The organism is Nostoc sp. CCY0012 (genome assembly GCF_963920855.1).
In the GTDB taxonomy this organism is placed as follows: Bacteria; Cyanobacteriota; Cyanobacteriia; order Cyanobacteriales; family Nostocaceae; genus Cyanocohniella.
This window is the reverse complement of record NZ_CAWUDM010000024.1, coordinates 1-57,671: the sequence shown is the minus strand read 5'-3', so window position 1 is coordinate 57,671 and position 57,671 is coordinate 1. Positions and strand designations below refer to the sequence as shown.

General features: G+C 40.3%; 53 protein-coding genes and 2 tRNA genes (1 of these 55 running past the window's edge). 40 read left to right on the top strand and 15 right to left on the bottom strand.

Annotated features, from left to right (window positions below; translation table 11 throughout):
* From ACM0OS_RS09425 to ACM0OS_RS09405, 5 genes are all read left to right on the top strand, one after another.
* On the top strand, positions 1-1,302 hold the 3' portion of the coding sequence (locus ACM0OS_RS09425) for an HlyD family efflux transporter periplasmic adaptor subunit (protein ID WP_414542917.1). It extends 360 nt beyond the left edge of the window; 1,302 of the gene's 1,662 nt are visible here — the last part of the coding sequence; its start codon lies beyond the left edge, outside the window; it ends in the stop codon at positions 1,300-1,302.
* A gap of 88 nt (positions 1,303-1,390) precedes the next feature.
* On the top strand, positions 1,391-3,559 hold the full coding sequence (locus ACM0OS_RS09420) for a peptidase domain-containing ABC transporter (RefSeq protein WP_414542916.1): 2,169 nt from the start codon (positions 1,391-1,393) through the stop codon (positions 3,557-3,559).
* Between the two features lie 390 nt (positions 3,560-3,949).
* Entirely contained in the window at positions 3,950-4,165 is a 216-nt protein-coding gene (locus tag ACM0OS_RS09415) for a hypothetical protein (protein ID WP_414542915.1), read from the top strand.
* 330 nt (positions 4,166-4,495) lie between these two features.
* Positions 4,496-4,723 carry a hypothetical protein gene (locus ACM0OS_RS09410; protein WP_414542914.1) on the top strand — a complete coding sequence of 76 codons (228 nt, stop codon included), beginning with the start codon at positions 4,496-4,498 and terminating at the stop codon, positions 4,721-4,723.
* Between the two features lie 440 nt (positions 4,724-5,163).
* The gene (locus ACM0OS_RS09405) at positions 5,164-5,349 is read left to right on the top strand and encodes a hypothetical protein (RefSeq protein ID WP_414542913.1); all 186 of its coding nucleotides are present in this window, start codon (positions 5,164-5,166) and stop codon (positions 5,347-5,349) included.
* A gap of 231 nt (positions 5,350-5,580) precedes the next feature.
* On the opposite strand, the gene ACM0OS_RS09400 is transcribed toward ACM0OS_RS09405, so the two are convergent.
* Entirely contained in the window at positions 5,581-6,480 is a 900-nt protein-coding gene (locus ACM0OS_RS09400; protein ID WP_414542912.1) for an alpha/beta fold hydrolase, read from the bottom strand.
* Between the two features lie 345 nt (positions 6,481-6,825).
* Here ACM0OS_RS09400 and ACM0OS_RS09395 point away from each other — a divergent pair, with 345 nt between their 5' ends.
* Positions 6,826-7,065 carry a hypothetical protein gene (locus ACM0OS_RS09395; protein ID WP_414542911.1) on the top strand — a complete coding sequence of 80 codons (240 nt, stop codon included), beginning with the start codon at positions 6,826-6,828 and terminating at the stop codon, positions 7,063-7,065.
* Between the two features lie 76 nt (positions 7,066-7,141).
* On the opposite strand, the gene ACM0OS_RS09390 is transcribed toward ACM0OS_RS09395, so the two are convergent.
* Both ACM0OS_RS09390 and ACM0OS_RS09385 read right to left on the bottom strand, forming a co-directional pair.
* Entirely contained in the window at positions 7,142-7,870 is a 729-nt protein-coding gene (locus tag ACM0OS_RS09390; RefSeq protein ID WP_414542910.1) for a GDYXXLXY domain-containing protein, read from the bottom strand.
* Between the two features lie 227 nt (positions 7,871-8,097).
* Positions 8,098-9,522: a DUF2157 domain-containing protein gene (locus ACM0OS_RS09385; protein WP_414542909.1), complete on the bottom strand. Its 1,425-nt coding sequence runs from the start codon at positions 9,520-9,522 to the stop codon at positions 8,098-8,100.
* Positions 9,523-9,643: 121 nt separating this feature from the next.
* Here ACM0OS_RS09385 and ACM0OS_RS09380 point away from each other — a divergent pair, with 121 nt between their 5' ends.
* From ACM0OS_RS09380 to ACM0OS_RS09360, 5 genes are all read left to right on the top strand, one after another.
* Positions 9,644-10,636, top strand: coding sequence for an RsmB/NOP family class I SAM-dependent RNA methyltransferase (locus ACM0OS_RS09380; protein ID WP_414542908.1), 993 nt, complete (start codon positions 9,644-9,646; stop codon positions 10,634-10,636).
* Between the two features lie 135 nt (positions 10,637-10,771).
* A complete protein-coding gene (locus ACM0OS_RS09375; protein WP_414542907.1) occupies positions 10,772-13,237 on the top strand; it encodes a dynamin family protein in 2,466 nt (821 codons plus the stop codon).
* Between the two features lie 76 nt (positions 13,238-13,313).
* A complete protein-coding gene (locus tag ACM0OS_RS09370; protein ID WP_414542906.1) occupies positions 13,314-13,559 on the top strand; it encodes an HNH endonuclease in 246 nt (81 codons plus the stop codon).
* A 163-nt stretch (positions 13,560-13,722) separates the two neighbouring features.
* Positions 13,723-13,797, top strand: a tRNA-Phe gene (locus ACM0OS_RS09365).
* A 461-nt stretch (positions 13,798-14,258) separates the two neighbouring features.
* Positions 14,259-15,785 carry an SPFH domain-containing protein gene (locus ACM0OS_RS09360; RefSeq protein ID WP_414542905.1) on the top strand — a complete coding sequence of 509 codons (1,527 nt, stop codon included), beginning with the start codon at positions 14,259-14,261 and terminating at the stop codon, positions 15,783-15,785.
* A gap of 313 nt (positions 15,786-16,098) precedes the next feature.
* Here ACM0OS_RS09360 and ACM0OS_RS09355 read toward each other — a convergent pair whose 3' ends face one another.
* Positions 16,099-16,569, bottom strand: coding sequence for a phosphate-starvation-inducible PsiE family protein (locus tag ACM0OS_RS09355; protein WP_414542931.1), 471 nt, complete (start codon positions 16,567-16,569; stop codon positions 16,099-16,101).
* Positions 16,570-16,753: 184 nt separating this feature from the next.
* On the opposite strand from ACM0OS_RS09355, the gene ACM0OS_RS09350 reads away from it, so the two are divergent.
* Positions 16,754-17,791, top strand: coding sequence for an alpha/beta fold hydrolase (locus tag ACM0OS_RS09350; RefSeq protein ID WP_414542904.1), 1,038 nt, complete (start codon positions 16,754-16,756; stop codon positions 17,789-17,791).
* Positions 17,792-17,986: 195 nt separating this feature from the next.
* Here ACM0OS_RS09350 and ACM0OS_RS09345 read toward each other — a convergent pair whose 3' ends face one another.
* Positions 17,987-20,698: a DUF3536 domain-containing protein gene (locus tag ACM0OS_RS09345; protein ID WP_414542903.1), complete on the bottom strand. Its 2,712-nt coding sequence runs from the start codon at positions 20,696-20,698 to the stop codon at positions 17,987-17,989.
* 584 nt (positions 20,699-21,282) lie between these two features.
* Between ACM0OS_RS09345 and cax the strand changes: the two genes are divergently transcribed.
* Together cax and ACM0OS_RS09335 are read left to right on the top strand one after the other, a co-directional pair.
* Entirely contained in the window at positions 21,283-22,374 is a 1,092-nt protein-coding gene (gene cax, locus ACM0OS_RS09340) for a calcium/proton exchanger (RefSeq protein WP_414542902.1), read from the top strand.
* Between the two features lie 971 nt (positions 22,375-23,345).
* The gene (locus ACM0OS_RS09335; protein ID WP_414542901.1) at positions 23,346-23,885 is read left to right on the top strand and encodes a peptidoglycan-binding domain-containing protein; all 540 of its coding nucleotides are present in this window, start codon (positions 23,346-23,348) and stop codon (positions 23,883-23,885) included.
* A gap of 106 nt (positions 23,886-23,991) precedes the next feature.
* Here the strand turns inward: ACM0OS_RS09335 and ACM0OS_RS09330 are convergent, their stop codons facing one another.
* Positions 23,992-26,412 carry a sucrose synthase gene (locus tag ACM0OS_RS09330; RefSeq protein WP_414542930.1) on the bottom strand — a complete coding sequence of 807 codons (2,421 nt, stop codon included), beginning with the start codon at positions 26,410-26,412 and terminating at the stop codon, positions 23,992-23,994.
* 716 nt (positions 26,413-27,128) lie between these two features.
* Positions 27,129-27,201: transfer RNA gene (locus tag ACM0OS_RS09325), tRNA-His, on the bottom strand.
* A 134-nt stretch (positions 27,202-27,335) separates the two neighbouring features.
* Between ACM0OS_RS09325 and ACM0OS_RS09320 the strand changes: the two genes are divergently transcribed.
* From ACM0OS_RS09320 to cobA, 4 genes are read left to right on the top strand one after another with little or no spacing between them, the layout of a single operon-like run.
* Positions 27,336-27,716 carry a DUF4359 domain-containing protein gene (locus ACM0OS_RS09320; protein WP_414542900.1) on the top strand — a complete coding sequence of 127 codons (381 nt, stop codon included), beginning with the start codon at positions 27,336-27,338 and terminating at the stop codon, positions 27,714-27,716.
* Positions 27,717-27,763: 47 nt separating this feature from the next.
* Positions 27,764-29,101 (top strand): protein kinase domain-containing protein, encoded by a 1,338-nt coding sequence (locus ACM0OS_RS09315; protein ID WP_414542899.1) that lies wholly within the window; start codon positions 27,764-27,766, stop codon positions 29,099-29,101.
* A 17-nt stretch (positions 29,102-29,118) separates the two neighbouring features.
* The gene (locus ACM0OS_RS09310) at positions 29,119-29,832 is read left to right on the top strand and encodes a sirohydrochlorin chelatase (RefSeq protein WP_414542898.1); all 714 of its coding nucleotides are present in this window, start codon (positions 29,119-29,121) and stop codon (positions 29,830-29,832) included.
* Positions 29,829-30,608, top strand: a complete 780-nt coding sequence (gene cobA / locus ACM0OS_RS09305; protein WP_414542897.1) for a uroporphyrinogen-III C-methyltransferase — start codon at positions 29,829-29,831, stop codon at positions 30,606-30,608. The genes ACM0OS_RS09310 and cobA overlap by 4 nt, the downstream gene beginning before the upstream one ends.
* Before the next feature lie 103 nt (positions 30,609-30,711).
* Here cobA and ACM0OS_RS09300 read toward each other — a convergent pair whose 3' ends face one another.
* Entirely contained in the window at positions 30,712-31,224 is a 513-nt protein-coding gene (locus ACM0OS_RS09300; protein ID WP_414542896.1) for a TIGR02652 family protein, read from the bottom strand.
* Positions 31,225-31,462: 238 nt separating this feature from the next.
* Here ACM0OS_RS09300 and ACM0OS_RS09295 point away from each other — a divergent pair, with 238 nt between their 5' ends.
* From ACM0OS_RS09295 to ACM0OS_RS09270, 6 genes are all read left to right on the top strand, one after another.
* Positions 31,463-31,987, top strand: coding sequence for a gamma carbonic anhydrase family protein (locus ACM0OS_RS09295; protein ID WP_414542895.1), 525 nt, complete (start codon positions 31,463-31,465; stop codon positions 31,985-31,987).
* A gap of 158 nt (positions 31,988-32,145) precedes the next feature.
* On the top strand, positions 32,146-32,271 hold the full coding sequence (locus ACM0OS_RS09290; RefSeq protein ID WP_414542894.1) for a photosystem II protein Y: 126 nt from the start codon (positions 32,146-32,148) through the stop codon (positions 32,269-32,271).
* A 144-nt stretch (positions 32,272-32,415) separates the two neighbouring features.
* A complete protein-coding gene (locus ACM0OS_RS09285; RefSeq protein ID WP_414542929.1) occupies positions 32,416-33,648 on the top strand; it encodes a bifunctional folylpolyglutamate synthase/dihydrofolate synthase in 1,233 nt (410 codons plus the stop codon).
* A gap of 610 nt (positions 33,649-34,258) precedes the next feature.
* Positions 34,259-34,705 (top strand): MAPEG family protein, encoded by a 447-nt coding sequence (locus ACM0OS_RS09280; RefSeq protein ID WP_414542893.1) that lies wholly within the window; start codon positions 34,259-34,261, stop codon positions 34,703-34,705.
* A gap of 139 nt (positions 34,706-34,844) precedes the next feature.
* Complete coding sequence (locus tag ACM0OS_RS09275) at positions 34,845-35,384, top strand: hypothetical protein (protein WP_414542892.1); 540 nt, start codon at positions 34,845-34,847, stop codon at positions 35,382-35,384.
* Positions 35,385-35,405: 21 nt separating this feature from the next.
* Positions 35,406-35,843, top strand: a complete 438-nt coding sequence (locus ACM0OS_RS09270) for a DUF4332 domain-containing protein (RefSeq protein WP_414542891.1) — start codon at positions 35,406-35,408, stop codon at positions 35,841-35,843.
* Between the two features lie 120 nt (positions 35,844-35,963).
* On the opposite strand, the gene ACM0OS_RS09265 is transcribed toward ACM0OS_RS09270, so the two are convergent.
* Positions 35,964-36,578 carry a TetR/AcrR family transcriptional regulator gene (locus tag ACM0OS_RS09265; protein ID WP_414542890.1) on the bottom strand — a complete coding sequence of 205 codons (615 nt, stop codon included), beginning with the start codon at positions 36,576-36,578 and terminating at the stop codon, positions 35,964-35,966.
* Positions 36,579-36,856: 278 nt separating this feature from the next.
* Between ACM0OS_RS09265 and ACM0OS_RS09260 the strand changes: the two genes are divergently transcribed.
* The 12 genes from ACM0OS_RS09260 (at position 36,857) to ACM0OS_RS09205 (ending at position 46,414) form a co-directional block, all read left to right on the top strand.
* On the top strand, positions 36,857-38,410 hold the full coding sequence (locus ACM0OS_RS09260; RefSeq protein WP_414542928.1) for a M16 family metallopeptidase: 1,554 nt from the start codon (positions 36,857-36,859) through the stop codon (positions 38,408-38,410).
* 72 nt (positions 38,411-38,482) lie between these two features.
* Positions 38,483-39,988, top strand: coding sequence for a M16 family metallopeptidase (locus tag ACM0OS_RS09255; protein ID WP_414542889.1), 1,506 nt, complete (start codon positions 38,483-38,485; stop codon positions 39,986-39,988).
* Between the two features lie 328 nt (positions 39,989-40,316).
* Positions 40,317-40,580: a hypothetical protein gene (locus ACM0OS_RS09250; RefSeq protein WP_414542888.1), complete on the top strand. Its 264-nt coding sequence runs from the start codon at positions 40,317-40,319 to the stop codon at positions 40,578-40,580.
* Positions 40,581-41,013: 433 nt separating this feature from the next.
* Complete coding sequence (locus tag ACM0OS_RS09245; RefSeq protein WP_414542887.1) at positions 41,014-41,253, top strand: hypothetical protein; 240 nt, start codon at positions 41,014-41,016, stop codon at positions 41,251-41,253.
* Positions 41,254-41,433: 180 nt separating this feature from the next.
* A complete protein-coding gene (locus tag ACM0OS_RS09240) occupies positions 41,434-41,685 on the top strand; it encodes a hypothetical protein (RefSeq protein ID WP_414542886.1) in 252 nt (83 codons plus the stop codon).
* Between the two features lie 175 nt (positions 41,686-41,860).
* Entirely contained in the window at positions 41,861-42,091 is a 231-nt protein-coding gene (locus ACM0OS_RS09235) for a hypothetical protein (protein WP_414542885.1), read from the top strand.
* 179 nt (positions 42,092-42,270) lie between these two features.
* Complete coding sequence (locus ACM0OS_RS09230; RefSeq protein WP_414542884.1) at positions 42,271-42,537, top strand: hypothetical protein; 267 nt, start codon at positions 42,271-42,273, stop codon at positions 42,535-42,537.
* A gap of 165 nt (positions 42,538-42,702) precedes the next feature.
* Positions 42,703-42,927, top strand: coding sequence for a hypothetical protein (locus ACM0OS_RS09225; protein WP_414542883.1), 225 nt, complete (start codon positions 42,703-42,705; stop codon positions 42,925-42,927).
* Between the two features lie 168 nt (positions 42,928-43,095).
* A complete protein-coding gene (locus tag ACM0OS_RS09220; protein ID WP_414542882.1) occupies positions 43,096-43,347 on the top strand; it encodes a hypothetical protein in 252 nt (83 codons plus the stop codon).
* A 297-nt stretch (positions 43,348-43,644) separates the two neighbouring features.
* The gene (locus ACM0OS_RS09215) at positions 43,645-43,905 is read left to right on the top strand and encodes a hypothetical protein (RefSeq protein ID WP_414542881.1); all 261 of its coding nucleotides are present in this window, start codon (positions 43,645-43,647) and stop codon (positions 43,903-43,905) included.
* A gap of 134 nt (positions 43,906-44,039) precedes the next feature.
* Complete coding sequence (locus ACM0OS_RS09210; protein ID WP_414542880.1) at positions 44,040-45,218, top strand: phosphotransferase; 1,179 nt, start codon at positions 44,040-44,042, stop codon at positions 45,216-45,218.
* A 95-nt stretch (positions 45,219-45,313) separates the two neighbouring features.
* Positions 45,314-46,414 carry a T3SS effector HopA1 family protein gene (locus tag ACM0OS_RS09205; protein WP_414542879.1) on the top strand — a complete coding sequence of 367 codons (1,101 nt, stop codon included), beginning with the start codon at positions 45,314-45,316 and terminating at the stop codon, positions 46,412-46,414.
* Between the two features lie 426 nt (positions 46,415-46,840).
* Here the strand turns inward: ACM0OS_RS09205 and ACM0OS_RS09200 are convergent, their stop codons facing one another.
* On the bottom strand, positions 46,841-46,990 hold the full coding sequence (locus ACM0OS_RS09200; protein ID WP_414542878.1) for a hypothetical protein: 150 nt from the start codon (positions 46,988-46,990) through the stop codon (positions 46,841-46,843).
* Positions 46,965-47,909 carry a putative 2-dehydropantoate 2-reductase gene (locus tag ACM0OS_RS09195; protein ID WP_414542877.1) on the bottom strand — a complete coding sequence of 315 codons (945 nt, stop codon included), beginning with the start codon at positions 47,907-47,909 and terminating at the stop codon, positions 46,965-46,967. Before ACM0OS_RS09195 ends, ACM0OS_RS09200 begins: the two co-directional genes overlap by 26 nt.
* A 459-nt stretch (positions 47,910-48,368) precedes the next feature.
* Between ACM0OS_RS09195 and ACM0OS_RS09190 the strand changes: the two genes are divergently transcribed.
* The 3 genes from ACM0OS_RS09190 to ACM0OS_RS09180 all read left to right on the top strand — a co-directional run bounded on the left by ACM0OS_RS09190 (position 48,369) and on the right by ACM0OS_RS09180 (position 50,530).
* Complete coding sequence (locus ACM0OS_RS09190) at positions 48,369-48,704, top strand: hypothetical protein (protein ID WP_414542876.1); 336 nt, start codon at positions 48,369-48,371, stop codon at positions 48,702-48,704.
* Positions 48,705-49,667: 963 nt separating this feature from the next.
* Positions 49,668-49,970: a hypothetical protein gene (locus tag ACM0OS_RS09185; RefSeq protein ID WP_414542875.1), complete on the top strand. Its 303-nt coding sequence runs from the start codon at positions 49,668-49,670 to the stop codon at positions 49,968-49,970.
* A 140-nt stretch (positions 49,971-50,110) separates the two neighbouring features.
* The gene (locus ACM0OS_RS09180) at positions 50,111-50,530 is read left to right on the top strand and encodes a DUF3368 domain-containing protein (protein ID WP_414542874.1); all 420 of its coding nucleotides are present in this window, start codon (positions 50,111-50,113) and stop codon (positions 50,528-50,530) included.
* 115 nt (positions 50,531-50,645) lie between these two features.
* On the opposite strand, the gene ACM0OS_RS09175 is transcribed toward ACM0OS_RS09180, so the two are convergent.
* From ACM0OS_RS09175 to mfd, 4 genes are all read right to left on the bottom strand, one after another.
* Entirely contained in the window at positions 50,646-51,593 is a 948-nt protein-coding gene (locus tag ACM0OS_RS09175; protein WP_414542873.1) for a hypothetical protein, read from the bottom strand.
* 154 nt (positions 51,594-51,747) lie between these two features.
* The gene (locus ACM0OS_RS09170) at positions 51,748-52,131 is read right to left on the bottom strand and encodes a type II toxin-antitoxin system death-on-curing family toxin (protein WP_414542872.1); all 384 of its coding nucleotides are present in this window, start codon (positions 52,129-52,131) and stop codon (positions 51,748-51,750) included.
* Positions 52,128-52,325: a DNA-binding protein gene (locus tag ACM0OS_RS09165; RefSeq protein WP_414542871.1), complete on the bottom strand. Its 198-nt coding sequence runs from the start codon at positions 52,323-52,325 to the stop codon at positions 52,128-52,130. The genes ACM0OS_RS09170 and ACM0OS_RS09165 overlap by 4 nt, the downstream gene beginning before the upstream one ends.
* Positions 52,326-52,394: 69 nt before the next feature.
* The gene (mfd, locus tag ACM0OS_RS09160) at positions 52,395-55,928 is read right to left on the bottom strand and encodes a transcription-repair coupling factor (protein WP_414542870.1); all 3,534 of its coding nucleotides are present in this window, start codon (positions 55,926-55,928) and stop codon (positions 52,395-52,397) included.
* Between the two features lie 292 nt (positions 55,929-56,220).
* Between mfd and ACM0OS_RS09155 the strand changes: the two genes are divergently transcribed.
* Complete coding sequence (locus ACM0OS_RS09155) at positions 56,221-57,552, top strand: hemolysin family protein (RefSeq protein WP_414542869.1); 1,332 nt, start codon at positions 56,221-56,223, stop codon at positions 57,550-57,552.
* Positions 57,553-57,671: the final 119 nt, after the last annotated feature.

Sequence of the window (57,671 nt, the reverse complement as noted above, 5' to 3'; positions counted from 1 at the left end):
CTAGAAAACAGTATTCAGCAGACTCAATTACAACTGAATCAAATTGATGCTCAATTCAGTGAAATCGGCAATCAAATTTTGGCGCAAAGAACCTTAGTTAACCGGACAATGATTGCGGCTCAAGCCGAACTCACTGCGACTGAGCGCCAATATGAAGATCAGCGAATTACAACTACAGCAGATCTGACACAAGCAGAAGCCGCCTGGAAGTTAGCGAAAGTGCAACGCGATCGCTTGCAGCAAAATAATTTATTAACTGCAACTGTACAAGAAGCAGAATTAGCTTTGAATTTAGCCCAGGCCCAACGCGATCGCTTGCAGCAGGATAATTTGATAGCGGCGACTGTACAAGAAGCTGAAGTAGCTTTGAATTTAGCCAAGATCCAACACGACCGATTACAGTCAGTAATGGCATCGGGAGCAATTTCGCGCAATCTCTTTGAGGAAAAAGAACAAGCCGTTAAGTCTGCTCAAGCCAAGCTAGAACAAGCCAAAGCTAATGCGAAAAACTTAATGGAAGAAAGAGAACAAGCCGTTAAGTCTGCTCAAGCCAAGCTAGAACAAGCCAAAGCTAATGCGAAAGATTTAATGGAGGAAAAAGAACAAGCCTTACAAGTGGCGCAAGTCAACCGGGAAAAAGCTAAAACCACTATCAATCCTAGTCAGGCGGCTGTCACCGTAGCAGCTGAACGAATTAAGCAGGAACAAGCAACTGGAGAAGCTACCTTAGCCAGTTTGAATCGAGAACGAGAAACCCTACTTCAGCAGCGTCTAGAACTGCAAAAGCAACTGACTCAGGGGCGCAAAGAACTACAACAGGTAGAAACTGATCTACATCAGAGTGTGATTCGCGCACCAATTACAGGTACCGTGTTGCAATTGAATCTGCGTAATCCTGGGCAAGTAGTGCAAAGCACTCAACCCATTGCTCAAATTGCCCCTTTCAATGCGCCATTACTGATTAGAACTTTTGTCCAAGCTCAAGATATCGACAAAGTAAAACCTGGTCAAAAAGTGCAAATGCAGGTTTCCGCTTGTCCTTATCCAGAATATGGTACTCTCCACGGGACAGTGAGAACTATTGCCCCAGATGCCTTACCAGTGGGCAACAATAGCGCCGAGCAAAAAACTACTCAGGTTGCCTATGAAGCAATGATTGAGCCAAAAACCACATATGTAGGTAGAGGCGATCGTCAATGTCATCTCAAAGCTGGTATGGAAGGTAGAGCCGATATTATTTCCCGTCAAGAAACGGTACTTAAATTCATTCTCCGCAAAGCTAGATTGCTTGTAGATGTTTAACTTTTAGGACTAGGAGCTAGGGATTAGGGATAAGGGGCAATGGGGACTGGGGACTACGAATTAAGAACATTTATCAGGTCTGGTGTCCATGTTTGGTCTATTCAAACCTCTTAATAATTACCCGTGCGTTTTACAGTTAAGTGAAGAAGACTGTGGTGCAGCCTGTCTAGCTTCAATCTGCAAACATTATGGACGGTTTTTAAGTATCAATCGCAGTCGAGAAGCAGTAGGAACTGGACAACTAGGAACAACTTTATTAGGTCTAAAACGTGGTTGTGAGAATCTGGGTTTTAATGCCAGAGCAGTGAAAGCTTCGCCGGAAATCATAGACAGAATCAAAGAAGTACAGTTGCCCGCTATCATCCATTGGCAAGGCTATCATTGGGTAGTTTTATATAACCAACGAGGCAAAAAGTACGCCATTGCTGATCCGTCGGTGGGCATCCGTTATGTTACCCGCGACGAGTTAACAGCGGCTTGGAATGGGGTGATGCTGTTACTGGAACCAGATCCAGAGCGCTTTTTTGATCAGCCCCAAGATAAACCAATGGGTGGTTTGGGACGCTTTATTAAGCGTATTCTGCCTTATCGTGGTTTGCTAACTCAGGTTTTATTGATCAACATTGTCTTGGGTATACTCGCTTTGGGTACTCCCGTTTTAATCCAATTGCTGACAGATGATGTTCTGATTCGGGGAGATACTCAGTTACTCACTGTTGTAGTGGCAGCAGTTGTGGTAATGACTGTATTCGGCGGTACTCTACAATTCTTGCAATCTACGATGATTGCTCACTTTAGTCAAAGGCTGCAATTAGGATTAGTTTTGGAGTTTGGGCGGAAAATTCTCCAGTTACCTTTAAATTATTATGAAGCCCGTCGTAGTGGTGAAATTACTAGTCGATTACGAGATATTAATGATATTAACCAGTTAGTATCGCAGATAGTAATTCTTTTACCAAGCCAGTTTTTTATTGCAGTGGTTTCTTTTTGCCTAATGCTGTTTTATAGCTGGCAGTTAACACTAGCAGTGATATTTTTTGGTGCTTTAATGACTTTATCCACCTTGCCTTTTTTACCTATCCTGCAACAAAAAACCCGCAATCTTTTAGTTTTAGGGGCAGAAAATCAAGGCGTATTGGTGGAAACATTTAAGGGGGCGCAGGTACTAAAAACTACAAATGCTGCACCTCAATTCTGGGAAGAATTTCAAAGTCGTTTTGGTCGCCTGGCTAATTTGACATTTAGTACTGTGCAAATCGGAATTATTAACAGTACTCTGGCGAGACTATTTTCGACCATTGGTGGTGTAGCTTTATTAGGACTAGGTAGTATTTTAGTAATTCGGGGCCAATTAACAATTGGTCAAATGCTGGCTTTTAATGCTTTGCAAATCAATGTCCTAAATTTGATTAATTCGGTGGTTGGTTTAGTTGACGACTATTTTCGTTCTCAAACAGCCATTTCTCGCCTCTTAGAAGTTATCGATGCGACACCAGAAGTGGTGGGAGGTAGTCAAAAGCCTGTAGCGCAAATATCGGGGAGTGCAGATATTCATTGTTCCCACATGACATTTCATCATCCCGGTAGAATTGACTTGCTAGAAGATTTTTCGATTAAGCTTCCCGGTGGACAGGCGATCGCCTTGATTGGTAAATCTGGTTGTGGCAAAAGTACCTTAGCCAAACTGATAGCAGGCTTATATCAACCGACTTCTGGCAATATCCGCATTGGTTTGTATAATCTCCAAGATTTGGCCCTTGATTGTCTCAGACAACAAGTGGTGTATGTACCCCAAGAACCTCATTTCTGGAGTCGCTCAATTTTAGAGAATTTCCGTCTAGGAATGCCTCATATCCCCTTTGAGGAAATTGTTCACGCTTGTCATATCGCTGATGCAGACAGCTTTATTAGCCAATTACCCAATAAGTACCAAACCGTGTTGGGCGAATTTGGGGCCAATCTTTCTGGTGGACAAAGACAACGACTAGCGATCGCCAGAGGCATTCTCACTAATCCACCTGTACTAATTTTAGACGAAGCCACCGCAGGGCTAGACCCAGTTAGTGAAGCTAGCGTCTTAGATCAGATATTAGAATATCGCAAAGGCAAAACTACAATCCTCATAACTCACCGTCCCAGTGTCATCCATCGAGCTGATTGGATTGTGATGTTAGAAAAAGGACAAGTTCAATTACAAGGGACTCAAGATACTTTTATATCGCATCAAGGAGAGCATTTAAAATTTTTAGCATTATGAAATTATTTTCGGTGTGAGTAGGTGATGTCATGTCTAAAAATAACATTTACCATGATTCAGATTTTTCGCCATATTTTTGGATAAATCTGATGATTTTTAAATAATTATTTCGGACTTTCACTAAGATGCTCATTTACATTAATCAAGATAAATGAGTCAAATGGGTTTGCGTGTCAATTCAATATTAATAAAGTTAGAGAGTCATGATTGATGGCTCTCTATTTGGCTGGAAAATGTTAAAATATATATATAAAATATTATTATAAATCAAAAGATATAGATCGTTTTTGTTATTTTCTGTCTTGAGAGTAATTTAAATTATCAGCCAATAATTAATAATTAAAACATAGGTGTATAACCACCTATGTAAATAAGTGAGGTCAATGATTTATGTTAAACCAAATCATCGCATCGGATTTACTAGAAGATTTATCCGCAGAAGAACAAGAACTTCTTTCTGGTGGACAAAATGAAATGGATGTGGAAAATGGGGAAGATGATGAGCAAAGTACAGAATTTCCCACAGGCGATCGCGTTCGTCGTTATCCCATCCGGCTTACTGGAATACTTGAAGTAGTTAAGCCAAAAAAAGATAAAGAAGACTAGTGACCTAGGTTAATATTTGCAATTTTTGGAGTGAGGAAAATAGCCATATAATTTGCTCCTAAATAAAACTTTTCTTAGGAGAAAATTGGCAGTTTCATTCTGTCTTCTGGAGGTATGAAAATACTATCTTAGAGAGAAAATAGAACCTGCCAATATATGGCTACCATAAAAATTTTGATCCTACACACTTTAATGCAAATAGTTGTGACTACTTAGCAACCACATTATTTACGGTATAACTGGAAGCCTTAGCCGTAAAACTACACCTATTTAAGATTTTTCTAGGATAGGTGTTTTCTCATTGTATGTACGATATTGAGGCAATAAATTATGTCATCTTATATCATCAAATCCGATTTATTTGCGGAGTTATCCGCAGAAGAACAACAAAATTTATCTGGTGGAAGAAGATTCTGGGGTAGGAAACCTCGACCTGATATTACCGTGAATGGTATTTTGACTGATTCTAGTGGTAACAGTTTCCCAGTTCGCATTTTAGGTTTCATTGCAGGGCAACGTAGCAGAAGACCTCAACCATACTCTTTTAATCGTTACTAAAAACACAGACAAAGAATAGTCTTAGAGGATACTTGTTAAGTATTCTACTAAACATCAAATCCCTAGAAACATTATCATCTCATTCTTGCTTTATCAGATAAGAGTTATAGCAAAAGCCTCTCTTCTACTAGGAGAGAGCTTTTTTTTGCCTCTTAAATCTATTTGATGAGCTTATTTTTGAAATTACAGAAAATCAATAGGTAAAGATATTATCAAATTATATTTACAGATGTTTTGTCTTTAATAACAGTAACTTTAACTTGAATTAAATTCAAATTTATCATGAGTCAAAAGGTAGAAATATGATTATTTTTTTTATAACCTTGGGAGCATTTAATCTCCGGTAAATATGTTTAGAAATAAAAGTATAGGTAATACACACCTATATTCCTTTTTGCTTAAGTGTGTACAAACCACAAATAAAATCGAGGTAAAAGATTATGTCAAATCAAGTCATCCAATCTGATTTATTGGCGGATTTATCTACAGAAGAGCAAGAGCATGTATCTGGAGGATATGGTTTCGGGTGGGGTGGCGGTCACCACAGAAGAGGTTGGTGGGGCGGTCACCACAGAAGAGGTTGGTGGGGTGGCGGTTTCCATCGTGGCCGTAGAGGCTGGTGGTAAATTGGCTAAGTCTACAATCTGTGTAATTCTATAGTTTTATCACTGATCACAAACAATAAGGAAACAAGAACATATCAACAACTTTTTTCGGCACACTCAAGGTTAAAGTTACCAAGTCTGCAAACGCATATTCTCAGAAGCGAAGCCTCAATGGCTTCGTTTTTTCAACGAGTTAGTTCATTAAATATACGCCTAGTACAAGTCAGCATGAAAATTTCTCGTCCCTAGCCTTTAGCCCCTATTTTCCATCTCCCAAATCCAATCTTGTAAAATAGGATTAACTAACTCAGGTGCTTCATCTTGAGGGCAATGTCCCACCCCTTCTAAGGGAATGAATTTTAGCACTTGTGGGTAGTTGGCTAACTCTCTACCTAAGCTTATTGGTTCCCAAGGGTCAGCTGTTCCCCATAAAATAATTGCCGGACAAGATAGTAAAGGTAACAAATCCTCTGGTAAAGGGCCTGTAGAATAAGCAGTAAAAGCGAGAAACACAGCTACAGCGCCTGGGTCTTTTGCCGGTGCGGTGAGAATATCTACTAACTCGTCTGTTACTATCTCTGCATTGGCGTAGGCTTGCAGCAAAATCTTTCTGACTGTTTTCGGTTTAGCAACTTGATTGAAAAAAAAGTTACCCACTGGGTTGATAGATAATATTCGTTGGAGAATGGGCGCTCCAAAGCGACGAGACCAGGGTAATGTAGCCCGTTTGCGATCGTGTAACAACCGTAAGGAACAGTTGAGTAAAGCCACTCCTAAAGCTATATCCGGGTTGCTCACTGCTGCTTGCATAACCACAATACAGCCAATGGAATTTCCTACTAAATAAGCAGGCCCACCGACTACTTCACGGCAAAAATCTGCTAACTGCTGTCCCCAATTTTCTAATGTGTAAGCAAATTTTTCCCCCGGTTGAGGTTTAGCTGAAGCACCGAAGCCAATCAAATCAATAGCAAATACACGACAATTTTCTGCTAAAACGGGGATATTTTTGCGCCAGTGCCACCAAGAAGCGCCAAAGCCATGTACTAAAACTACCGCAGGGCCATTACTTCCTTGACTCTGATAGCAAATGGGGAAGCCTTGCCACATCCAAGTTTTGCTTGAGGTAAAAGTGTTTGTAGATGTCGTCATTGTTAATTATGTATATAAGGTTGTACTAAAAATTTATTACGAGACTTTACATTCCTTAATGTTAACGCGGTCTGGAACCAGTTATTACATCAACCTGATAACTGCTGGTTAGTACCTTGGGGAACAAGTTTTACTTTGACATCTTCTGTCAATTTAGCCATTGCCCAATAAGAAGGGTACTACTTCTGTTATCTTTACTATTGAAGGCTCTCAAAAGCTATCCGAACCTATGGAAAAAGGTTGATAATAAGTAGACAATCAATTTAACCAGCTGACATTAGCAGCATGAATGTGTACAGTAGTTGAAAGTCAAATAACTATTTTTTGTATTTAACGCATCCATCTATGGATAGAAAAACTAAACGCCTGTTACTGCTAGTTGTTTCCTGTAGTCTCACTGGTGTACTTCTCGGAGGTACATCAAGTTGGGCAGAAAGCAATATTTGCTTGCAATCTGATGAGGTTACAAGCGATTGTGTGACCAAAGATCCTGTACAAAAGACTGTGCAAGGCATGAGTACTGGTTTATTAGCAGGGGCGGGCGCAGCTTGCTGTGTAGCCTGGAATGCACGTCACGAAAATTAAACAAATATTAAACAAATATATTTATTCCCACAAGCAGGCTACATTCAGACTCAGAGCTTGTGGGAATTTCCGTCTATTAAAAGCGATAATTGCGATCGCGTACCCACAAACTCACCGGTACAGCGTTACCTTGAGGATCTACTCTGACTCTGACGGTAATGGGTCTAATTTGTCTACCTCTTGATCCTCTGATTTGCTGGGCAGATTCAAAGATATCGTTACTAATTTGCTGGCGTTCTTGTTCTGGTAGATAGTATGTTTCTACTCCATAAGTGATGGCATTATTTTGATACACACCCCTTAAGGCTACTTGATTACTAGGAAGAGACTGGGGTAAAGTACTATTTACTCGTACTGGTCTCCAAGCTCTAGGAACACCACCTTCTGAGAATTGTTGCTCTTGCAAAATCACATACAAGTTGGTTCCTGGTAGTAATTGTCTATTTCTCCCTTGATTTCTCCTCAGTAAATCATCCCAACCGGGAAGCCTTCGCAAATTGTCCACACGAGATATGTTGTAATCGAGGTTCAGGGAAAAGTCTTGCACCACATTGTTAGGGTTTTGAGGCAAGGTTTGTAAAATTACATCCCTACCGGCAATGTTGGTATACATGGCTTGAGTGGGAACCGCCAAAATTATGCCTGTTTGAATTAAGAGGGGAACTAAGAGACGCCAAATAGGTAAAGGCTTGTTCGCTTTTTGTTCAGTAGCAATCAAGTAATCTCGAAAAGTCAGCTTCTCTGAAAACTCGACTTCCGGAGGCAACGTTTTCTTTTTACTCGATTCAGAGGAATCACTTCTCATAAGCGTAGTCCTAAAATGAGGGGGTATTTTTCAAGATATTGTCTGGGATTTCCAGAATTAGGACTGACGCAGAGATCCTCTAAACAGGATGAAGCAACGAGATTTTACAACCTAGTACAGTACGGCGTAAATATGGATAGCATTTTAAACAGTTAAAAAGCCCAAAATAAAAGCTTTTTGACTTTTGGCTTCCGCGCAGGTGTACTAGTACCGCTACAAAAAAGTAATTACGAATTACGAGATCCAGCAGGTAAGCGACGTTCAAACCACAGTCCAGCGCTAATTAATGCCGAACCGCAGAGAAAAAAGACCAGGGACTGAAAAAGTATATCAGTGTCGTATTCTATCACGCGGCTAATAATTTGCAGTGTTAGTAATAGCATACCTCCCCAAAAGGTGCGTCTGTCGTTTAATTTCATTCCTTCACGAATTAGTCCCGCTGCTAAAAACGCCAAAAGTACATTGAACATGAAACTGCCTAGTTCATCAATGCGGGTAATAGCTAGATGCCAGAAAGGTGTAATGATGATGAAAGCCAAAAACGTGGTGACAACTGCAATAGTGAAAATTACTTCCCGGCGAGGTGGGTTATTTCTCAGCCGCAGCAGTGACAACCATTGTAATACTGCTAAACCACTCAAAATCCCTAAATCAATTACGGGCAGAGACATAAACAGGTTGCTTCTGTTTGTGGGTAGGAAAGAATTGAAACTTGGGGCTACCCATTGCCAACGAAAAGACAAGGCATAAAAGACAAGTCCGAAAAATATCAAAGCTAAGTTACGGGCTAAGGGTTGAAATAGCCTGTAATTTACTGTGGGAAAAAGCAAATCATCATAACTCCAGAATAATGCAGGTGGCAATGCTAAAGCAAAAGATGCCACCCAAGGAGCCATATCAGAGAAATTCAGCAGTGGTAGCGGATTGAGATTTAACTGCAATGTCACAGCAAAAACTACGGCTGCTAAGACAAATATCCAACGTGAGCGACAAAAATATGCTAAGGGTACAAATAGCAACCATGACAATAAAGGCATATGTCGAACTGCCAACCGTACCCAATTCCAGTCGCTAGAGGCATACCACAAGTCTCCTCTTCCTGTCCAATAACCAATTTGGATCAGGACAATGGCCATAATTCCCAGGGAATTTAAGGACAGAAAGTAAGCCATGACCAAAACACCAAATCCCCAAGCAAAAAACAGTTCGGGTATAGAACCGTTAATGTTGAAAATTTGTGCCATCAGCACTATATTTGCGCCAAAAATAAAAGCGCTGAGAATTAGCAATCCTTCTCCGAGTATGCGTCTGCCTTGTTGCTGTTTATTTCTTTCATTGTTGCTTTGTTTAACTGGTATCCATGTATAAAAACCAGTGATACTAGTTGACAGAAACAAACTCATCATGAGGATAAATTTGACTTCCCGTGACCAAACTTGCCAGTTGGCTGCAACAAAGGTAATTACACCTAGAAATAACAGGATACCACCTATAGATATCACCATCATGCCAAAGCGATCGCGTGCAGCAGCTTCTAGGTTATTAAATCGATAACGTTCTGCTAAGTCTTGGTACTGTGACGAACTAATCAGTCCTTCATCTCGCCACAATTGTGCTTCTCGGCGTAATTTTTGCTGAAAATCATCTAACATTTATGACCATCTCCGGTGCAGTGGGTTAGCTTGGCAATCATTATTTAGAATGGGGGTCATTATGTTTTCAGTATGCAGCCAATACCCTAGATAGCATTGTTCTTCTGTAACATTTTTACTAATGGAAAAACCATCAAATTTATTACTTAAACTCTCACGGCGTTTGTTTGAAAACCCAGATAATCAAGAAAAATTCATCAATTCGTTAATTCATCCCCAACTTTTTGAATCTGCTGTGATTTGGTGTCAAGATAAACCAGATATTTTGCCTTTTATGGCAGAAAGAACAACAATTTGGCAACCACAATTTGTAGATCGTTTAAGCATAGGCGAAAAACCCGGTAAAAATATCTTGCATGACCAAGGTTATTTCTATTGTTTAGATTTTTCTTCTGTTTTTGCAGCTTCGATTTTGTTGGCAATTCCTCTAGATGTGCGGGTAGTTTTTGATATGTGTGCTTCCCCTGGTGGTAAAAGTATTTTCGCCTGGAAAGCTTTGCAGCCTGATTTACTCATTAGTAATGAGGTGATTGGTAAGCGATTGGGGATGCTTATTTCTAATTTGAAGCGTTGTCAGATTAGTCCTTGTACTGTGGTTAATCGAGATTCTAGTATTTTTGCTGAAAAAATACCTTTGTCTAGTGATTTAGTCATGGTAGATGCGCCTTGTACTGGACAATCTTTACTGGCTAAGGGTGAAAAGGCACCTGGATGTTTTCATCCAACTGCTATTAATAAAAGTGCCAATCGGCAAAAAAGAATTATTGCTAATTCGGCTCAATTGGTGGCACCACAGGGTTACTTAGCTTATATGACTTGTACTTATTCCCCTGAAGAAAATGAGCAGGTTTGTGAATGGTTTTTGTCAAGGTTTCCTCAATTTCAGGCAGTAAATGTGAGTTATTTAGAGAAGTATCAATCACATTTAAGTAATATTCCTTGTTATCGGCTGTTTCCTCAAGATAGGTTGGGTGCTGGTGCGTTTACTGTGCTGTTTCAAAATACTACTGAGGGGGAAAGGAATGAGGTAGATTTTGATGCTTTGTCTGGGGTATGGAGCAATACTAACCACAGAGACGCGGAGGACACACATGACATTGCAGAATCACAGTAGAAAATTGAAAAATAGCTCATTTTTATTTCTTACTCTCTGCGCCTCTGCGTGAGACAAATTTATATTAGTAATTGTACTGAAGTGAAAACTTGAATTACATTATTAAAATATACCTATATTTATAGGTAATAAATAATGTCAGGTGTACCTACTCAGTGTCAAAATTTGGCAGAGCAAGTTGAATCTATATTACAACTTTTACAACAAGAGCCTGCTTTACGTTCTCAAGATGTTACTTCTGTGCAAACTTCTCTGGGTAAGGTGATTTCTCCGAAGTTTGAAATTGTGTTTGCGGGTGCATTTAGTGCGGGTAAGTCGATGTTAATTAATGCACTCTTGGAACGGGAATTATTATACAGTGCTGAGGGACACGCTACAGGTACAGAGTGCAAAATTGAGTATGCAGATGTTAATAATGAACGAGTAGTTTTAACTTTTTTAAGTGAAGTTGAAATTCGAGAACAAGCAAGTTCTTTGTGTCAACAATTAGGGTTTCAAACAGCAGCTAATATTAATCAAGCTGAAGTAATTAATTTACTCCATCAAGGTTGTGAAGCTATTATTCAGCAGGAAGGTGGAGAAAGTAAATCAGAACGCGCTAAACAAGCCAAGGCTTTAATATTGCTGCTTGCAGGATACGAGGCTAATCGTCAGCATATTCATACTATGAATAATGCTACATATTCGATGGAGCAATTTAATTTTTTTAATCTTAAGGAAGCTGCTGGATATGCGCGGCGCGGAAGTAATAGCGCTGTTTTAAAACGGATTGAATATTATTGCAATCATCCGCTTTTGCAAGATGGTAATATCATCATCGATACACCAGGAATTGATGCACCAGTGGAGAAGGATGCACAGTTAACTTACTCCAAAATTGAACATCCTGATACGTCGGCGGTGGTATGTGTGCTGAAACCTGCGGCGGCTGGTGATATGACTAAGGAGGAAACTGAACTTTTAGAAACTATCCGCAGAAATGGGGGAATCCGCGATCGCATCTTCTACACCTTCAACCGCATCGATGAAACTTGGTATAATACTCAGCTAAGGCAGCGCTTGGATGATTTAATTAGTGGACAGTTTAGGGATGCGCGTAGGGTTTATAAAACTAGCGGTTTATTGGGATTTTACGGCAGTCAGATAAAACAAACAAGTGGACAAGATAGATTTGGGTTAGATTCTATTTTTGCGGCAAGTGTTAAAAATGTAAATGGTGAAGAAGAAACACCGCAATTTATTAATGAATTTAATCGCTATTGCGCTAATTCTGGTAAATTGTCATCCAGTCAGTTTCGTATTTCTGTAAATAGTTTTGAAACTCCCAACGAAAATTATGTCCGGATTTTGGCTGAACAAGGTACGCCTTTAATTAAGCAGCTAATTCAAGATAGTGGTATTGAAGAATTTCGCACGGCTATTACTCAATATCTCACAGAAGAAAAGCGCCCACAACTTTTTCAAAATCTGGCTGATGATTTAGAAGATATTTGTATTAATTTAAAAAAACAATATCAAAGTGAACAAAGACATTTAGATAGTCAGCCACGAGAAATTGAGGCGATGAAAGCCCAAGAATTGCAACGGCTGAATCAGCAATTACAGCAAGTCGGTAAAGACTTTAGCCAGCACATCACAGAAGAAGTGAATCAATTAATTAATAATTCTTGTGATGCTTTTGACGCTGATTTTCGGCAATTACAATCAAGAATGATTCGCCGTTTAGATGAGTTACTAGATACATTTTCTGTAGCTGATGCTTATCGACGTTCTACCCTCAGTCATCCCCGAAACGCCACAGCACCTTTACTGGCTATTTTAGTAGAAGCATTTTATTATTTAGCAAATCAATTAGAAGATATTTTAATAGAATCTTCCCAACAATTGGTTGCTAATTTGTTCCAGCGATTAATGGAGAAGATTCGCAAATCAGAATATTATCGTCAATTGTATCGCTTGTTAGGTAACGATGGTGGTATAGAACAAGAGATAAAAGCGTTAGAAAAAACAGTATCTCTGGCCTTGGTGAGTGCAGCTAGTGTAGAATGCGATCGCTTCGTTCGAGAAAGTCCCAGATTTTATGATGAAGGCACTTTTTCTATATATCAATTTCGCCAAACTTTGATGCAAACTTCCCAAAGTTATGACGGCGAAAGCATCATCGAAGCTGAACCTGCAATTAGACAGTTGTTGAAATTGGACTTTGAACCCAAGGTTTCCCACACAATTCGTAAATCCTTCCGTCAAACCATCAACCAAATTCTCAAAAGTCAGTTGTTACCAATGGCTGATAAGCAAGCAGATGATATTTTGCAGCAATACACCCAAGCACGCGCTTATTTAGAACAAAGTTTACAACAAGAAGCCGAAGAAAAGATTTTGCATAATCAACATTTATTGGGTGCTGTTGAACAAAAAATTCAAACTTATAATACAGCTGTTTCTCACATCAATAGCTGTTTACAAGCAATGCAGTTGTATGACCATTTATTACCTGTAATTGGTAACGAAGAAGTTCTACCTCTCATACATGATGCAGAAGTTGTTGAACAGCATTTTGCTAGCAATAATAGTTTAGTTACTGATACTTTAGTTTCATAAAGTTCCCGCCAGTCGTTTTAACTGAACCCGAATCGCCTCTTGATGACCTCCGCCACATCATCAATCAAGAAAAGCCATGAATAAAACCCCCCGGATTCGTATTCCACCAGAAGTCAGAAAATACGTATTTCAACGCGACAAATACCAATGTCAAAGCTGCGGTAAAACAACCGGAGAAACTGACCTGACAATCGACCATATTATCCCCCTCGCTCGTGGCGGTCAAAACGATATTAGCAACTTACACACCCTCTGCTTCACCTGTAACCAGCAGAAAACAGACAGACTTGACCCTCGTTTTCGGCGATATTTTCAGCAATAGAGCATTACTGACATCTCATATTCTCTTGTGCTACAGTGAGTAATAAGGCGTATTACATTAATACTTTGTTGTGGTTAGGGTTCTGTACACCCTACTGGCGCGCCAACCTCTGGATTGAGCGTGTACTACAAAGTAATCTGTCACGTCACTACACAACAAACCCCGAAAGTTAGCTCACTGGTAGAGCAATCGACGAAAGATCGATCAGTTACAGGTTCGATTCCTGTACTTTCTCCCAACCCTTAAAAGGTTAGTAAAAACTCTGCAATGAAGGCTTACTACCGCTCATCACTTGTGGTGTTCAGTAGTAGCAGTAAAGAAGCTAGCGTGAATGTTTTCTCCCTAACTTGAGTATGTTCCTTCAGTTGCTGAACGGGCAAACTGAACGACATATTTGAGCGTTGTTGTCTGTTTTTAAATTGCCCTTGGGTAGTTTATGCATAAATGACAACCTTCTTAATCCAGTTTTGGAGATGCATTTCACCCGCAACTGCACTGTAAAAACCTGTATTTGCAGAGTTTAAAAATATAATGTAGTATATGTAATACATATGACTAGAGGCTAGTGTTTTATGTATTCGGAACTTATGTAACCAACCACGTATTTCCGTCATTGCGACCGTAGGAAGCAATCTCAAAGCCTTGATTTTCGTAGCGAGTGCGTAAGTTTTATTATTAAAACCAATAAATAATATGTATATGTGGAAAACTTTTTATATCAAACCTAACGAAATTGGTATTTTGTATCACCGCAGTGATTTTCAAAAAATCTTGCAACCTGGTACTTACAATTATTTTGGTCGCCACTGGCAAGTAACCACCTATGATCTCAATCAACCTGAGTCCCAGATTGAGAACTTGGAATTGTTGTTGCGAAATCATAGTGCAGATTTACAGCAATATCTTTTAGTAGTTAGGACTGCATTTAATCAAGCTGCTTTAGTACGTTGTGGTCAGAATTGGGTTAGTGCCGCACCTAATCAATTAAAAGCCTTTTGGCGTGGGTTTTTAGAAGTAGAATCGTATCTTTTTAACTTGAATGAAAGCTTACAACTACCTGCTGAATTTGTACAGCAACTAAATGGAATTACCTTAAATGGCATCAAAAAATTCCAAATTTTTGAGTATGAGATTGGTTTGCTGTATGTGCAAAATAACTTTTTGCAACCCTTAGAACCAGGGGAATATGCTTTTTGGGCTGTGAATCGAGATGTTTCAGTCCGCACTATCAGCCGAATTGTTGCCAATCCCGAATTTCCTTTAGAAGATATCTTGATAGAGCAACATTCCGACTTTGTAAATGCTTACTGTGCAACTGTACAATTACAAAATCAGCAAGTAGCGATCGCTCGCTATCAAGGTAAAGTAATTTCTATCCTCGCACCATGCAGTCGCAAGCTGTTTTGGCGAGATGTAGAGGTAGAAGTCATTGACATCAGCACCGATGCTAAATTACCTTCTGCTTTAGTTGCTGAGTTAGTTTCAGGTTTATCAGAGGCTTTGGCTTTAAGCCGCAATTGTTTACATATTTGTGAAGTACCCCCACAGTATGTAGGGCTACTGTACATCAATCAAGAGTTTCAAACACAACTCCAGTCAGGAAAACACGTCTGGTGGGTGTTTGGGCGTTCTGTTCACACGGAAGTTTTTGACCTGCGTCAGCAAACTATGGAAATATCAGGTCAAGATATTTTATCTAAAGATAAAGTGCCTTTGCGCTTAAATTTAACTGCTGGCTATCGCATACTCGACCCCTTAACAGCCAAAAACCGTTTATCGGATTTGACTAGCTACTTGTACAAGGAGCTACAATTTGCCTTACGTGGTGCTGTGGGTGAAAAAACTTTAGATGCTTTATTAGAAGATAAAGGAGCAATTGATCGCAGTATTTTTGATTACATCCATCAAAAAACAGCCGACTACGGAATAGAAGTAGATTCGGTTGGGGTGAAAGATATTATTCTCCCTGGTGAGATTAAGACGATTTTGAGCAAAGTCGTGGAAGCTGAAAAAGCAGCCCAAGCCAACGTAGTTCGTCGTCGTGAAGAAACTGCTGCTACTCGCAGTATGTTGAACACAGCCAAGGTGATGGAAGATAACCCCGTGGCGTTGCGTTTAAAGGAATTGGAAATACTAGAACGCATTGCCGAAAAGATCGACAAAATTCAAGTTAATGGGAGTTTGGATAGTATTTTAACAGAATTAATTCAAATTAATCGGGATTAAATTAAGTCTGAGTTATTCAACCTTTTCTACATTAAGAACTGTAGTTTTTAGTTCAATCCTGTTCAGTTAAGGCTAAAAAATACAATTAGTGGTAGGTTGGGTTGACTTCAGGAAACCCAACATCCTCAAGACTTTGTTGGGTTGCGCTATCGCTTAACCCAACCTACTTTTTCTCTTAAGTGAACCATGTTGGTTTTTAGTCAAGATTATGAGATTACTTTCTGACATCGCAATGACAAAAACTCCACTTTTCACAATGGACGAGGTTGAGCAATCAAAGATCAAAACTTTTGCTATTCCCAGCCAGGAGCGCTCAAAATTGTTCCTCTGTTGTTTCGGGGGTGGTAATTTTCATCTGTTCAAAAAGACTAGCCATCCAAGGTAAAATAACGAGAATTGCTCCTAAAACTACTAAAAAGACAGAAATTCCTAAAATCTGATCACGGGGAATTTCTAGAACACCGCGTAAAATAACTTCCCGCAGAGCAGAAACAATAGTAATTTCTACTGCTGCGCCTACAGATATACGCTGTTCTTGCAGGTAATCAATTAACAAACGAAATAACTCTACTAAAATCAAGATAAACAAGATATCAGATGTTATTTGTCGTAAATCCAAAGGAGACAAAAACGCGAAAAACATATCTCCTAATCGGATCAGCATTACACCAAATAATACTAAGCACAAGGAAATGACAATCAAGTCTTGAAAAAGTTCTAAATTACTGACAATTCGATCTCGTTTAAACCAACTTTGTACTTCTGTAATCACCCGTTTTGGCATAGTAACTCCAGAAATTTGAGCTTTGTATACCTTAATAATAGACAATTCAAAATTTTGAAAGTTATTCTTGGTAACTTTTTGAGATGAACTTGTGGAGGTATGAAGGATACTATTTTGGTACTGGAGGAGTTTAATATAGTAATTATGGACGGAAGCATTTGGAGAGGGATGTGAAAAGCTATCTGTGAGACAATCACAAACATATTTAGTGGAATCAACTGAAATGCTATGGCTTGTTGTCCTCCTTGGGCTATTGATGGGAGTAGTCGGGTTTGGCGCAATTTATCAAGCACTTGCCACAAGTCGCGATCGCCGAAGGTTTCCGCCACCTGGAAAATTAGTTGAAGTCAATGGTAATAATTGGCACTATCAAATAATGGGTAAAGGTCATCCAACAGTCATTGTGGATAGTGGAAGCGGCGGTTCTCACCTAGATTGGCAGTTAGTGCAGCCTGAAGTAGCCAAATTTACCAGAATCTTTAGCTACGATAGAGCAGGCTATGGCTGGAGTGATTTTAGTTCAGAACCACGCACGGCTGAACAGGCTGTTAATGAGTTGCGGCAACTTTTGAAAGAGGCTGAAATTGCGCCGCCTTATGTCTTAGTGGGAATGTCTTTCAGTGGTTTATTCACTCGATTATTTGCCTATGAGTATCCAGAAGAAGTAGCTGGAATGGTTTTAGTAGATGTAACTCATGAGAAAATGTATGAGGAGACACCAACCGAATGGGTGGAATTGAACCAACGACTTGAAAGGCTGTTAATTTATGTGTTGCCAATTCTAGGGCGCATGGGTCTATTTCGTTTGCTTGTCACTTTCGATTATTTGCCTTTTGCGGCTGGTTTATTCCAAAAATTTCCACTTTCAATACAGCCTCTTGCTAAAGCAATCTATTCTCAAACTCAGTTTGGAAAAACCTTTGCTGAGGAATCGGCTGCGGTATCAGTTAGCATGAAACAGGTTGAACAAGCACGCAAGATAAAACCTTTTCCGGAAATTCCTTTATTTGTCTTGTCGTCCGGAAAGCCAGACTTTGGCATAACACAAGAGGTGCTTGAAAAACTGCAAGAATTACATGTAGATCTAGCTAATGAGTCACCTCAAGGCGTTCACATCATTGCTGATAAAAGTGGACATTTTATCCAATTAGATGATCCAGAATTAGTCATTGATGTAATTCGTCAAGTTGTGGAAAAAGTGCGTTATCATAGCTTTCCCTAACAGAGATCCGTATCTCGGTAACCACCCCATTAGGAGATCAAAGCTATAGCTGTAGCCTAACTTTTCACGGTATCTGGAAAACCGTTCCAGGCTATAAATTAAACAACCACAGAAAAACAATTTTTTCATGTTTTTCTGTGGTTATTAGGTTATTTTTTAATTACAGATTTATTTGGTGGTAATTACCACTTAAATCTATTCAAATTTACTCAAAACATGACTGACATCAACGGCTAACTTTTGCCCTAATTTGAGTAATTGATGACATTGATTATTATCTTCTTGATTAGCCGGTGTCGTGACACATAATGGCACAATTTCACTGTGCAAGCAGCTAAAGAATAGCTCTTGAGAACGGTGCAGAGAAATACCCAGATTTAGCTGATAAGCGACATCAATTAATCGTTCTAAACATTGGATTTCTATAGCAAAACTACCATTGGTATTGTGTAACAATTGCCAAAGTAATCGCATAACCAATTGCTCTAATATCTGCTTACCTTCGGGAATATTTAACTGACAATGCAGATGTTTAGCTTCAGTTGCGATCGCCTCTAATTCTCCAATGTGATTTAAACTCAATCCCGATTCGGAAATATCTTGCTCAAGCGATCGCAATGTTGTCATACAACGAGATCCTAAAGCAATCTCGGCAGCTACCTGCAATTCTTGGGGAACCACTAGTTCGTCCCGGTGAAAGGCCATGAGAATGCCGTAATTATCTCGGTATGCTTGGGTGTAAAGCTGGTCTAAACGTGTTAAGGTTTCCTGACTCAGCAGCCGCATAATTCGATGACGTTCTTCAGCAAAGAGATTCTGTAAGCTGAATGTCTCTTCTTTAAATAGCTGTGTCATCACTAAGATCGCGTGAGCTGCACTCGCTTGTTGCAATGCCCCAAATAGCTTATCTTTCAATTGGCTATAGTCACGTCTACCGGTAAATATTTGGGTACAGCAGTGGAAATCCCAGCCGCCCAAATGCAGAACAGCAAACACCAAACTTTCACTTTCCCAGGTAATTTCTGACACCAGTTGTAAATGTCCTACCGCCAGAGTCAATGATCCCATGCGTTGCATTTGGTAATCTATCTCATTGACGGTGTAACAATAAACACGCTTTTGGTGGGGATGCGGATATTTAGTAGCTTGTTCTCCTGTGAGGGGATTGAGTGTCTCGGCGGGTTTGTGATTGCCAAACAAAGAAGTAATCGCATAATGGGCCGCAACCTGCTTTACACTTACTTGGGCAGTTTGCACCATTTGCCGATAAATTTCTGCACCATGTTTGAAAAGATCCACATTACTGGGGGCTAATCCCAAGAGTTTGAGGAACCTTTTTTCTAACTGTACACCAGCCACATCTCCAGCCAATTCCAAAGCACGGGAGGCGTAGCGGAGAATTTGCGTACCTTCGGGACGAGAAATTTCTTCAAAAAACCAGCCGCAACTGGTGAACATCAGCAAAGCATGACGCTGCATTTCCAATAAACGTAAAGCGTCTACTTGTTCTGCGGCTGTAAGTTTGTGGGTTTGATGGCGAGCTAGAAAACGGTTAACATTAGCAGGCGAGCGATCGCGCATCACTTGAATATATTCATCCCTTGCTAGCCAAGGATCGCGGAATAACTGCCTAGCATTTTCTTCGTAGACATCAATTAATTGATCCCGTAGCCAATTTAAAGCATTTCGCAACGGGCGGCGCCATTTTTGATGCCAAACACCACCTTCACCACCACAACCACAGTCATCTTCCCATCTACCGACACCGTGGGCGCAACTCCAGGCTGTGACGGGTTTTAACTCTACTTCCCAAGTGGGAGTATTCAAGCTGAGATAATGAGCAAAGTTGGTTACTGTCCAACCCTGTTTGGGAAACTCCTTGGTAAAAGCGTAGGCTAAAGTTTTCTCGGTTCCCTTTTTATGGTGTCCAAAGGTTTCGCCATCTGTGGCTACAGAAATTAGTTGCGCCGGACGGTGATCCCCACGTACCGCCGAACCGATGCGGCCAGCAAAATGACTGGAATTATAAACCACATCGCTAAAACCCATGTCCCGCGAAATCGGGCCATCGTAGAAGAAAATATCAATATAAGGACGGGAATCTGCATCATCCCCACACCCTCCTGTAGTGCTAAGAGGTGAAGCAGCAGTACTCAGTTGGGGCTTTAAATAACAACGATAAGGACGGGTGGGATCAATTTGACTACCGCCGACTTCTTGCCATTCATGATGATCCCCATCATGATTTGCTAGGGGACGACAACGTTGTGCTTGGGATGGTGCAAGGATAATGAAGCGAATGCCTTCAGCAACCAAAGCTTCTAAAGTTGCATAGTCCACACCTGTTTCTGCTAGCCACATCCCTTCGGGATCACGGCCAAAACGGGAACGGAAGTCTTCTTTACCCCAGCGAATTTGGGTGTATTTATCCCGTTCATTCGCCAAAGGCAGAATAATGTGATTGTATACTTGCGCGATCGCATTGCCATGTCCTTGCAAGCGCTGACAACTTTTGGTGTCCGCCTCCAAAATCCGCTGATAAACCTCCAAATCGTAGCGTTCTAGCCACGACATCAGCGTCGGCCCGATATTAAAGCTGAAATATTCGTAATTATTGACGATCCCCACTATTTCGCCCCGGTCATTGAAGACTCGAGCAAAGGCGTTTGGGCGATAGCATTCCCAATGAATGCGTTCATTCCAATCATGGAAAGGTGCAGCACTGGGTTGACGTTCAATGGCATCCAAATAAGGATTTTCCCGTGGTGGCTGGTAAAAATGACCATGCACCGTGACATACACACCAGTCGCCTGTTTTACGGGATCAGTTTGGTGAGTATCTTTGGGAGCCAGATGTGATGTAAATGTTGAGCCAGAGCTAGTTGGCATTTCAGCAGCAGAAGTCATGTATATTTATCCAAACAAAAAACTTACAAGTGCGCCGAAAACTTTGTATTTAAACCTGACTACAGAGGTTTCAACACAAAATCCGGTATATATGAAAACTATGGGTATAGGATACAGTTAAATCTCCAAAAAAGCTGTCTGACTAGAGTGGGAAATCTGCGTTATCTCACAGCCATTTCCCCAAAGGCTGGAAGTCATCAGTCATTAAACAATTTTTTGATTAGGGTTTTTGTGTTGACTGCGCCAGTAAAAAATTTAATTGTCATTTAATCTATTAAACCCCATTTTTGGAGTCAAATCCTGGCGGCAATTGATAGTTTTGCTACGAAAGTTTGCAAAAACTCCATAAATTGCAACTTTATTTTACATATCTCATACAAACCGAGAAACAGTACAAACGCGGAACAGAAGTGTAGACAGTTGAGAGTATCCTAGAGTCTTGAAGTCGTGGGGCTTTAGGCCGTGCTGAGTGCTGAGAAAACACAACAGAGAAGATGGCATCATTTTGGTTGTTGTACTCTTCATGCAGAATGGAGAACTCAGGATCAGCTTCTGTGAACAATAATCTTACCTTAAGGTAGCAAATGTCAGTTAAAAACGTTCTGTTTCTCGTTTTATTACTGTTTATTCCGGTTTCCCTAGCAGCACACTTTCTAGAATGGGGAGATTTGATAGTTTTTATCACAGCTGGTTTAGCAATTTTGCCCTTAGCTGCTTGGATGGGTACAGCCACAGAAGAAATAGCGGTTGTAGTTGGCCCGAGTTTGGGAGGATTACTTAACGCCACCTTTGGCAACGCCACAGAACTGATTATAGCTTTAGTGGCGCTGAATGCTGGGTTGGTGGATGTAGTCAAAGCCAGCATTACAGGTTCGATTATCAGTAACTTACTGTTAGTGATGGGTTTTTCGATGCTGTTGGGTGGACTGCGGTATAAGGAACAGACATTTCAGTCGGTTGTAGCGCGGGTGAATGCTTCGTCAATGAATTTGGCGGTAATTGCCATTTTGCTACCCACGGCGATGAATTATACATCTGTAGGCATTAACGAAAAGACTCTGCAAAATTTTTCTTTAGCTGTGGCCATTGTGTTAATTCTGGTTTATGTCTTAACACTGCTATTTTCTATGAAAACCCATGCCTATTTATATGATGTGGGTGTAGCAGAGATAGAAGCCGAGGAAACTCCTGAGACTAAACCTAATATTTGGCTATGGAGTGGCGTGCTGTTAGTCTGTACGCTGCTGGTAGCATTAGAATCAGAAATGCTGGTAGATACTTTGGAAGTAGCTACATCTCAGCTAGGTTTGACATCACTGTTTACAGGGGTGATTTTAGTTCCCATTGTTGGTAACGCTGCTGAACATGCTACGGCTGTCACCGTGGCCATGAAAAATAAGATGGATCTTTCCTTATCAGTGGCTGTGGGATCAAGTATGCAGATTGCCTTATTTGTCGCCCCTGTGTTAGTGATAGCCGGGTGGTTCCTCGGTCAACCAATGGATTTGGATTTCAACCCTTTTGAATTAGTGGCTGTAGCGGTGTCAGTTTTGATTGCCAATAGCATTAGTTCTGATGGTAAGTCCAATTGGTTAGAAGGCACTTTACTATTAGCCGCCTATACAGTCTTGGGCTTCGCCTTCTACTTTCATCCAGTCATCGATGGTGTTGGGTAGTTATAGCAGGGAACAGGCTTGAAAGTGTCTGACAGGACTTACGTAACCAACCACGCATTTTCGTCATTGCGACCTTAGGGAATTTTCGTAGCGAGTGCGTAAGTCCTATCTGAGTGTGATGTTTTTCCACTTTTTACAGGAATTAAGCGGACTCGCCGTTTTTTTGTGAGTTTTTGTACTGAGTTGAAACTCACAAATTTGTCTTTTATCTATTAATATCTTGATTACGGTTAAAAATCGTACAAATTTTCATCATATTTTTAATATTTACATTGGTAACTAGGCATACATTTTTTGATTAAAAGTATCAGATTTTTTAGTAAAAAAGAGCTACTAGATAAGCTTACTAAGCATTCATGAGTTTACATCATTGTTTTAAATTTTATCAGTATCTAACACATGATTACTGAATAAAATCTTTGATGTCTATATTTATTTAACTTCTGAAATTACTGAGTAATTTGATGAGACTTTAGGAGGAAGAAAGTAAACAATAGACTACTGTAAAGTTGACTTTCAGAAAATCAGATTGGGAGATTTTATTTATTAATAGGACTTACGCAACTGGCATATTATTTTAAGTTTGTAGTGAGGACTTTAGTCCTCTCTGCGAGATGCTCCGCGGTAAGCGCAGCTATGCCCGCAGGGCTTGACAAGATAAGGGCTGTTCGCGCAGCGTTCCCGTAGGGTAGCCCTTACTACAAGCAAAAAACTTTTATTTTTTGTGACATTTGCATAAGTCCTATATTCTACAAAATGCGGTATTTTATACTGTTGATTTACTTCACTAGTGTAAAAATTTTATCAAGCAAATTGTATGTCTAATAACAAGACTAATGTTCAATTATCTATTTTTTCATAATTAAAAAAAATACTACATTGTTTTTTTACATTTCTCAGGAGTAACTATTCCGGACTAACAACCAGTTTGTTTGTCAATAGAAATCAGGGTATTAGTAAAATGAATGACCATGAGTGAAATTGGCCTGCTGATGACGGGCGTATTAATCACAAAACGACCATATTTGCCCCATGATTTACCAAAGCAGCAACCATTTCCAATGGAGAAAAGCTCGCAGAAGTTAATACAGCGCAAGTTAACTCAATTAGCTCCAAATCATCAAATCACACCACCTGAATTTATCCAGACAGATCAAGGTTACTCAGAAAACTTTAAAGACCGGAATTTTCAAATAAACACAACAAAAAATTTATCCCCTAGTTCTTTTACCTTAGCTAAAGCTAACGTCCAAGCTACAATCAAAGTTGCCCAAGTAGCAGCGCGACCCCAAAGGTTTAGCGCCCAATCTATGCCGACTTTGCGTTTTGGAAATTCTGGGACTTCAGTGAGAGTTTTGCAAAGACTGTTAATCTCTAATGGCTATGCTATTGGAGTTGATGGGTCTTATGGGCCACTGACAGAAACAGCAGTCAAAGCTTTTCAAAATCAGCGGCGTTTGGCGGTAGATGGAATAGTAGGCCCAGTTACTTGGCGTGAGTTGACAATTTAGTCTGTTGTCAGTGGTCAGTTATTTTGGGATTTAAAAAACTAATTTAAAATCTGCCATCGCTGTGTGACAATTAATAACTAACACCTGACAACTGACTAATGATGATTTAGCGATGCTGATGCTGCTCTAATAGTTGTTGAGCTTTGGGTTTGTAAATTAAATAGAACAACGCTTCGAGATAGCGCAGTAAGTCTTCCCGATTTTCCTTGGAAGTAAAGTTCCAGAAGCCATAAATCCTCGCTAGGGATAACAGCTTAGTCGTATGAATTTTCCAGGTATATGTACTGTACACCCTGTCAATACCTTGCCGAGAAATGGCATCCCAATAATCAGGTTTTTGCTCACATTTAGTGACAAATTCATAAATTTTGGTGGCTGTTTCTTCTAAATTCGTGGGGTTAATGTAAAAGCCATTTACCCTATCTTGAATAATTTCTAGGGGCCCACCGAATTGTGTAGCAAAAGTTGGTAGTCCCGAAATCATGGCTTCCAAGATTGTCAAACCGAAAGCTTCAAATAAAGCTGGTTGAACAAAGATACCTTTACGGTCGGCAATTACGCGGTAAATTTCACCGGAATCAGACTTTGATAAGCGGATACCTAGCCAGCGAATTTTGCCGTAGAGATTGTATTGTTCAATGATTTGATAGAGTTTGATAATTTCGTCCCGTTCTTCGTTGTCGCCTGATTCTTCAACGCGCAACTTACCTGCGACTAAAATTAAGTTGCAATGCTCTTGTAGTTCTGTACTCTTACCAAAGCATTCTGCTAAACCTGTGAGGTTTTTAATGCGGTCAAGACGCGCTACTGAAAACAAGGGGCGCTTGTTGGGGTCATCTAGTTTGCCGAAAATTTGGTTAGGGTCTTCTAAATGAAATAGTATTTCATCCAGGCGATCGCTATCAGTTTTTATGCGATCTTCTCTGCGGGTGTAAGGAAAATAGTAACTCTCGTTGACTCCCGGCGGTACTACGTTGAACTTGGGGCTAAATAGTTCAATGCCATTGACTACGTGGTATAACTCTGGCATGGTGAAGCATTTGTAAGACTCGTACTGGCCAATGCTGTCTTGTGTACCCACAATTTCTTGGTAGGTGCTGCTGACAACGAAGTTAGCCGCGTTCATGGCTATTAAGTCGGCTGTAAATTGCAAAGAAAAATGATATTTCTCTTCCAAATCTTGCCAGTATAAGTTACTAAACAAGTATTTAGATTTTTCCAAAGCGTGGGCGATGTTGCACTGGGTGACGTTCATCCGTCGTGCTAACAAAAAGGCTACCAAGTTACCATCAGAATAATTACCCACAATTAAGTCGGGTCTACCTTGAAATTCTGCGAGTAGTTCTCTTTCTGAGTCAATAGCAAAGGTTTCTAGATAAGGCCAAAACTCAAATCGGGAAATCCAGTTTTGCGTCATATTGGGGTTAAATTCCCGCAGGGGTACACGCAAAATCCAGGCATTTTCTGTACTGTGGACTTTTTCTAGCCGTTGATTACACAAAGTGCCATCATTATTAGGAATCAAACGGGTGAGAATAATCACCTTTGGTTGGACATTCAACCCCTCTAAACCTGCTAAGTATGCATCTTCTTGTAGCTGCTTTTCCAGATTCCTTGCTTGGTCGAGGACATACACTACCTGACCACCAGTATCAGGACGACCCAAAACACCTTCTTGGCCGAACCAACCATGAGCTGATACTAAGACGATTCTAAAAATCATCGGCACACGAGAGATAAAAGCTTCGAGTAATTGGGGGTCGGGAGAGTCAATTAAATCGTCAAGAATGTTGAGGCTATCTTGTACCCGCGAGGCTGTATTACCCCAACCAGGCTCAAAACCCATCATTTGTAAATCAAAGCGAAATTCTTCGTAGGATTCATCGCTGGGGCGTTCCTTAAGAAAGGAGAGGGCTTTTTTGACTTGATCGGAAAGTTGCTGCTGTGATTTGATGCGCTCGTTAACTAGCAGCTGTACACCGTTGTATTGGTGTAGGCGTAAAAAATTCAATAATCTCTCCAGCAGTTGTTTTGAGTCTTGAAAGATTTTGCTGGAGAGATAACGGTTGAGAAACTGCACACCCTTACCAATATTTTTCGAGTCACGGATGACCGGGGTGTAGTCATAAAATGGGCCAAAATCTAACTCTAGCAGATCACCTTCTTGGGGATGAAATTTATTTACCAGGCGATCGCGCAGATCCAGCAGTTCCTGTACTGTCATTGGCTCAACACTCAAATCCTCTGTTAGCCAGTAAACTTCTTGACTAGCAATCTTGGGACGAATGATAAAACAAAGGTTTGAGTCTTCTTGAATAATTTCTTGAGTATAGTAAATCAGTTTACCTAAGCGAGAAGAGGCTGCAAAGGTAGAAGACTTTTCGTTCTTAAAGCAAAAATTCACATATACACTCAAGATATCATTACGCAGCAAGTATTTGTTTTCTTCCTGGCGTAACAAACTAATGAAGGAACGCAAATCGCTCCTTTCTTCACTATCCAGGATTGCTTGGATCAATTCGGACATAATCACCCCTAACGTTGATTTTTCTTGTTTGACTTCCAGGGCAAAGCTAGCACCTCCCCTTTCATCTGATTGAGTACAAACACGAATAAACACAGAAGAATGTTCTATCTGTGTTCTGAATCAGCCTTGATTTATCAGGCAGCTAAATTCGTATTCCTCTTTACTCAAAATATCGACATCTCAGTATTTTTTCACTCTAACTAAAGGCGTACAATTGTTCATCCTGTTGATAGAGTTGATGTATGTAATGATTCTCTCACAAAGTTTAAGCCGGATTCTATTTTAGAAAAAATTGCCTTTAATGAGCAATTAACCTGCTCTATATCTCAGAATTTTTTGCGAAAAAAGTAACTTTATTATCAAATAAATACTGAAATAAGTAGGTAGCACTATTTTTCACTATGTTCAAAAAATAAAATTTATCCTTGAATGTGAGAAAATAACCTTAAATTATGATATATAACTAGCTTTTGCAGCTTTTTTATGACGCATTTTGGCGTAAGTAGTTAAACATAATGAATTACACAAAGTTATAGTGAATGACACAAAACTTTAGTAATAATTGTAAATATTTTAGTAACTACAATAATTTTTTAATAGAATCAAAAATCTATTTCCAAAAATTATCTGTAGCAAAATACTCAGGAATTATTTATAATTTCTGAGTATTCTAAATACAGTTGATTAAACAACTACTGATTGTCGAAATAATAAGGGGCGAACGATGGGAATTGAACCCACGAATGGTGGTACCACAAACCACTGCCTTAACCACTTGGCTACGCTCGCCATCAACTTTACTCAATGCTCATTGTAGCACTTGTTTTGTGAATTGATCCAATTTTTTTTTTCTGCCAGGAACGGACTTTGTGACTGGGCAGTCTTTGGAGTTCAATGATTATAGCAAATCTCAGTTAGGGAACATGAAAGTACTGAACATTGTGGCATATCTAGGAGCTGCCGGACTAGCAGTTTTAGGGGTGACTATGGCTAAAACTAATCCCAATCAGTCTGAATACGAAGAGTATGCAGTTGAAAGGCTCACCCAATACTTAAAACAGGATGTTTGCCAAAAAACATCAAATTTATTCGAGAATTTCATCAATTCCCAATGTGAAAGGCTGGTAGAACAAGCTAATCCGCAAATGAGGGAAATATTGTCACGGACTACGGAAAAGCAAAATCTGATTGTTTTTAGTGTTTACACTACGGATTTAAAACTGAGTTCCTTGTTACCTGCTTACCGATTTCAAACAGTGGGGGCATTTAATAACTTTTATACTTACACGGCTGAGGAGCAATAAGCCCAGAATTGGGAATACTACTTGTAAGCCCAAAACGCCACATTGTCATGAAACTCTGTCCCCACATTGGCTGTCTGTATTCACAAAATCCCGATACAGCGCAAATATGTACAAGATGTAGTGGCAATTTATTGCTGCAAGACCGCTATTACTTGCTTGATTGTCTAGGACGCGGGGGCTTTGGCAGAACTTTTTTGGCTGTAGATGAACGCCTTCCCTCCAAACCCAGGTGTGTCATTAAACAATTCTGTTTTCCAGAGGAAGACAAAGAAAGCTTTCACAAGGCAGGGGAATTATTTCGTCAGGAAGCAATTCGTCTTCATGAGTTGCAGCATCACCAAATCCCCAAACTACTAGGATACTTTGAACAAGATCAACAGCTGTATTTGGTGGAAGAATTCATCGCTGGACAAACCTTGGCAGAGGAATTGCAACAGCAAGGAGTTTTTAACGCATCCCAAATTGGGGAATTACTCCAAAATTTGTTGCCAGTACTGCAATTTATTCATGAGCAAAAAGTAATCCATCGGGATATTAAGCCAGCAAATATTATGCGCCGCGTTCCCCAAGGGGATTTAGTGTTAATTGACTTTGGAGTGGCGAAACAGGTCACCGCTACAGCATTGCTACATACAGGTACAACCATAGGTAGCCCCGAATATATTGCTCCTGAACAAACACGGGGTAGAGCTATGCCAGCTAGTGATCTCTACAGTTTGGGTGTTACCTGCATTCATTTATTAACGGGGATTTCTCCTTTTGATTTGTTTGATGTGATTAGCGATCGCTGGGTATGGCGTGACTATATATTGAGTGAAAATCGCTTAAGTCATGCACTTGGTCAAATTCTTGATAAACTCTTGCACAATGCCCTTTCCCAACGTTACCAATCAGCAGCGGAAGTGTTACAAGCGCTAAATGTAGCTACTCAACAGCCGGATACTTTAGAAGTAGAAGTTGATTACAGCCAATTACGCGACTTACTGGCTTTGAGGAAATGGCAACAAGCAGACCAAGAAACTTGGGCGGTAATGTGTCAAGCACTATCGAAGCCAATTGGCAGCTATCTGTTTTGTGGTGACTTGAAAAAATTACCGGATGAGATTTTACAGACAATTGACCAATTGTGTATGCAGTATAGCCAAGGAAAGTTTGGGTTTAGCATCCAAAAGCAAATTTACGAGAGCGTTGAGGGTGACTATGGTCGGTTTTGCGCTGCCATTGGCTGGAATGTTCATAACTCCAGTCCTCGCTTCTTTTTTAATTGGTCAGCCCCTCTAGGACACTTACCTTCACGGATTTGGGCTGGTGGTACTCAGTGGTGGCAGCATACTCAGGTTTTAGTCTCCAAGTTGCCAACCTGTTACGCTAAAAATAGCTACTGAGAGTTACACATTTACTCATGACATCTGCATATTTACTGGTATCCCACGGCAGTCGTGACCCACGCCCAGAAGTTGCTATGCAGCAATTAGCAGGCTTGGTATCTGATAAATTAGGCAATACGAAACATCTGGTAGGAATAGCTGCTCTGGAACTGAAACCTGAGCCTTTGCATCAGCAGATTAAATTATTTGCCCACAATATTTTAGCCTTGGGGTGCGATCGCCTGAAAATTATACCATTATTTCTCCTACCGGGTGTCCATGTGATGACAGATATTCCCGTGGAAATTGCCCTGGCACAACACGCATTAGGTAAAGATATTATCCTTGACCTGCAACCACATTTAGGTATTCATCCCGGTTTGGTGACATTGTTGGCCCAGCAAATGGCTAATATGAAAGCTGAGACAACTATTTTATTAGCTCATGGTAGCCGTCGTCCTGGTTCTTTACAGCCAATAGAAACCATCGCTGCTAAATTGGGAGCCGTGACTGCTTATTGGGCTGTACCTCCTAGTTTAAAATCTCGAATCCAAGAGCTTGTGGATGCTGGCAAGAGGAAAATTGCGATTTTGCCCTACTTTCTATTTACAGGTGGCATAACTGATGCGATCGCTCAGTCCGTAGAAACGCTAAAATTACAATTTCCCACTGTGACTTTCCAACTGGCAGCACCTTTGGGAGCAAGTGCAGAATTAGCTGAGATAATTGGGGATTTGATACATACATGAGCCGCACAGATCAACAGGGGCAAGGGTGTTTGGGTAAGGTTTATTTAATAGGTGCGGGGCCAGGAGATCCAGGATTAATGACCCTCAAGGGTAAGGGTTTATTGGAATGTGCAGATGTAGTTATCTATGATGCCTTGGTGAGTCCAGCTATTTTGGAGATGATTAATCCCCAAGCCGAAAAAATCAACGCTGGTAAGCGCATGGGGCGACATTCATTATTACAAGAAGAAACCACCCACCTGTTAATTGAAAAAGCCCAGGATCATCCAATAGTGGTGCGACTCAAGGGCGGTGACCCGTTTATGTTTGGTCGCGGTGGCGAAGAAATGGCGGATTTAGTCCAAGCTGGGATATCTGTAGAAGTTGTGCCAGGGATTACATCGGGTATTGCCGCTCCTGCCTATGCGGGTATACCTTTAACTCATCGATTGCATAGTTCTTCTGTGACTTTTGTCACTGGGCATGAGTCGTCAGGTAAGTATAGACCGCAGGTAAATTGGCAGGCGATCGCCCACGGGTCAGAAACCATTGTCATTTACATGGGTATTCACAATTTACCTTACATTGTGGAACAATTAAGTCAAGCTGGTTTGAGTGAAAAGACACCCATTGCCCTGGTGCGTTGGGGTACAAGAGCCGAACAAGAAGAATTAATAGGGACATTGCAGACAATTATTCAGCAAGTCGCAGAAACAGGATTTAGTGCGCCTGCGATCGCAGTAATCGGTTCAGTGGTCAATATGCACAGTATTTTATCTGGTTGTCGTCCAGTGTAAGTTGTCTGGAAACTCCCCAGACCTTGACGGGTTTCGGCAGTTACTTGAGGAAACCCCCAAGACCATACTGCCTCACCGTACTGATTCATCAATAACTGATGACTTACTCAAATAATCGGAAATAAGGGTAGCGCACAGGCACTCCAGGCTCTTTTTCCAAATCGAAATTAATCACTTCCCAACAAGGATCTTCTGAGGAGTCTGGACTAAACTCCACAGGTAAACCGTATAAACGTGCATAGCTAGCTTCTGGTTGTCCAGAACGCCAAGGCGTGCTGCGTTCTAAATAGCCACTCATTAATTCCTGATAACGTGCAGCAATAATTACCCGTGTTGCTCGGTAACCTTGAGTGTACAGCTTATCTAGTGCCTCGTGGATCTCAAATCGAATCCCATCGGGATGGGTATGCTGTCTATACCATTCATTATTCCATCTTCGCCAATGACGCCCTGACTGTAGATGAACTAACTCTCCATTTTTAGGATTAGCTTCAAAAGCGCCATGACGGGGACATAAATAGGTATCTGTAAGTGTCAAAGCCGGAATAGTCTGGCGACAATGGGGACATTGAATGTCGGGGCCAAACATAGGGTACTGCAAGCCTGGATTCATCATGAAGTGCATACAAACATAATTTTGTCTTCACCAGCATCAAAGGGTTGGATTTTACACTTCGGCTCCTCCACTTTGAGGAACTTGCTCACTGCTGCAAGAACACAGTGTTGACGCAGGAACAACATCACTCATATCTTCCTCAGTCTAGAGACTTGACATCGTGATATCCTGGTTGTGCAACCAGCCTCAAAGTTAAGAGTTTCTCCAGTGTTCCTGGGTACCATATTTTTATTCTATCGTGTCTACCGCTTCTTACTGGCCATCTGTTGATTTTTCTCAAGCCGCCTTCGTTGCCGCTAACGCTGTTGTCATAGGTTCGGTAAACATCAAAGCCGGAGCCAGTATCTGGTATGGAGCAGTAGTTAGGGGAGACGTGGAACGTATTGAGATCGGTGAGTGTACAAATATTCAGGATGGAGCGATTCTACATGGTGACCCAGGTTTACCAACAATTTTAGAGGATCATGTCACCGTAGGTCATCGTGCTGTGGTACATTCTGCTTACATTGAACGTGGCAGCTTAATTGGCATTGGTGCAGTCATTTTAGATGGGGTCAGAGTCGGTACTGGTAGCATTATTGGTGCTGGCGCAGTCGTGACTAAAGATATCCCCCCCTTGTCCCTTGTGGTCGGTGTGCCAGGTAAAGTGTTAAGACAAGTGACAGACCATGAAGCCACAGAACTCATCGAACACGCCGAACGTTACAAAAAGTTAGCATTAGTTCATGCTGGCAAAGGTAGTGACATCGGCTTTCACTCTTAGGGACTGGGGACTAGTCAAAAGAGGCAGGGAAGCAATAAAAACTAATAATTTAACGATTCTTTACAAATTGGTCTGGCAAAAATGACCAATTCAGCTAAAAATAAAAATGAGAGTAGTTGACAAAACTTTAATTTCTACTTAACAAAGGGGTTCTAGATATGGATATCGATTACCGGATTGCGATCGTTTTTGCACCTGTAGCCATTGCTGCTGGTTGGGCTGCGTTTAACATTGGTGCTGCTGCTTTAAGACAAATTCAAGGCTTTTTAAACAAAGAAGCCTAAATTTAGTTAACACCATTAATCATGAACCGGCTGTTTCCCTCACCAGAAGCAGTCGGTTTTGTTGATAATGAGACATCTCCCTTCCGTGTCCCCGTGTCCCCGTGTCCCCTTATCCCCTTATCCCCTTATCCCCTTCCACACCCATTGGATATCAACTCTTTACTAAAACCCTTTCAACATTTCGGCGTTCATCTAGGGCTGTCGCGCATTGTCAAATTGTTGGCAAATCTGGGCAACCCCCATCACCAAGTGCCAGTAATTCACGTCGCTGGTACTAACGGTAAAGGTTCAGTTTGTGCCTATCTTTCTTCAGTACTTACCGAAGCTGGTTATCGTACAGGACGTTATACTTCTCCCCATTTAATCGACTGGACGGAACGCATTTGCATCAATGAACAGCCCATAGCCGCTGAGGACTTGGGTAAATTATTACAACAAGTCCAAGCAGCAATTCAAGCTGATGACGATTACCCGACTCAGTTTGAAGTCATTACCGCAGCGGCTTGGTTATATTTTGCCCAACAGCAAGTTGATGTAGCAATTATAGAAGTGGGACTGGGAGGGCGTTTAGATGCGACTAATGTCTGTGAACAGCCTTTAGTAACAATAATTACCTCTATTAGCCGTGAACATTGGCAGCAATTAGGCCCTACTGTGGCTGATATTGCCAGAGAAAAAGCAGGTATTCTCAAATCAGGGTGTCCGGCTGTGGTGGGACAATTGCCAGCAGATGCGGAAGCAGTAGTGCGATCGCGCGCTCAAGAATTACAATGCCCACATATTACACCTCAACCTGCTCGTCAAATCGCTCTAGGATGGGCTGAGTATAAATCAATTCAATATCCTTTGCCGTTGGCTGGACAAATTCAATTAACTAATTCAGCTTTGGCTTTAGCTGCTTTAGAAATTTTGCAACAACAAGGTTGGGTGATTTCTCCAGAGGCTATTGTTAACGGTATGGGGAAAACTCAATGGCCGGGGCGAATGCAATGGGTGACTTGGAAAGACCAAAAATTATTAATTGATGGCGCACATAACCCAGCCGCAGCTCAAGCTCTCAGAAATTATGTAGATAGTTTAGATATCCAGAAGTTAACTTGGGTTATGGGGATGTTATCTACAAAAGAGCATACTGATATTTTTCAAGCTTTACTGCGACCAAATGATCAATTATATTTAGTTCCAGTCCCAGATCATAGTTCGGCTGACATAGGGGAATTGGCAAAATTAGCTGGCGAAGTTTGTCCAGAATTGGGATTTGTCAGTACCTATTCAGATTTATCATCAGCGTTAGCAGCGGCTTTTGATTCTACAGATAATTTAGTAATTTTATGTGGTTCTTTATATTTAATTGGGTATTTTTTAGGCACTAAATAATCCGAGAGGCTCAGTTACCCAGGGCGAACACATCTTAATTGTTAATAATATTGAAAAATAAAATTCAATTATCTAGAGTTCAGAAATTCCTTTCATATCTATGATATGAAAGGAATTAGAAATGTACACCCAGATCCTTACTCTAATTCTTTATTGTTGGTGAAACGCTTGGGACAGGTAATGTTCGCTCTTGCTGAGAACTTGTTAATCCCAAGTATCCCAGGAGGAGAATTACTCCAATCAAGGCAACGATTTGAAGACTCCTTTCTATTTGAATGAAACTACGTACCAACTTATCCATTAGACTTTGCCTAACTTTCAATAACACTCCTATGATAGTTCATACCAATTCACACTCTTAGCCTACGGCACGCTTTTGCGTTAAGCGCAGCCATGCCCATCAGGGCTTTAAGCTGTCATCCCAAACCCTTATCCTGCTGTCAATACGTTAAAAAACAATTGTGGGAAACCTTAAAGGAATTTTTAGGACTGATTGTTTTTGTCAACCCTCAAAGAAATGGGAGTTAATGGTTAAAATATCATTATTTCACCCTCGTAAATTGGCAAAGGTATTGATTTTAGTAACAGGACATCTTTATCGATTGAAACTATGGGAACCTCTCTTTATTGGTATTCGGTGTGTGTTGTAGTGTTGTTTTTGAAAATGTTTGCTCTTTCAGCTTATCAAGGGTTTTACCGCATTGGCAGGCGTATATTTGTCAACCCTGAGGATGCGGAACTATTCAACAAGCCTCCCGCATTTGAGGAACTACCACAGGTTCAACGTGCAGCCAAAGCTTGGCTTAATGATTTGGAGAACATTCCTATATTTCTTGGTGTCGCCATAGCCTATGTGCTGACTGGAGCATCACCTATGGCATCAGCTTGGTTATTTTCTACTTTTACAATTGCGCGAATACTTCATACATTGGCGTATCTTTTCGGTTGGCAGCCTTGGCGAACTATTACGTATGCGGTTGGAACCCTCTGTATATTAGTGATGAGTTGGAATATAGTTTTAGTCTTGTATAACAATACGGTTCAGTTAAGGATGTAACTTACCCAGAATTGAGAATTAACAAACCGCAAAGTACGCACGCGCGCAGCGATGCCCGCAAGGGCTGTAGTACACAAAGAAATAAGAGTTTCAGAGAGTTTCTGCGTAAGTCCTGTATATTTACCCCGAAATCGCTCATATGACATTTTATGCGTCAAATAACCCTAATACTATTGAAGTAGATGGAATTTGCTTTGAAACTTTAGTTGCGGAGGAAACAGTTTATCTACCCAAGTATGAGGAACAAACATCTATTAAATTTGGTGTTCGCATTTTTAATGAAACATCAACCCCTTATCGCTTTGATTTGCCCTATTTTTTACCAGAACTATTAAGTCCTTATGGACAGTTTATGCAGGTATCTTTAAATAAAAATGCTCACAGGTTGGTAGACGAATTAGATATACCACTAATTATTCCTGGAGAAAGTTGGGAGTTTTTAATGAATGCTCAATTTAGCTGGTACGGCGAAAATTGCCTACGGCTTTTAGGTAATGCTATTTATGGAGGTATTTGGATTTTTTGGTATATTCAGTCTGGTGAATATCAGGTTAGGTTCACTTATGAAAATCAATTATTCAGGAAAAAAATGATTACATTGAAAGAAGGAAGAACTGAAATTGATGGATTTTGGCAAGGGAAAGTTATAACTTCTTTTAGAAGTTTGTCTCTCAATTAAATAAAATAGGTCGTGACACAAATGCCTGCTAAACACACAAATAGTAGAAGTCCACTCACATCTTGTGACTGGCCCATTGAGCAATTACCAGGATTAAGCCAAGAAGAAAAATCCCAATTCCAAAAATGTGGGATAAAAACTACCAAAGAGCTAATTAAACAAGCCAAGACTGCTGAAGCGAGGATGAACTTAGCAAATAAATTACAAGTCAATCTTCAGTATGTAAATAAATGGATTGCTTTAGCCGATTTAGCCCGGATTCCTAGCGTGGGCATGCAATATTGTGGTTTATTGCTCCATGCAGGAATTGGTTCTGTAGCACAATTAGCTCAAACTCCCACCCATAGATTGCATCAACAAATTATGCGCTTGCAAGTAGCAACAATGCAACGCCGAGATTTGTGTCCAGCTATTGAGTTAGTGCAACAATGGAGTCAACAAGCACAAAAGCTCAATTAAACCTTGTCTACTTTGAAAACTTCAGTTTGTAGTCAAGATTATGAGATTGCTTCCTGGCGTCGCAATGACAAAAACTCCACTTTTTATGATGGACGAGGTTTAAAAAATTAATTTAATTTTTCATTCTTTGACTAACACACCATTGAGGAAGATATCAGCTAATCCTTCTGCCATCTGCTGCATTTCTTGAGGTGAAGCGTCTGGTGACATCAAGGTATTGTCAGAGAAACCGGCGATCGCAAACATTCCTAAGAAAACTTTAGCCACCAGTTTGGCATCGGTTTGGCGATAAATGCCTTTATCCATGGCCGTTTGAAAGAAAGCTTCGGCTACATCGGTCATTTTATTAATTACTTCGATTTGAATGCGATCGCGTAAGTCAGGATGAAACTGCACTTCCATAAAGCACACGCGCATCAAATCAACGTTTTTGTGCAGATTCCACATCCGGCGGCGCATTACCTGAGCAACAGCCTTATAACTGCCCATTTCACTCAATTCTGTCAGCAAATCTGTTAAGATATCCACCCAGCCACTAGTAGCGACTTCAACCAAAATTGATTTTTTATTGGGAAAATGACGAAATAAAGTACCCTCAGCAACTCCAGCTGCTTGGGCTAAGTCACGGGTGGTAGTGCCATCAAATCCTTTCGAGGCAAACAAACGCTGTGCAGCCTGTAAAATGCGGGCGCGTGTTTGTGTCTCTGAGGGCGGGGGGGAATTAAAAACTCGCATAATAACTAGATGTGTGATCCTTAGAACACGACTTGTAACATGATTGTCTAACGTCAGGTACAAAAAACACAGAAAGCTTAATACAAGATTAACGCCCTATTTGCTAGTTAGCATATTTCTCAGGTAGTGGAACTTTAGTTTTATCGTCGCTTATGCATCATTCCAACCGTTCAATTAGAAATTTGGGGTTTTGGAGAAAGTCAGCCAACTTTCCGCAAAAAATTTCGCCTGGTTTTGCTCAAGTATTTATCAGGTTACGTCGGCTTTTCAGCATATTCATGGTGCTAGTAATTTTATCGTGGGGAGTAGGGCCAAAGGTCGCGCTGGCTCAGACTCAGACTCAGACTCATACTGCACCTCCTCTGCAAAGAACCCCCCGACCTCAAAAAACTGAAAGTTCGATTCAACCATATTTAGATCGGGTAATCAAGCAGTCAACGGAGTTTCGCCTTGACAATGGCATGAAGTTTATTGTTTTGGAACGCCACCAAGCTCCCACAGTGTCTTTTGTCACCTATGCCGATGTAGGTGGTGTAGATGAGCCAGATGGACAAACTGGTGTCGCACATTTTCTAGAGCATTTGGCTTTTAAAGGCACAACACGCATCGGAACAAAAGACTACGAGGCAGAAAAAGTCTTACTAGACCGATTAGAGAAATTGGATACCCAAATCAGAGCAGCCAAAGCCAATGATAAACAAGATGATGTTGTCCGGTTGCAAAGTGAGTTTAAGCAAGTAGAATCTCAAGCAGATGAACTAGTCACCCAAAACGAACTAGGGCAAATTGTCAGACAAGCTGGTGGTGTGGGATTAAATGCCACAACTTCTGCTGAGGCTACCCGTTATTTTTATAGCTTTCCGGCTAACAAACTCAAACTGTGGATGTCCCTGGAATCTGAGCGATTTCTGGAACCTGTAATTCGGCGTGAATTTTATAAAGAAAAAGATGTAATTTTAGAAGAACGCCGGATGCGGGTAGATAATTCGCCCATTGGGCAAATGATCGAAAAGTTTATTGATACTGCATTCACAGTTCATCCCTACCAGCGTCCAGTGATTGGCTATGAAGAAGATATCCGTAACCTGACACCAGAAAACGTCCAGGACTTTTTTGATACCCACTATCCCCCTAGTAATTTAACCATTGCCATTGTCGGAGATGTGAATCCCGATGAAGTCAAAAGACTGGCAAACATTTATTTTGGCCGCTACAAAGCCAAAGAAAAAGCCCAAGCCAATATTCTCGCTGAACCACCACAAAAACAAACACGGGAATTTAGTTTAGAATTACCTTCTCAACCTTGGTATTTAGAAGGCTATCACCGGCCAGCAATTACTCATCCTGATAATGCCGTCTATGACATCATTAGTAGTTTAATGAGTGACGGACGCACATCACGGTTGTATAAATCTTTAGTAGAACAACAGCGCTTGGCGTTAAATGCTCAAGGTTTTAGTGGGTTTCCTGGTGATAAATATCCAAATCTGGTATTATTTTATGCTTTAACTGCTCCTGGTCATACAGCAGATGAAGTAGGAGTAGCTTTGCGTCAAGAAATCGAAAAATTGAAAACTGAACCTGTAGCAGCGACAGAGTTGGAACGGGTTAAAACCCAAGCACGGGCAGGTTTGTTACGTAGTCTCAATTCCAATATGGGCATGGCACAGCAGTTATTGGAATATGAAGTAAAAACTGGCTCTTGGCGAAATTTGTTTCAACAACTAGATCAAATTGCTGCGGTAACAAATGCAGATATTCAGCGTGTAGCCAAGGCAACATTTACTACTGAGAATCGCACAATTGGCAAGCTGGTATCGAAACAAGGGTAAAAATGATGAAAGGCAAAGTCAGCAAAGGGCATATTTGCCAAGGAAGGATACAAAGTGAAGAGTAAAGGACAGATGGCATTGAAAATCCCCAATTTTAAATTGACACTTCGTAAAAGCAAGCAACTATTTTATGTTGTGATGCTGGCTGTCACTTGTTTACTTGTAACTTTTAACTTTTCGTTAGCAGCGACAGCAGAAGCCCAGCATTACACTGAGTTAGAGTTGCCCCCACTGCCGGCAATTCAAGTACCAGAAAATGAGCGATTTGTACTGCCAAACGGCTTAGTTGTGTACTTGATGGAAGATCATGATTTGCCGTTGGTGAGTGGTACGGCTTTAGTGCGTACAGGAAGCCGCTTAGAACCAGCTGATAAAGTGGGATTGGCTAGTTTGACAGGTGAGGTGTTACGCACTGGCGGTACAAAAAAGCATTCGGCAGATCAACTCAATAATTTGTTGGAACAACGCGCTGCATCTGTGGAAACCAGCGTTGGTGAAGCCACAGGTAATGCTAGTTTTCAAGCTTTGAGTGAAGATTTAGACACAGTTTTTGGCTTGTTTGCTGAGGTGCTGCGAGAACCAATTTTTGCTCAAGAAAAGCTAGATTTAGTCAAAACTCAAGCTAAAGGTGGTATAGCCCGACGCAATGATAATCCCGATAGTATTGCGACGCGGGAATTTCAGAAACTGGTTTATGGGACAGATAGCCCTTATGCCCGGACAACTGAGTATGCCACCCTGGATAATATTAATCGGGAGGACTTGATCAAGTTCTACCAGCAATATTTTCATCCCAATAATATGATTTTGGGAATTGTAGGGGATTTTGACTCGCAGGAAATGCGATCGCTTGTGCAAGCAAAATTTGGTGACTGGCGGCGTAATTTTAATCTTCGTAGACCCAGGCTATCAGAGGTGAAACCCGCTCATACAGGTGGTGTGTTTTATGTAGATCAGCCACAGCTAACTCAAAGTAGTGTTTTGGTGGGACATCTAGGGGGCAAATTTGACAATCCTGATTATGCCGCCTTGGATGTGATGAACGGAGTGTTAAATGGATTTGGTGGCCGCTTATTTAACGAAGTGCGATCGCGCCAAGGTTTAGCTTACTCTGCATACGGCTACTGGAGTCCCCGCTTTGATTATCCAGGCATGTTTATTGCTGGTGGACAGACGCGATCGGATGCTACTGTGCAGTTTGTTAAGGCTTTGCAGACCGAAATTAAGCGTATCCAAGCTCAATCTGTCACAGAACAGGAATTGACCTTTGCTAAGGAATCTACACTCAACTCTTTTGTTTTCAACTTTCAAGACCCCAGCCAAACCTTATCACGGTTGATGCGCTACGAATATTACGGCTATCCAGCTGATTTTCTGTTCCGCTATCAAAAAGCCGTAGCCGCTACCACAGAAGCTGATGTGCAACGGGTAGCACAAAAATACCTCAAACCAGAAAATTTGGTAACTTTAGTAGTCGGGAATCAAAGCGCAATTAAACCACCATTGACGCAACTCGCTACCAAAGTAACGCCCATAGATGTCACAATTCCCGATGGGCGATCGCAGGCCAAGAGTTAAAAGATAGGGGAGAGGGGGAAGTATTGTGATTCTTGTCCCCCTTTCCCCTTCAGTAATTTAATTTTGCTCAGTTACTGAAGCTATATATAAAGATACTAAGAGACGTGATATGTGACATATTGCGTCTCTAAATTTATGAAATCAAACCATATATCCCAGGCTGATCACACTAGAAAATAATCACGTTTTCAGACATAAAAGCTTAGTTTTTGTCTATAAAATATCTGAAAAATATTGACTTTCAAAAATTAAACTGCAAAATAGTAAGAGAAGTTTTCAAGACTTACATTGTATTCTTGTAGTTAGTATTAGTCAGGTAGCTTGTAAAATGGCAAACATCAAAATTATTGACCTCTATCTTAGAGATGAAAAATCTATTATTCATGAAATAAGAGACAGAGAAATAAAATCTGTTCATGGAGGTCAAATAGCCAGAAGAGTATCAAATACGAATAACATGAATGAAGAATCTTTAGTAAATACATTTGCTCAAAATTTAGATGGACTTCTCTGGAACTTGAGATCACAAATGAGTGCGACAATTTCTACTGCCGGCAACCAAGTCAGTAACAACTTAGATTTTTTAATTTAATCTTATATTGATAATTCTTGTGCATTTTGAATCTAATTAGATTGAAAATGCACATTTTTTTGTGTTTAATTTAAGATATATCAGGCTTATATTTGATTTTTTAAATATCAGCAAGCAGAGGGGATTAAACTTTTACGGGGCATGGGTTAGAAGATATATAAGAATAATGCCTAAGACCCTTAATCGTTAAATATATATTTGGTATGTTGCAATTATAAAAATATGTATTAATGTCATTTGATAAACTTATTTATGTAATTAAAGTCTCCCCTTCATAAAGACGGAATTATTCAATATATGTCTTTTTGAACAGGTTTTTATCATTGACTTCCTAAGTTTTTCTAAATAACAATAGTAGTAACAGTTAAGCAAGACATAGCTTGATTGTTCACCAATTTAATTTACAAGCAACAAATGTTTGAGGAGCAAACATATGGCAAATATCACTCTTTCTGAACTACACACTGCTGGTTCTGAGTTATTTCAAGATTCTGAAAGTTTTCTCAATGAACTCAGCGATGTAGATTCCATTAATGGTGGTAGCTACGGTGGTTATAGCCACGGTGGTTACAGTGATATTTCAACCCTGACAAAGCTGGCTGAAGCATTTGTTACTGTTTATGCAATTGGTCACGTTACCTACCTAGCCAAGTCGTTCAGTTCTGGATATTAATGACTTTTATGGCTTCGGGTAACTCCTGAGCCTGATGGTTCTTAGGGGTTTAAAGGTAAAACCAATCTCTGTGACAAACACAAGGTTTTTTACTATTAATAACCTCTAAATTCCAGGTGGTTTGAACAATTTATGTTGACTTGCTTAATTGCGAAAAGACAAGTCTATTAGGAGTAAATCATGGCGAATATCACTCTTTCTGAACTACACGCGGCTGGTTCTGAATTATTCCAAGATTCCGAAAGTTTTCTGAATGAACTCAGCGATATAGATGCTATCTCTGGTGGCCAAATTGGTAATGGCAATGGAAATGGCAATGGCAATGGTGCTGTCAGTGATCCTATCACACTGATGAAGTTAACTGAGGCATTTGTAACTGTATATGCCATTGGTCACGTTACTCAATTGGCTAAATCATTCAGTGCAAATTGAATTAATGGTTCTGGTTAACTACTGAGCTTGATATTGTCCAGGGATTAAATGTAAAAACTGATTTATGTGATCAACATAAGCTTTTGTGATTACTCATAATCCCTGTGATATGGCTAATCTCAGCAATTTTCAATTTCATAGCACAAAGTCCTCACAAGTCTTTTAGGAGAAAATCATGGCTAATATTACACTTTCTGAACTACATGCTGTTGGATCTGAATTGTTTCAAGATTCTGAAAGTTTTCTGAATGAATTCAGCGATGTAGATTCTATTTCTGGTGGACAAGGCAATAATGGCGGTGTCAGTGATCCTACTATGCTGACTAAGCTAGCTGGAGCCTTTGTCTATGTGTATGCCATTGGTCACGTTACTGTGTTAGCTAAGTCATTCAGCGCACCACAGTAATGAGTTTAGGCAATAGGTAATTACTGAAATAAATGGCTCTTTAGGGATGAACGGCAAACAGTTCTTTATGTGATTAACATGAAGTTCTGGAATTACCAAATCATCCCTAAGAGCCGAGTAGTCACCATCTTGATTTTCCACGTAAAAAACAAGTCTCACAAGTCTTTTAGGAGTACATCATGGCTAATATCACTCTTTCTGAATTACACGCTGCTGGTTCTGAATTATTCCAAGATTCTGAAAGTTTTCTCAATGAATTCAGCGATGTAGATGCTATTTCTGGTGGTCAATACGGTGGAGGTGTTAGTGATCCTCAAACACTAATTAAGCTAGGTGGAGCTTTTGTGACTGTATATGCCATTGGTCACGTTACTGTCTTAGCTAAGTCATTCAGTCAGCCTCAGCCACCCCAAATAATTGAGCCTCCCGCTAAAGGTAAATGGTAATAGGTAAATACTGAAATAAACGGCTCTTTAGGGATGAACTGTAAACAGTTCTCTCTGTGATTAACATGAGGTTCTGAAATTACTAATAATTCCTGGGAGCCGAGTAGTCACCATCTTGATTTTCCACGTAAAAAACAAGTCTCACAAGTCTTTTAGGAGTACATCATGGCTAATATCACTCTTTCTGAATTACACGCTGCTGGTTCTGAATTATTCCAAGATTCTGAAAGTTTTCTCAATGAATTCAGCGATGTAGATTCCATCTACGGTGGTAACTACGGTGGAGATGTTAGTGATCCTCAGACACTAATTAAGCTAGCTGGAGCTTTTGTCACTGTATATGCCATTGGTCACGTTACTGTTTTGGCTAAGTCATTCAGTGTAGGTTAAATCTACTAACCTCTCTGTTTAACTACTAAAAAAAATGGCTCTTCAGGTATTAACGGTAAAAAGTCTCTATGTAATCAATATGAGTTTCTTGAGTTACTAATAATACCTAAGAGCCAAGCAAATCAAGCAATATTGAGTTTAATTTCCACAAGTTTAGAGGAGCAAATCATGGCAACTATCAATCTTTTTCAACTATACGTTACTGGTTCTGAATTATTCCACGATTCTGAAAGTTTTTTGAATGAACTCAGTGATGTTGACGCAATTTCTCAGAATCAAGACACTATAGTCGGTGGAATATTTTCAATTAGTGCTTTATCGGGAGCATTTGTTGGTACATTCGCTATTGGTCATGGTAGTTATACAGCTAAATCATTCAGTCAGCCTAGGAGTAAATATAGTCGTGGCTTTGGCTGGTAATAGCCTTTTTTAATACTGCACTAGACAGCTATTTTGAGATTAAAGATAAAAAGTAACTATAGCAATCCTATTTTCAGTGAAGACAGAGAGCGCAGATGTCAGAGAAACAAGAAAATTCACGAATGATTTAGGATTGCTATATTTAAAGGCTACTTTTTATTAATCAAAATCTCTGTTAGCTAGGTGAAACAATATACGTTGTAAATTAACAAGTGATTTGTAAGTCAGTCAAGGCTATTACCGCAACATAATAGACTGAGATTGATTAATTATTCAATATTTCGTGAAATCAAGCAAATGGCGGAAATCATAGTTTCTGATCTGTATTTTCCCGTTTCGGAAAGCTTTCTAATTGAAATAACTGATATGCATTTTCTGTCTGTATATGGTGGTGACGATTATGCATTTCACTACGCATTTCATCAAATGATTCACTTTGCTTACAGGCTTTTGGATTTTATGTTAACGGCATTTGCTATCTACAGTATTGTGTCCTTAGCTAGTTCATTTGGTGCTGCCAATATCTACTCTCCACCTTCTCCATTTATCCCTTTTTAATTAGTAAATTCCCATTGACATGATAACCAATAAGCTGTTGTGTGCAATCAATGCTTGGATAGCCTTTCTCTGGTTCTATAGTTTCTTGATTGACCAACAACAAGTTTTCACTTTACTGAGGAGCATTTAACGCCGTGCCATTTTTATTAAGCTATCAAAATGTTATTGATTACCTAATTCCGCTAGGATTGTGTACTGAAGAAGAACGTGCAGCGAGCAATATCGAGCTAAAACCTGCCAAAAACTTTAACTTATTACTCAGTTTACCCGATGGGCGGCAAATTTTAGTTAAGCAAGAGCGCCACAACAGAGAAGGGAAAACTGCGGGGGAGTTTGTCAAAGAATGGCAAATTCACGGTTTTTTGCAAAAGCAACCCGAAATTAGCTACCTGCGCTCTTCTATTTCTGAGGTAGTGCATTTTGATGCTGAAAATTCTATCATTGTTTTCAATTATCTCAGTAACTATCGGGATTTATCAGATTTTTACGCAAATGAAAATATCTTTCCCACACAGATTGCAACCATAGTCGGAACTAATTTAGCATCCATTCATCGTGTCAGTATTCAACGTCCAGAATATCGGGAATTCTTTGAAGAGTCCCAGGATGAATCGGGTGCCGATGCAGCAAAACTTAATCATCGCATTGATAGACTAACCCCAGAAATTTTTAGTACCGTTCCTGCTGACGGGTTAAGATTCTTTGCTCTTTATCAACGTTACGACAGTTTGGGTCAGGCGATCGCAGAATTAGGTAGCGCTTATACTCCCTACTGTTTGACTCATAATGACATGAAGTTGAACAATATCCTCATCTCCTTAAATTGGCAAGATGTGGTTTCTCATGGATATGTCCCAGATGAAAGCGTCATTAGATTGATTGACTGGGAACGTTGTTCTTGGGGAGATCCAGCTATTGATTTGGGAGCATTAGTTGCTAGTTACCTGCAATTATGGCTTTACAGCGTAGTTGTTGGTAGAGGGATGGAAATCGAAGAATCTTTACGTTTAGCGACAATTCCTCTACAATCCCTACGTTCGTCCATGTCAGCCTTAATGACCGCTTATTTGGCGGAATTTCCTGAAGTTTTAGAGCATCGACCCGATTTTGTACGGCGAGTAGTACAATTTTCCGGTTTAGCCTTAATTCAAGCTATTCAAGCAACACTCCAGTACGAAAAAAGCTTTGGTAATCAAGGTATTTGTATGCTCCAGGTCGCCAAGAGTTTATTGTGTCGTCCAGAAGCATCTATCCCCACAATTTTCGGTATGGAGTCATCAGACCTCGCTCCCAAAAACTTATCTCGCGCTTAAAACATACTGAGGTGGCAAAGTTGGTCAATATCCCAACGCCGGGAAATCTTTTTCCCCCACCTCCCCATTCCTTATATATTCACAGGCAAGCTCTTATGCAACTATTAGATTCGCTACAAACTCAAATAGCAAGTATTCCTGAGCCATTGCAGACATCACTACAAGACATTATTCAGAAAGTTAAAATCGAGTCCCACCATTGTATTAAGCACTCAGATTATAAAACATTGGACTTGACAGAGCAGGCAATTTCCCGCTTTCAAAAATTGCCCTTGGATCTTCAGAATAAATATTTAAGTCTGCAATTGCGTAGTTTTCTTTATGGGATTTATTACAACGGTTCTTTGAAAGAGGAACTGACATTGAATGAAGAGACAACAAATTTAGCATTGAATCCAAATCTAGAAAATAACAGCTTTTTGGGTGTAGATATAGCTTTTTATGACCGCTTGCATGAAAGCAATAGAGGTGAAGGTTATTGGAGCAATGATTGGCTGGTGGTGAACGAGGAAACAGATGGTGCGTTAGCTGTACATAAAACTGGGTTGACACTCCATATTGAACGCAATATTCACTTGCAACCAGAACATCAAGATACCAATATCGGCAGTGTAGTTGCCATTAAAATGCCGAAAAATGTTGTGCAACATGGATTTTATATGGCAGTTGCTAATGCAGGTTCTCATGGTGATGGTGAGATTGTGCGTATCTATTTCAATTTATCCCCAGATGGTGCCATAGCTGTCATGGATAGTTTGACTACTCAACTTAATGCGCTGCTCATTCCTTTCACTTTTAAAGCGCTGTATAATCCTTCTGATTATGGACGTTGTGATTCAGCAGTACTTTATTTTGATAAACATAACTATGATACAGTTCACCCAGTACTAGACAGAGTGTATACAGAACATCAATCTTTATTTGGTGATGCTGTCCCCTTGTTTACAAAATTATTAGCCCCAGGGTTAGCTCTAGCTGAAGAACCAAACAGCAAATTTACTGACAAAGAAAGTTTTGGTCTGAACCGTTGTCAAATCATTGCCAATGCTTTACTTGAAGTTTGGCATCAAGATAATGATACGCCAGAGACTCGGATGGTATCGATTTTAAAGCATTTTTCTATGCATGAAATTGAATTGCAACGCCCATATCTTAATCCTCGTTCTGAAGATATTTATCCTTGTTTGAGGGTTTAATTTTCTATTTATTACCTTTGAAAAGAGGTAATTATTCAAGATATGAAATAGGGTAAAGGTTGAGAGTCAAAGTCAGACTAATTCCTTTTACCCTTTTTTAATGTTTATGTACAAACCTGAAAGAACGCAGTCATCTATCTGATAAGCTGCGTTCCCTGTATTCTCTCAATCCAATATTTGTGCTAAAGAAAGTAAAACTCACTGAAAAAAGAAACCTGTCAGCACTAGGGGCAAAAGTATCAAAACAGACACAATCAAAACTAGGGTAGCCGGATCAATTTTAATGTGATTTTTTTGTGGATCTCGCATTTGGCACCTTCCCACATAAGCTCAGTATATTAACTCAGCCTAAAGGATGTGTGCGCGTTTTTCCAAGTTCCATTCGGTTGAGATGTCGAAAATTTGCCGCTAGTTCCGCCTACAAGCTTATTTTTTTCCCGGAAGTTTAGTCCCCATTTCAGTCAAGGCTGAAAAAACGAGATAAATAATCAGTAAACCGACACTTGCAAAAAAAGCTAGTACATCACTATCCATATAATTACCGCTGAGATCAAAATACTTTTCTGTTTCTGGCATCTAAAAACTTCAATTGATGGTAGATACAGCTAATCTGTGGTAAATTTACCCCGACTGCTTGCGCTTTCCGTAAGGGGTTGCCGAAAATTGCTTCTACTTCCAACGGACGATGCTCATCATAGTCAATTTTCATGCTAGTGCGGTAAGGTTTCATCTTCAACGTGTAATTAAGCATGGTTTGAATAAAGCTATCAGGAATGACGCGCCCCGAACTTTGCGCCCCAGTAGCCACTTCATTCATCAATTGTTCAACTAATGTGCGCGTGTCAGCATCCGCCATTAATTCATCTGTTCTCGCGTTGAGAATCACAGATAGCCCATTGTACGGAATGTTCCACACAAGTTTTTGCCAACGGGCCAAAAATAAGTCTGTGGCTAATTCAATGGGAATACCAGCATGGTTAAAGTCATCAGCAATTTCCTGCATTCTCGCTGTAATCCCGCTAGGATCATATTCAGGGTTATATTCCCCCAAAGTAATTTTTCCATAATCTAAGTGGCGAATATGTCCTGGCCCCACTTTATTGGAACACAGAAAACATAAGCCACCGATAACTTTAACGTTGCTGACAATTTGGGTAACTTCCTCTTCCACACCCAATCCATTCTGCAATACCAACACTATCCCCTGATCTTTAACTACAGGTGGTAACAATGTGGGCAGTAAATGGTTTTGTGTTGTTTTTAGTGCAACTACTACCACATCACATTGTGGCATTTTGTCTACATTGTTATGGGCGTTAACGAGAGGAAGAGTAAAATCACCATCTTTCGATTCGACGAGTAAACCAGATTGGCTGACGTGTTCATAATCGCTGTTCAGCAAAAAGTGGACATCTAAACCAGTTTGTTGGAGTTTAGCACCATAAAATCCACCTAATGCGCCAGTTCCGAGGATGGCGTACTTGCGATCGCACATTTGTTCAACACAGGAATTTTTTCAGGATTATCATAAAACGATGGCTGACAACAAGCTACCCTTGAGTCTATGTATACTTAATTTATTATTCTCATTTTTAATTAAATTTTTGTAATAAAACTTAATTCTTTGATAGATATTTTAAGTAAAAAAGATAGCTGATATTATTGATGTTACAGTTATTGCCGAAATGCCATAGTTTTAGCAGCAGATAACGATTTAATTCATTTGATAGAGACAGTTTTTGCCTGTTTAATGTATCTCTAGTGAGTAAACTCCACCTTAATTTAAAAGTTTATTATGCTTACTTATAGATAGTAGGAGAAGTCAGTTTAAAACTTTAATTTATGTTACATTAACGGAGTAATTACTTTAGGCATATGCTAATATTATGTCAAATATCTAAAAATATGTTTACTTTACTTATTTTTAAGATGTTGACATTACCCCAACAAATTGATGCTTGATTTCAACGCCTTAGCTGAATTTTCTCGTGCCAATTGCACAAGTATTTGTGCCTTTCTCATCCCAGCAAATTTGATTGCCTCATCACTTACAATCATTTTGACAATATTACATCGTCCGACACATCAAGTCTGGCAAGCGGCGGGAATAGCAAGCACTTTTGCTTCTGTGATGATATTGCATGTATATACTTGGTTTATCATTGGTGTGGTAATGGCCCCCACTTATATTTTGTTGTCTTTAGCAATCACCTGTTTGGTAACTAATTTGATTGCAGTTCTATTTCAAAGACGCCACATTAACAGCCATCATATTTCTCACAACGCCTAATGTGATGGTCACAGATATCTGGAGTTTACCTAAATGGCAATAAGCGCAAAAGTCAAGAACAACTCCAGAATATCACTGCGATCGCTTGGTTTTATTATGGTCATCAATAACATTATTTAGGGTTGGTGTGGAAATATCTAGATAAGACGCACCAACCAAGTTTCAATAGTTAATATTTATACTCCAGGAATTGCACCAAGAGAACTCCACAAAATGCTTGATCCTATGATGAGATAAAGATAATTTCAGCATTTTTTTAAAATAAGTTACTAATATTTGAAAGTCCCCAGTTATATCTCCCCTGCTGGTTTGTTAGCCACTTTAGTACTTGAAATTAGAATAATAATACCGCTGCACGAAAGTAAAAAATCAAAAGTCAAAAAGCTTATTAAGCAGACTGTTTGACGATTAAAATGGTATGCCTATTTACACCATGCTGTACTAGTCTGATACTAATATTGAGGCATATTTATGTCAAAAAAGGCTAGAAGTTTGCATATTTAAAATCCAGCTATCCTTGGTGTGACTTTACCCATAACTTTGTCGATACTAGAAGCATAACCTTGCCGCAGAAGAGGTTGTCAAGCTTGATATTGCGTCAAATAAATTATCACTTTTTTCTATTTTTGGAACCATAAGTTTGCCGTAAATCAGAATTGGAAGTATAAGCTTGTCGTGAGGAATTATAAAATTTTATTTCTGGGAGCATCCACTTTTGGAAGAAACATAATTCTGGTACTCCAAAAACCCTACTATATGGTTCATCTAAAAAAGTATATCCGCCGAAAGTTTGGAGTTTAGACTAAACGGGCAACAAACCCAGAAAAATAGAGGGTGTGCTTGAACACAGACCCCCTATTAGCAGAACCTGAGAGAAGAACGACCAACTCTCATCTGCCAATATGAAACGTGCCTTATTAGAAGAATTTCGTCAAGCAGCGTACAGATATCTAGGTAGAGCGCATGACGCAACTTTTGAACTGTGACCTGATGCCTCTAATGACTTGGGAATTGTGGTTAGCCCGTGATATCGTTGCGGATAACCCTCTCCCTTGGCAAAAGTCCCTGGATAAATTGACCCCTGGAAGAGTCGCCCAAGCTATGGGAGGAGTTTTTGCGGCGATTGGTACTCCAGCCCAACCACCCAAACCTCGCGGAAAGTCTCCAGGCTGGAAGGCTGATCAACCACGTAAACGTAGAATTCGCTATCCCATAGTTAAAAAAACTACAACGAAGCCCCGCAAAGAGCAATCAAAATCTGCTTAGTACTATAGATTTTCATATCTGAACTCTGTTTCTTTTCAACTCAGCGTTGCTGAGTCTTTTCTTGCTGCCTAGTCTAAACTCCAGTAGTTAGTAACACGTCACCAATTTTAAATTTAGCTATTGTTGATCAGCTGATTCTTTTGCATCAGCAGTTTGGTGAAATTCTGATTCCAAGTGCTGTACTCCATGAGTTGAAAATTGGTGAAGAGCGACCCGGATCTCAAGCAATTAGTGAAGCAATTTCGGCTGGATGGATTCGGGTTCGTGAGATGAGTGATCAGCCATTAACTCAACTTTTGAAGCAAACTTTAGACAAAGGAGAAGCTGAAGCGATCGCTCTTGCAATTGAACTCAAGGCAGATTGGATACTACTAGATGAGCGTGAGGGGAGGAAAGTAGCTAAATCTCTGGGTTTAAAGGTAATAGGTATTCTGGGCGTTCTGCTACGTGCTAAACAAGCTGGTGAACTCGAATCATTGCAACCTGTGATTGATAACCTAATTACTCAAGCTGGATTTCGGATTGCACCAGAATTGTTAGCACAAGTTCTTAAGCAGTAGGAAAAATAGACAGAATCTCCTAATCAGGAAAAGGCGATCGCACTAAATTATTATAAAAGCTGAGGGTGTATTTTCCAGGCGATCGCTTGTTCACAGATCACAATCAACGCATTCACTATATATCATTGTTTACTTGCCTTGCCAACTGGAGTATGAGACGGATAAAGTTGCCAGTGAGATAAATCATAAACTCCACTTCATCTACAGAATACTTTTCATCGTGCTTCACAGCTTTATTTTGGTAATCACAATAGTGAGTAAATAAAAGTTGTTTATACAAGCTCAACACTTGAGGATGTAATCTTTGGGATTCAAACCATATCTTAAACGGTTTGTGCTGGTGTTCTAACGATTCGTTGTTGTGCAAAATCTGTTTCAAAAGTTGCTCAAGCGCAAAGCGTAAATTATCAAGCAAATTTCTGTATAAGCTTATTTCACCACTTTGATAAATCTTGAGTGCTTTATCAAAGTGTTGAGCGACTTGTGGATAATCTTCTAGTCCATAAAGTACACAATCGATAATACCGATATCCAAAAACTGATCACCGTGAGGGTAAATAATTACTTGCTTACCTTTTTTGTGAATTTGAAACCCAGCACTGGGTGTCAACACAGAAATTCTTCTGATTTGTTTCACTATCTCTGAAAGAAAATCTTGCGTTTCATTATCTTTTTCTTCTAGCGTCCAGAACAAAAATTGTAAGACTGTAGCTAGTTCTTTTGTAGTCCTGCAATCATTTATGCATATATATACATTGGTATCGCCAAATCCCTTATCAGTTTTATTATTATCATGAAAAATCTGAAGCAATTGCTCCTTACCTCTAGGTGAAAAAATTTGGGAAATTACCTTCGATTTTTTTACATAGGGTTCATCGGCTTCATGAAATTCAAATAGTTCAATAAAATATTTATCAACATCTGAATTTAAAACAAGATAATTTCCTATTAATTTATCGAGAATACGAACTAGTCTATTTTTGAACTTAAAAAATTCTTCCTCATAGGAAAATTCAATATTCCAGCGTTTGTAGTGATTTTTTAATCGTTTTTCTATTTGCATATTGAGATGTTATTGTTTTTTAAATAATAAAAAACCAAACTTTGGTAGAGTTCAGCATTGTTTTTATTACAAATGAGGCTATTTATTCGTGATGAATATTATGTTAAATAACTGAGGAATGCATAAATTTTCGGTACCATCTTTACCTATAATTTTAGCTTTTAGTATGCTGCCGCAACCATTCACCAAAATCCTCGCGCCCTAAATCACCTGATGCTACTGCCAAAATAACTTGCTCTTGCTCATCAACAGAAGCACTAATTTCCATACCATTCAGTATCAGAAAAATTTCCATTGCAGCGTGACCTGTGCGCTTATTACCATCAATAAACGGATGATTCATGATAATTGAAAAACCTAAAGCAACAGCTTTATCAATGACGGTTGGATACAAATCTTCACCGCCAAATGTCATGCCGGGTTGAGCAAGTGCAGATTCCAAATTACCTAAATCACGGATACCTATTGACCCTCCTGACTGCTCAATAAGTTGATGATGTAAATCCAATACCTCGGCTAATGACAAATAACGCATCATGCCAAACGTCGGTATAGTTCAGCATTTTTTTTCAATACATAATTAGCTGCATCAGTGAAGTCGCTTTTTTGCTCACTTAACCATTTCTCGATATTAGCACTCAGTAAAGCTTCCAGAGAAATGTTATGTAATCTCGCTAGTTCTTCTAGCTTTTCTAATTGGCTATCTGGAATATTGATAGTAATTGCAGCCATAACTATTCATCCTCCGAATTTGTGAGTAGAGTGAAAAATTGATTTAGTTATTCCTAAATTATGGACTATTCACACAACAACCGCCTCTGCAACAGCACCTTGCATTTTGTTCATCGCATCTAGCAAACTTTGCAATTGTTGGTCAGCTTTTAAAACTGCTAAACCGCGGACTGTCACCTTACCAGGAGAGTAAACAAAGCGCGTCTTCAAATGTTCCGGTAAATTCGCTGCTAATAGATTCCAAGCGGGTTCTTCCATTGGCGTTTCTAAGACAATGTGCTGCTTATTCTCTGGCTTAATACGACTAAATCCTAATTTTTTCGCCAGTTGTTTGAGTTCCATAACTCGTAAAAGTTGATTCGCTGGCACAGGTAAAGTACCATAGCGATCGCCCCACTCGGCTGCAATCATTTTTAGTTCTTCTGGAGACTTGGCCGCCGCTACTGCACGGTAAGCACTCATCTTTTGATCGACATCGGGAATGTAATCTGCGGGAATGAATGCTGTGAGGTTGAGGTCAATTTGGGTATCATCAACTTTGGGTATTTCTTGACCGCGAATTTCTCGAATTGCTTCTTCTAACATTTCCATGTACAAATCAAAGCCGATGGCTTCCATTTGACCGGATTGTTCTGCACCTAACAAGTTACCCACACCCCGAATTTCCATGTCGCGCATGGCTAGTTGATAGCCGGAACCAAGTTGAGTAAATTCCTGAATCGCCCTTAACCGTTGCCGTGCAGCATCTGATAACGCCCGTTGTTTGGGGTAAAATAACCAAGCGTGGGCTTGTATACCTGCACGTCCCACCCGTCCCCTTAATTGGTATAGTTGCGATAAACCAAAACGGTGAGCGTCTTCAATTAAGATGGTGTTGACGCGGGGAATATCCAAACCAGATTCAATAATTGTGGTACAGACAAGAATATCCGCATCACCATTACTGAAAGTCAGCATGGTAGATTCTAACTCGCTTTCATCCATTTGACCGTGGGCGATCGCAAATCTCCCCCCCGGTATCATTTCTCGTAAATTAGCTGTCAGTTCTTCAATGCCTTCCACTCGTGGAACTACATAAAATACTTGTCCCCCCCGGTCTAATTCTTGACGAATAGCACTGCGGACAATTTCCGGGTTTAGGGGTGCTAAATGCGTTTTAATCGGTCTTCTAGTTGGGGGTGGTGTGGTAATCAAACTCATTTCCCGAATCCCCGATAAAGACATATATAAGGTACGGGGAATGGGAGTAGCCGAAAGTGTCAGCACATCAACTTGAGTTTTCAGACTTTTAATTTTCTCTTTTTGGTTGACCCCAAATCGCTGTTCTTCATCCACCACCAACAATCCTAAATCTTGGAAGGTTACACCTTTACCTAAAAGTTGATGTGTACCGACGACTATATCTAATTCACCTGTAGCCAGTCGCTTTTGAATATTGCGGCGTTCTTCAGCGCTGCGGAACCGATTTAATAAACCGACATTCACCGGGTAAGGGGCAAAGCGTTCTTTGAGGGTGTGGTAGTGTTGCTGGGTGAGAATGGTTGTAGGTGCTAGCAGTGCAACTTGTTTTCCGGCGGTGACAGCTTTAAAAATGGCGCGAATTGCTACTTCTGTTTTTCCAAAACCCACATCACCACATACTAACCGATCCATCGGGCGATCGCTTTCCATGTCGCGTTTGACATCTTGCACAGCTTTTAGCTGATCTGTGGTTGCTTGGTAGGGAAACGAATCTTCCATTTCCTCTTGCCAAGGCATATCTTGGGGATAGGTATAACCTTCTTGTTTTGACCTAGCTGCATACAGTTTCAGCAAATCCACCGCTAACTTTTTGATGGCTTTGCGAACGCGGTTCTTGGTATTTTCCCAAGCCTTACCAGTCATCTTGTGCAGTTCTGGGGCTTTATCACCTGTGCGGCGAAACCGAGATAAAGAACCAACTTGATCTGCGGCCACTCTCAAGATACCGTCAGCATACTGCACCACTATGTAATCACGGATTTCGTGATTAATCGTTAAGCTTTCTAGCTTGACAAATTTACCAATTCCATGACTTTTGTGAACTACAAAATCACCTTGACGTAGCTTGTTGGGGTCTACTTGCTTAGAACTCGCTTGGCGACGCTTGCGGATATAACCTGGTGTGGCTAGGGAATGCTGTCCATAAAATTCCCGATCAGTGACAATTACCAACCGATATGTAGGCAGAATAAAACCTTCTAATTCCGCCAACCCGGAATATTTCAAAGCTACAGGTATATGGTTAATTTGTAACTTATCAATTGCTTGGTAGTCGCGGGGATTGGGGATAAACTGAGCCGGACAATCGTGTTCTTGCAGTAGAGACACAGAACGGGAAGGTTGGGCAGAAATCAGCCAAATGGAAAAGTTGCGATCGCGCTCTTGTCTCAGTGTTTCTGCTAGTTTACCAAATTGATGTGGTGTCACAGGTAACGACCGACTAGCCAGATTTATGCCGCTGTTTTCCTCCGCCAGTTCCGATAAATATACGGTGGGAAATTTCTTCACATCCGCCAGACACTCATCAAACGACCGATGAATTTTTGGTAGAGTCACATTCCCTACTCCCCACTCCCTATTCCCTACTCCCCATTGTTCCTCGGCATTTTCCACCCAGCGATCGCTATGAGCATGACACTGTTCTGGTTCATCAACAGCAATTAAGATGTTTTTTGGCAAGTAATCTAAAAGTGAGGCTGGTTGCTCAAAGGCTAACCCCAAAAAACGACGACTACCTTCTAATAGTGCTGAGTTATCGGTGCTAAGTTCTGAGTCGGAGTTTGAATCAGCAGTAAGGTGTTGTAATCCGCCATTATTTGTAATTTCTTGCAAAACAATAGGCGCAAAGCTAGTGGGAGTTAATATTAGCTGGTCAATTTTGTCAAGAGCAGAACGTTGAGTTGCGGCATCAAATTCACGAATTTTTTCAATTTCGTCGCCAAACCACTCCAGTCTGACTGGCATTTCCGAAGAAACAGGAAAGACATCGACAATATCACCGCGCCGACTCCATTGTCCTTCTGTTTCCACCAGTGGGACTCGTTCATATCCCAAAGTGGTAATTTTTTCGCCGAAAGTATCTAAATCAAATTCCATTCCCCGCTTCACAGTCAAACAAAAGGGGGTAAAAGCTGCTGGCGGTGGTAAATGGGGTTGTAAGGCCCCAGCCGTGGCGACAACTGCTATGCGGTTGGGGGTGATGCGGGGAGTATTTGTTTCCTTCTCCCCTGCTTCCTGTTCTCTTACCTGTACTAAATCCGCCAAAACCTGCATCTGTCCCCAAGTCATTTCAGTTTCGGGGTCAAAAGGTTCATAAGGAGAAGCTTCGGAGGTGGGGTAAAAATGTACTATTTTCCATCCCATCACCTCCAACTGAGCATAAGCGCGTCCTGCTTCCTCCAGGGTGGCACAAACTACCAACAAATTCCTACCTGAATTTTGCGCCAATGCCGAAGTTACTAGACCCTTGGGTAATCGGGAAATGCCATTTAAACGCAATTCTTGTTGGCGATTTAACTTGGAAAGTAATTCAGTGCTGAGTGGCGATCGCGCCAATGCACGCACAATAGAAGAAAATGCCATAAGTTTTACTACAGGAGGAAGTCGTTAAAGATAAGAAAATCTAGAGTCAGTGTATGTTCACTATTTTAAAAGTGTTAACAGCCCTCTCATTATTTCTATGGAAGAATAATATTTAACTACTAGGGACTAGAGAAGAGATTTTTTCATGATTTGGTGACTTGAAAAATGCTTGATAGTTCGGCTGAATAAAAAAATACTAGCCTCTAGTCTCTATCCCCTAGCCTCTGGCTGCGAATGTACTAGATACTAAAAGGTGAGCCACGTTCGCTCTGATAAGCGGCAATTCTACAACATGTCCTCCATTACTTTTGAAATTTTCATCCTTTTAGTGCTAATTATTGCCAATGGCGTGTTTTCTATGTCTGAGATGGCAATTGTTTCGGCACGTAAAGTCAGACTACAACAGCTGGCTAATCAAGGGGATGCCAAAGCACGGGCAGCATTGAAATTGGCTGAGTCGCCAAATCATTTCTTATCGACAATTCAAATAGGAATTACCCTCATCGGTATCCTCACTGGTGCGGTTGGAGGAGCAACAATTGCCACTCGGCTAGCAGTATATATACGGTTCATCCCCTTATTTGTACCTTATAGTGAACCAATTGCTTTCGGGATAGTAGTTGTCATCATCACCTATTTGTCACTGATTATTGGTGAACTAGTACCAAAACGGTTGGCATTAAATAACCCAGAAAAAATTGCGGCGTTTGTGGCTATTCCCATGAAAGCTGTATCTGCCTTTGCTTCACCCGCAGTGTATCTCCTCAGTGCTTCTACAGATATGATACTGCGAGTATTGGGCATTACACCATCGCTGGAACCACAAGTCACCGAAGAGGAAATTAAAATCTTAATCGAGCAAGGCACAGAGGCGGGAACCTTTGAGGAAGCGGAACAAGATATGGTAGAGCGAGTTTTTCGTTTAGGCGATCGCCATGTCAGTTCCTTGATGACACCCCGTCCTGATATTGTTTGGTTAGACTTAGAAGACTCTCCCGAAGAAAACCGCCAAAAGATGGTTGAAAATGGTTATTCTCGGTATCCCATCTGTCAGGGAGGACTCGACAATGTACTAGGTGTAATCCCCGTCACCGACTTATTAGCCCGGAGTTTACGCAATCAACCCTTGGACTTAATAGTAGGATTGCGGCAACCTGTATTTGTGCCAGAAAGTACCCGTGGTTTGAAAGTTTTGGAGTTATTCAAACAAACCGTCACCCACATGGCCTTGGTAGTAGATGAATATGGTGTCATTCAAGGAATAGTCACCCTCAACGACATCATGAGCGAAATCGTCGGTGATGTTCCGGAAGGCCCAGAAGAAGAAGAACCACAAATTATCCAACGGGAAGACGGTTCCTGGTTGTTGGATGGGATGCTATCTATCGATGAATTTTATGAACTTTTTCATCTCGAAGAATGGGAAATTGAAGATAGAGGCAGCTATCAAACACTAGGCGGCTTCGTCATCACCAATCTTGGTCGCATACCTGTATCCGCCGATTATTTTGAATGGCACGGTATGCGGATTGAGGTCATGGATATGGATGGTAACCGTGTTGACAAAGTACTAGTCATGCCCATGTTACTTGAAGAAGTAAGCAGTGGAGACGAGGGGGAATGAGGGAGATGTAGACGCGACAGTGGTGAATAGGAATCTATCGAACTCACGTAATTTTACTTTTGTTCTTGTCCCCTTGTCCCCTTGTCCCTATTCCCTAAGTCTTCGATAACCGCTTAACC

Bases quoted from the DNA above. Each gene is read 5' to 3' on its own strand.
- ACM0OS_RS09390 (WP_414542910.1), bottom strand. From the start codon at position 7,870: ATGAGAAGTGATTCCTCTGAATCGAGTAAAAAGAAAACGTTGCCTCCG.
- ACM0OS_RS09270 (WP_414542891.1), top strand. From the start codon at position 35,406: ATGCCTGCTAAACACACAAATAGTAGAAGTCCACTCACATCTTGTGAC.
- ACM0OS_RS09235 (WP_414542885.1), top strand. From the start codon at position 41,861: ATGGCTAATATTACACTTTCTGAACTACATGCTGTTGGATCTGAATTG.
- ACM0OS_RS09345 (WP_414542903.1), bottom strand. From the start codon at position 20,698: ATGACTTCTGCTGCTGAAATGCCAACTAGCTCTGGCTCAACATTTACA.
- ACM0OS_RS09395 (WP_414542911.1), top strand. From the start codon at position 6,826: ATGGATAGAAAAACTAAACGCCTGTTACTGCTAGTTGTTTCCTGTAGT.
- ACM0OS_RS09185 (WP_414542875.1), top strand. From the start codon at position 49,668: ATGACGCAACTTTTGAACTGTGACCTGATGCCTCTAATGACTTGGGAA.
- ACM0OS_RS09375 (WP_414542907.1), top strand. From the start codon at position 10,772: ATGTCAGGTGTACCTACTCAGTGTCAAAATTTGGCAGAGCAAGTTGAA.
- ACM0OS_RS09355 (WP_414542931.1), bottom strand. From the start codon at position 16,569: ATGCCAAAACGGGTGATTACAGAAGTACAAAGTTGGTTTAAACGAGAT.
- ACM0OS_RS09330 (WP_414542930.1), bottom strand. From the start codon at position 26,412: ATGTCCGAATTGATCCAAGCAATCCTGGATAGTGAAGAAAGGAGCGAT.
- ACM0OS_RS09300 (WP_414542896.1), bottom strand. From the start codon at position 31,224: ATGATGAATCCAGGCTTGCAGTACCCTATGTTTGGCCCCGACATTCAA.
- ACM0OS_RS09230 (WP_414542884.1), top strand. From the start codon at position 42,271: ATGGCTAATATCACTCTTTCTGAATTACACGCTGCTGGTTCTGAATTA.
- ACM0OS_RS09280 (WP_414542893.1), top strand. From the start codon at position 34,259: ATGGGAACCTCTCTTTATTGGTATTCGGTGTGTGTTGTAGTGTTGTTT.
- ACM0OS_RS09360 (WP_414542905.1), top strand. From the start codon at position 14,259: ATGTGGAAAACTTTTTATATCAAACCTAACGAAATTGGTATTTTGTAT.
- ACM0OS_RS09165 (WP_414542871.1), bottom strand. From the start codon at position 52,325: ATGGCTGCAATTACTATCAATATTCCAGATAGCCAATTAGAAAAGCTA.
- cax (WP_414542902.1), top strand. From the start codon at position 21,283: ATGTCAGTTAAAAACGTTCTGTTTCTCGTTTTATTACTGTTTATTCCG.
- ACM0OS_RS09220 (WP_414542882.1), top strand. From the start codon at position 43,096: ATGGCAACTATCAATCTTTTTCAACTATACGTTACTGGTTCTGAATTA.
- ACM0OS_RS09250 (WP_414542888.1), top strand. From the start codon at position 40,317: ATGGCAAACATCAAAATTATTGACCTCTATCTTAGAGATGAAAAATCT.
- ACM0OS_RS09240 (WP_414542886.1), top strand. From the start codon at position 41,434: ATGGCGAATATCACTCTTTCTGAACTACACGCGGCTGGTTCTGAATTA.
- ACM0OS_RS09380 (WP_414542908.1), top strand. From the start codon at position 9,644: ATGGAAAAACCATCAAATTTATTACTTAAACTCTCACGGCGTTTGTTT.
- ACM0OS_RS09255 (WP_414542889.1), top strand. From the start codon at position 38,483: ATGGCATTGAAAATCCCCAATTTTAAATTGACACTTCGTAAAAGCAAG.
- ACM0OS_RS09400 (WP_414542912.1), bottom strand. From the start codon at position 6,480: ATGACGACATCTACAAACACTTTTACCTCAAGCAAAACTTGGATGTGG.
- ACM0OS_RS09410 (WP_414542914.1), top strand. From the start codon at position 4,496: ATGTCATCTTATATCATCAAATCCGATTTATTTGCGGAGTTATCCGCA.
- ACM0OS_RS09215 (WP_414542881.1), top strand. From the start codon at position 43,645: ATGGCGGAAATCATAGTTTCTGATCTGTATTTTCCCGTTTCGGAAAGC.
- ACM0OS_RS09335 (WP_414542901.1), top strand. From the start codon at position 23,346: ATGAGTGAAATTGGCCTGCTGATGACGGGCGTATTAATCACAAAACGA.
- ACM0OS_RS09290 (WP_414542894.1), top strand. From the start codon at position 32,146: ATGGATATCGATTACCGGATTGCGATCGTTTTTGCACCTGTAGCCATT.
- ACM0OS_RS09315 (WP_414542899.1), top strand. From the start codon at position 27,764: ATGAAACTCTGTCCCCACATTGGCTGTCTGTATTCACAAAATCCCGAT.
- ACM0OS_RS09175 (WP_414542873.1), bottom strand. From the start codon at position 51,593: ATGCAAATAGAAAAACGATTAAAAAATCACTACAAACGCTGGAATATT.
- ACM0OS_RS09320 (WP_414542900.1), top strand. From the start codon at position 27,336: ATGAAAGTACTGAACATTGTGGCATATCTAGGAGCTGCCGGACTAGCA.
- ACM0OS_RS09260 (WP_414542928.1), top strand. From the start codon at position 36,857: ATGGTGCTAGTAATTTTATCGTGGGGAGTAGGGCCAAAGGTCGCGCTG.
- ACM0OS_RS09415 (WP_414542915.1), top strand. From the start codon at position 3,950: ATGTTAAACCAAATCATCGCATCGGATTTACTAGAAGATTTATCCGCA.
- ACM0OS_RS09385 (WP_414542909.1), bottom strand. From the start codon at position 9,522: ATGTTAGATGATTTTCAGCAAAAATTACGCCGAGAAGCACAATTGTGG.
- ACM0OS_RS09170 (WP_414542872.1), bottom strand. From the start codon at position 52,131: ATGATGCGTTATTTGTCATTAGCCGAGGTATTGGATTTACATCATCAA.
- ACM0OS_RS09265 (WP_414542890.1), bottom strand. From the start codon at position 36,578: ATGCGAGTTTTTAATTCCCCCCCGCCCTCAGAGACACAAACACGCGCC.
- ACM0OS_RS09195 (WP_414542877.1), bottom strand. From the start codon at position 47,909: ATGTGCGATCGCAAGTACGCCATCCTCGGAACTGGCGCATTAGGTGGA.
- ACM0OS_RS09245 (WP_414542887.1), top strand. From the start codon at position 41,014: ATGGCAAATATCACTCTTTCTGAACTACACACTGCTGGTTCTGAGTTA.
- ACM0OS_RS09190 (WP_414542876.1), top strand. From the start codon at position 48,369: ATGCTTGATTTCAACGCCTTAGCTGAATTTTCTCGTGCCAATTGCACA.
- ACM0OS_RS09200 (WP_414542878.1), bottom strand. From the start codon at position 46,990: ATGCCAGAAACAGAAAAGTATTTTGATCTCAGCGGTAATTATATGGAT.
- ACM0OS_RS09310 (WP_414542898.1), top strand. From the start codon at position 29,119: ATGACATCTGCATATTTACTGGTATCCCACGGCAGTCGTGACCCACGC.
- mfd (WP_414542870.1), bottom strand. From the start codon at position 55,928: ATGGCATTTTCTTCTATTGTGCGTGCATTGGCGCGATCGCCACTCAGC.
- ACM0OS_RS09370 (WP_414542906.1), top strand. From the start codon at position 13,314: ATGAATAAAACCCCCCGGATTCGTATTCCACCAGAAGTCAGAAAATAC.
- cobA (WP_414542897.1), top strand. From the start codon at position 29,829: ATGAGCCGCACAGATCAACAGGGGCAAGGGTGTTTGGGTAAGGTTTAT.
- ACM0OS_RS09225 (WP_414542883.1), top strand. From the start codon at position 42,703: ATGGCTAATATCACTCTTTCTGAATTACACGCTGCTGGTTCTGAATTA.
- ACM0OS_RS09205 (WP_414542879.1), top strand. From the start codon at position 45,314: ATGCAACTATTAGATTCGCTACAAACTCAAATAGCAAGTATTCCTGAG.
- ACM0OS_RS09405 (WP_414542913.1), top strand. From the start codon at position 5,164: ATGTCAAATCAAGTCATCCAATCTGATTTATTGGCGGATTTATCTACA.
- ACM0OS_RS09420 (WP_414542916.1), top strand. From the start codon at position 1,391: ATGTTTGGTCTATTCAAACCTCTTAATAATTACCCGTGCGTTTTACAG.
- ACM0OS_RS09275 (WP_414542892.1), top strand. From the start codon at position 34,845: ATGACATTTTATGCGTCAAATAACCCTAATACTATTGAAGTAGATGGA.
- ACM0OS_RS09155 (WP_414542869.1), top strand. From the start codon at position 56,221: ATGTCCTCCATTACTTTTGAAATTTTCATCCTTTTAGTGCTAATTATT.